General features: G+C 51.7%; 41 protein-coding genes. 13 read left to right on the top strand and 28 right to left on the bottom strand.

The window, feature by feature from the left end; all coding sequences use genetic code 11:
- Nucleotides 1-281: 281 nt before the first annotated feature.
- Nucleotides 282-983 (bottom strand): response regulator, encoded by a 702-nt coding sequence (locus HQL65_09535; protein ID MBF0136469.1) that lies wholly within the window; start codon nt 981-983, stop codon nt 282-284.
- Nucleotides 980-2,503 (bottom strand): DUF4118 domain-containing protein, encoded by a 1,524-nt coding sequence (locus HQL65_09530; GenBank protein ID MBF0136468.1) that lies wholly within the window; start codon nt 2,501-2,503, stop codon nt 980-982. The genes HQL65_09535 and HQL65_09530 overlap by 4 nt, the downstream gene beginning before the upstream one ends.
- Before the next feature lie 356 nt (nt 2,504-2,859).
- Between HQL65_09530 and HQL65_09525 the strand changes: the two genes are divergently transcribed.
- On the top strand, nt 2,860-3,459 hold the full coding sequence (locus HQL65_09525; protein MBF0136467.1) for a carbonic anhydrase: 600 nt from the start codon (nt 2,860-2,862) through the stop codon (nt 3,457-3,459).
- A gap of 64 nt (nt 3,460-3,523) precedes the next feature.
- Here the strand turns inward: HQL65_09525 and HQL65_09520 are convergent, their stop codons facing one another.
- Nucleotides 3,524-4,402, bottom strand: coding sequence for a hypothetical protein (locus HQL65_09520; protein ID MBF0136466.1), 879 nt, complete (start codon nt 4,400-4,402; stop codon nt 3,524-3,526).
- Nucleotides 4,403-4,501: 99 nt separating this feature from the next.
- Here HQL65_09520 and HQL65_09515 point away from each other — a divergent pair, with 99 nt between their 5' ends.
- Nucleotides 4,502-5,125 carry a sel1 repeat family protein gene (locus HQL65_09515; GenBank protein MBF0136465.1) on the top strand — a complete coding sequence of 208 codons (624 nt, stop codon included), beginning with the start codon at nt 4,502-4,504 and terminating at the stop codon, nt 5,123-5,125.
- 13 nt (nt 5,126-5,138) lie between these two features.
- Here the strand turns inward: HQL65_09515 and HQL65_09510 are convergent, their stop codons facing one another.
- The 6 genes from HQL65_09510 to HQL65_09485 form a co-directional block, all read right to left on the bottom strand.
- Entirely contained in the window at nt 5,139-5,735 is a 597-nt protein-coding gene (locus HQL65_09510) for an SLATT domain-containing protein (protein MBF0136464.1), read from the bottom strand.
- An 86-nt stretch (nt 5,736-5,821) separates the two neighbouring features.
- Nucleotides 5,822-7,459: a 2-polyprenylphenol 6-hydroxylase gene (gene ubiB / locus HQL65_09505; protein ID MBF0136463.1), complete on the bottom strand. Its 1,638-nt coding sequence runs from the start codon at nt 7,457-7,459 to the stop codon at nt 5,822-5,824.
- 11 nt (nt 7,460-7,470) lie between these two features.
- Entirely contained in the window at nt 7,471-8,145 is a 675-nt protein-coding gene (locus HQL65_09500; protein ID MBF0136462.1) for an SCP2 sterol-binding domain-containing protein, read from the bottom strand.
- A gap of 3 nt (nt 8,146-8,148) precedes the next feature.
- Entirely contained in the window at nt 8,149-8,904 is a 756-nt protein-coding gene (gene ubiE, locus HQL65_09495; protein ID MBF0136461.1) for a bifunctional demethylmenaquinone methyltransferase/2-methoxy-6-polyprenyl-1,4-benzoquinol methylase UbiE, read from the bottom strand.
- A gap of 114 nt (nt 8,905-9,018) precedes the next feature.
- The gene (locus tag HQL65_09490) at nt 9,019-9,363 is read right to left on the bottom strand and encodes a HigA family addiction module antidote protein (GenBank protein MBF0136460.1); all 345 of its coding nucleotides are present in this window, start codon (nt 9,361-9,363) and stop codon (nt 9,019-9,021) included.
- Nucleotides 9,356-9,700 (bottom strand): killer suppression protein, encoded by a 345-nt coding sequence (locus HQL65_09485; GenBank protein MBF0136459.1) that lies wholly within the window; start codon nt 9,698-9,700, stop codon nt 9,356-9,358. Before HQL65_09485 ends, HQL65_09490 begins: the two co-directional genes overlap by 8 nt.
- 300 nt (nt 9,701-10,000) lie before the next feature.
- On the opposite strand from HQL65_09485, the gene mshL reads away from it, so the two are divergent.
- The 9 genes from mshL to HQL65_09440 all read left to right on the top strand — a co-directional run bounded on the left by mshL (nt 10,001) and on the right by HQL65_09440 (nt 20,029).
- A complete protein-coding gene (gene mshL / locus HQL65_09480; GenBank protein MBF0136458.1) occupies nt 10,001-12,394 on the top strand; it encodes a pilus (MSHA type) biogenesis protein MshL in 2,394 nt (797 codons plus the stop codon).
- A gap of 184 nt (nt 12,395-12,578) precedes the next feature.
- Nucleotides 12,579-13,799 (top strand): AAA family ATPase, encoded by a 1,221-nt coding sequence (locus HQL65_09475; GenBank protein ID MBF0136457.1) that lies wholly within the window; start codon nt 12,579-12,581, stop codon nt 13,797-13,799.
- Nucleotides 13,796-14,560, top strand: a complete 765-nt coding sequence (locus HQL65_09470; GenBank protein ID MBF0136456.1) for a hypothetical protein — start codon at nt 13,796-13,798, stop codon at nt 14,558-14,560. The genes HQL65_09475 and HQL65_09470 overlap by 4 nt, the downstream gene beginning before the upstream one ends.
- Before the next feature lie 15 nt (nt 14,561-14,575).
- Nucleotides 14,576-15,016, top strand: a complete 441-nt coding sequence (locus tag HQL65_09465) for an NUDIX hydrolase (GenBank protein ID MBF0136455.1) — start codon at nt 14,576-14,578, stop codon at nt 15,014-15,016.
- 19 nt (nt 15,017-15,035) lie between these two features.
- The gene (locus tag HQL65_09460; GenBank protein MBF0136454.1) at nt 15,036-16,439 is read left to right on the top strand and encodes a DegQ family serine endoprotease; all 1,404 of its coding nucleotides are present in this window, start codon (nt 15,036-15,038) and stop codon (nt 16,437-16,439) included.
- A gap of 159 nt (nt 16,440-16,598) precedes the next feature.
- Entirely contained in the window at nt 16,599-16,859 is a 261-nt protein-coding gene (locus HQL65_09455) for a DUF4258 domain-containing protein (protein MBF0136453.1), read from the top strand.
- Nucleotides 16,856-17,050 carry a DUF2283 domain-containing protein gene (locus tag HQL65_09450; GenBank protein MBF0136452.1) on the top strand — a complete coding sequence of 65 codons (195 nt, stop codon included), beginning with the start codon at nt 16,856-16,858 and terminating at the stop codon, nt 17,048-17,050. The genes HQL65_09455 and HQL65_09450 overlap by 4 nt, the downstream gene beginning before the upstream one ends.
- Nucleotides 17,051-17,336: 286 nt before the next feature.
- Nucleotides 17,337-19,043 (top strand): hypothetical protein, encoded by a 1,707-nt coding sequence (locus tag HQL65_09445; GenBank protein MBF0136451.1) that lies wholly within the window; start codon nt 17,337-17,339, stop codon nt 19,041-19,043.
- A 62-nt stretch (nt 19,044-19,105) separates the two neighbouring features.
- The gene (locus HQL65_09440; GenBank protein MBF0136450.1) at nt 19,106-20,029 is read left to right on the top strand and encodes a hypothetical protein; all 924 of its coding nucleotides are present in this window, start codon (nt 19,106-19,108) and stop codon (nt 20,027-20,029) included.
- 27 nt (nt 20,030-20,056) lie between these two features.
- On the opposite strand, the gene rnc is transcribed toward HQL65_09440, so the two are convergent.
- From rnc to gltA, 11 genes are all read right to left on the bottom strand, one after another.
- Entirely contained in the window at nt 20,057-20,833 is a 777-nt protein-coding gene (gene rnc / locus HQL65_09435; protein ID MBF0136449.1) for a ribonuclease III, read from the bottom strand.
- Nucleotides 20,787-21,656: a signal peptidase I gene (gene lepB / locus HQL65_09430; GenBank protein MBF0136448.1), complete on the bottom strand. Its 870-nt coding sequence runs from the start codon at nt 21,654-21,656 to the stop codon at nt 20,787-20,789. The genes rnc and lepB overlap by 47 nt, the downstream gene beginning before the upstream one ends.
- A gap of 88 nt (nt 21,657-21,744) precedes the next feature.
- The gene (gene lepA, locus HQL65_09425; protein ID MBF0136447.1) at nt 21,745-23,553 is read right to left on the bottom strand and encodes an elongation factor 4; all 1,809 of its coding nucleotides are present in this window, start codon (nt 23,551-23,553) and stop codon (nt 21,745-21,747) included.
- 69 nt (nt 23,554-23,622) lie between these two features.
- Nucleotides 23,623-24,087: a hypothetical protein gene (locus tag HQL65_09420; GenBank protein ID MBF0136446.1), complete on the bottom strand. Its 465-nt coding sequence runs from the start codon at nt 24,085-24,087 to the stop codon at nt 23,623-23,625.
- A gap of 61 nt (nt 24,088-24,148) precedes the next feature.
- Nucleotides 24,149-25,687 (bottom strand): 2-isopropylmalate synthase, encoded by a 1,539-nt coding sequence (locus HQL65_09415; GenBank protein ID MBF0136445.1) that lies wholly within the window; start codon nt 25,685-25,687, stop codon nt 24,149-24,151.
- Between the two features lie 111 nt (nt 25,688-25,798).
- On the bottom strand, nt 25,799-26,605 hold the full coding sequence (gene pssA / locus HQL65_09410; GenBank protein ID MBF0136444.1) for a CDP-diacylglycerol--serine O-phosphatidyltransferase: 807 nt from the start codon (nt 26,603-26,605) through the stop codon (nt 25,799-25,801).
- Nucleotides 26,592-27,260, bottom strand: coding sequence for a phosphatidylserine decarboxylase family protein (locus HQL65_09405; GenBank protein ID MBF0136443.1), 669 nt, complete (start codon nt 27,258-27,260; stop codon nt 26,592-26,594). The genes pssA and HQL65_09405 overlap by 14 nt, the downstream gene beginning before the upstream one ends.
- A 160-nt stretch (nt 27,261-27,420) precedes the next feature.
- Nucleotides 27,421-28,440: a ketol-acid reductoisomerase gene (ilvC, locus tag HQL65_09400; protein ID MBF0136442.1), complete on the bottom strand. Its 1,020-nt coding sequence runs from the start codon at nt 28,438-28,440 to the stop codon at nt 27,421-27,423.
- Nucleotides 28,441-28,671: 231 nt separating this feature from the next.
- Complete coding sequence (ilvN, locus tag HQL65_09395) at nt 28,672-29,157, bottom strand: acetolactate synthase small subunit (protein ID MBF0136441.1); 486 nt, start codon at nt 29,155-29,157, stop codon at nt 28,672-28,674.
- Nucleotides 29,158-29,168: 11 nt separating this feature from the next.
- Nucleotides 29,169-30,869: a biosynthetic-type acetolactate synthase large subunit gene (gene ilvB / locus HQL65_09390; GenBank protein MBF0136440.1), complete on the bottom strand. Its 1,701-nt coding sequence runs from the start codon at nt 30,867-30,869 to the stop codon at nt 29,169-29,171.
- 204 nt (nt 30,870-31,073) lie between these two features.
- Nucleotides 31,074-32,372 carry a citrate (Si)-synthase gene (gltA, locus tag HQL65_09385; GenBank protein MBF0136439.1) on the bottom strand — a complete coding sequence of 433 codons (1,299 nt, stop codon included), beginning with the start codon at nt 32,370-32,372 and terminating at the stop codon, nt 31,074-31,076.
- Nucleotides 32,373-32,505: 133 nt separating this feature from the next.
- Between gltA and HQL65_09380 the strand changes: the two genes are divergently transcribed.
- Together HQL65_09380 and HQL65_09375 are read left to right on the top strand one after the other, a co-directional pair.
- Nucleotides 32,506-34,008 carry a dynamin family protein gene (locus HQL65_09380; GenBank protein ID MBF0136438.1) on the top strand — a complete coding sequence of 501 codons (1,503 nt, stop codon included), beginning with the start codon at nt 32,506-32,508 and terminating at the stop codon, nt 34,006-34,008.
- Nucleotides 34,009-34,163: 155 nt separating this feature from the next.
- On the top strand, nt 34,164-34,493 hold the full coding sequence (locus HQL65_09375) for a HigA family addiction module antidote protein (GenBank protein ID MBF0136437.1): 330 nt from the start codon (nt 34,164-34,166) through the stop codon (nt 34,491-34,493).
- Nucleotides 34,494-34,612: 119 nt separating this feature from the next.
- On the opposite strand, the gene HQL65_09370 is transcribed toward HQL65_09375, so the two are convergent.
- The 8 genes from HQL65_09370 to HQL65_09335 form a co-directional block, all read right to left on the bottom strand.
- A complete protein-coding gene (locus tag HQL65_09370; protein ID MBF0136436.1) occupies nt 34,613-35,815 on the bottom strand; it encodes an SUMF1/EgtB/PvdO family nonheme iron enzyme in 1,203 nt (400 codons plus the stop codon).
- A gap of 11 nt (nt 35,816-35,826) precedes the next feature.
- Nucleotides 35,827-37,842, bottom strand: a complete 2,016-nt coding sequence (locus HQL65_09365) for a hypothetical protein (GenBank protein ID MBF0136435.1) — start codon at nt 37,840-37,842, stop codon at nt 35,827-35,829.
- Nucleotides 37,843-37,853: 11 nt separating this feature from the next.
- Entirely contained in the window at nt 37,854-38,777 is a 924-nt protein-coding gene (locus HQL65_09360) for a hypothetical protein (GenBank protein MBF0136434.1), read from the bottom strand.
- Nucleotides 38,778-38,816: 39 nt separating this feature from the next.
- Nucleotides 38,817-40,142, bottom strand: a complete 1,326-nt coding sequence (locus HQL65_09355; GenBank protein MBF0136433.1) for a MotA/TolQ/ExbB proton channel family protein — start codon at nt 40,140-40,142, stop codon at nt 38,817-38,819.
- Between the two features lie 232 nt (nt 40,143-40,374).
- Entirely contained in the window at nt 40,375-40,911 is a 537-nt protein-coding gene (locus HQL65_09350) for a hypothetical protein (protein ID MBF0136432.1), read from the bottom strand.
- A gap of 13 nt (nt 40,912-40,924) precedes the next feature.
- The gene (locus HQL65_09345; GenBank protein MBF0136431.1) at nt 40,925-41,734 is read right to left on the bottom strand and encodes a hypothetical protein; all 810 of its coding nucleotides are present in this window, start codon (nt 41,732-41,734) and stop codon (nt 40,925-40,927) included.
- 779 nt (nt 41,735-42,513) lie between these two features.
- On the bottom strand, nt 42,514-42,939 hold the full coding sequence (gene fur, locus HQL65_09340; GenBank protein ID MBF0136430.1) for a ferric iron uptake transcriptional regulator: 426 nt from the start codon (nt 42,937-42,939) through the stop codon (nt 42,514-42,516).
- Nucleotides 42,923-43,261, bottom strand: a complete 339-nt coding sequence (locus HQL65_09335) for a hypothetical protein (protein ID MBF0136429.1) — start codon at nt 43,259-43,261, stop codon at nt 42,923-42,925. The genes fur and HQL65_09335 overlap by 17 nt, the downstream gene beginning before the upstream one ends.
- Nucleotides 43,262-43,275 lie beyond the last annotated feature (14 nt).

The raw sequence follows: 43,275 nt of genomic DNA, 5'->3' as shown, positions 1-43,275 counted from the left end.
TGAAATCATCTCAAAAACAGCTCGAAAAATGGGCAAAGCTGCGAAGATGGGTTGAAGATACGGCTCATGATTGCGCAATCATTAAGGAGTCAATCTGAGTTTGTCTGTCGGCGAATGTCGTTCCGACCAGTCAGGTCAATGCAAATATCAGACCGCACAAGTTGTTCATTGTTCCAGTGCAATGGCAGCTTCCAGGCGGTTCAACTCCCGGATTTTGACCACATATGGCTTGCAGACGATGGTGGCCGGATATGGATCATTTGTCCATGACATGTTGAAGTTTATTGGACAAGCCGATAACCGATACCAGTTTCTGTCAGGATATATTTTGGATTGGCGGGTTCGCTTTCAATTTTTCGGCGCAGTCCCGCCATGAACACCCGGAGATAATGTGGACGATCCACATAACCTGGACCCCAGACATCGCGCAGGATTTGCCGATGGGTCAGCACCCGACCCACGTTGGCCACCAGAAGGGTCAGAATCCGATATTCGATGGGGGTCAAATGGATGGCCTGACCGGCACGGGTCACGCGCCGGAGTTCCACGTCCACACGAATATCACCAAAATCGAAAATATGGCCATTTGTCGATGATTCGTCCCCTTTTCTCTGGGTTCGGCGCAACACGGCCCGCACCCGGGCCTGCAATTCCGGCACCCCGAAAGGCTTGGTCAAGTAGTCATCCGCGCCGGCATCCAGGGCCTCGACTTTTTGTCCCTCTTCGGTGCGTACCGACAGGACCAGAATGGGGGTATCACAACTGAGCCGCAGTTCCCGGATGACATCGACACCATCCCGGTCTGGCAGCCCCAGATCAAGAATGATCAAATCCGGGTGATGAGCAGTGGTTTCCTGAAGACCCTGGGCCGCCGTCTCCGATTCCCATACCTTGAAACCGGAAGCTCCCAAGGCCATGGCTACATAATTACGCACCAGAGCCTCGTCTTCAATCAAGACTGCATTGCGCAAGGATTCTGTCATATGAATTTCTCCACATCGGCTGCAACAAGAGGGGGGTTGCCAACGGGCAAGGAAAATTCGATGCATGCCCCTCCCTCGGGGCGGTTTTCAGCATGGATGATTCCGCCATGGGCCTTGAGTACAGCCCGGACAATCGCCAAGCCCAAACCAACACCACTCGTACCGGTTCGCGATTTGCCGTGCATGAATTTTTCAAACATCGATTCTTCCATGCCGGGAGGAAAACCGGGACCATTATCTTTCACCTGGACAATCACCTGCCCATCTCTGGCATAGACACCAATTTCAATCCGGCTGCCAACGGGTGTGTGACGTGTGGCATTTTCCAGAAGATTGCAAAAGACACGTTCCATCAGCATGGCATCCATTTCCAGCAAGGGAAGTTTATCATCCATTTCAATCTGGACTTCGTAACCTTCCAGGACATGGGCGCTGGTCTTGATGGCCGAGCCGATCACTTCCTCCAAAAGTTGCCATTCCCTGTGGAGTATCACATGATCGACTTGCAGACGCGCCATGTCCAATAATTTATCGATATCAGACAGAATGAATCGCACCTGCTTGCGCATGGTGTCCAACAAACTCATATGGGTAGGGGATAAAGGGGGAGAACTCAATTGCATGGCATCAGCAAGTCCGGCCATGGCGGCAATCGGCGTGCGCATGTCATGCGAAAGACTGGCCAACAAGGCGTTCCGTAATCTTTCCGACTCGATTTCCAAAGCGGCATGCCGGGCTTTGACGGCATAGCTCAAGCGTTCCAGCGCCAAACCAATCAGGGTCACGCAGGTTTTCAGGAGCGAGGCCTGTTCATCCGGTAATTCACGTTGGGGTTTGTTCAAGGTCAATACCAGAATGCCGTGATTTTCGACGCTCCCCTGGAGAGGAATATATAACGAATGATCGCACCAACGTGAAATGACATCCTTCCAGGGGGTTCCATATTGTTTGAATACCGATTGTGCCATATCCATATTCAACGTTGCCGGGTGGTATTCTTCAGAAGATAGTATGTTGTTTTCATTAGGAAAAATAATAATTGCACCGGCATCAAAGTTGGTTTCGATAAATCGATGACAGGGAGCGACGATCTGATTGGGTGTGACAATACCGGTCAATACACTGGATAGTTCATATAAGGAAAGAATGCGGCGTTCCCTGTTTTCAGCAATCGTTACCTGGGTGCGTAACCCGGTGGTCAGATGGGCCGTAATCAAAGCAATGGGCAACATGAAAGCAAGAATCAGCCAATATTGAGTATCAATAATCACAAATGAAAAGTGCGGAGGGACAAAAAAATAAGCAAAAGTCAGGATACTGAGAAAAGATGCCAGGATGGATCCCCGGCGTCCGATCTTGACGGCGACCAGAAATACCAACAGCAGATAAATCATAAGAATATTGGCCAACAGGAGATGATGCATCAGGGGAATCAGCAAAACTGTTACCACTCCGACCAGGATCGTGGCCAGGAACTCATTTCTGAGTGATTGCAGGATGACGATCACAGAAGCGGACATGGGCATCGTGAACTTCCATTTCATCATTTCATCACCGTCGCATGCTCCAGTCACAAACCGGATATTCCCAGGGCAGGTTGGGGATACATTGCAGATATTATTCTATTTTATGTGGGATTTTTAAGAAATGATCAACCCGACCCGATTTTGTGCGGAGCGACCATGGAAAAGATGGTACCATACTGTCCCAACGTCGTCATGTGCATATGGCGAACAGTCCAATATGGTGACGCAGAGTGAATGACCAGAAGCTTTTCATATCGCATCTGCCAGATCATGTGTTTCAGTACGACGCTGGTGATGTGTTGCACAGCGTTGCTGGTCGTCCGTGAACCTTTGTCCAGGGAAATGCAATCATGCCGACTCGACTGCTAGATGGTTACCAAAGATTTCTTGCCGGATATTTTTCCAAGAATCGTGAAGCGTTGCTCGAACTTGCCAGAGGACAATCACCCGAGGTGGCCATCGTTGCCTGTTGCGATTCGCGTGTGGATCCGGCCATCATATTTGATGTGGCCCCAGGCGATGTTTTTGTCATTCGTAATGTGGCGAATCTGGTGCCACCTTTCGAGTCTGAAGGCCGTTATCACGGGACCAGTGCGGCATTGGAATTTGCCGTGACCGGCTTGCAGGTGAAACATGTCGTCGTTCTTGGACATGCCAACTGCGGGGGTATCAAGACCCTCATGTCCGGGAAAAGCAGCAATTGGAAGAGCGATTTTCTGGATCAGTGGATGTTCATTGCCGCAGATGCCATCGAGCAGGTGCGCCAGTTGGGTGGAAACCTCTCGGAGTCTGAAAGGATGCATGCATGCGAAAAGGCGGCAGCCATCCATTCCAGAAAAAATCTCATGACATTTCCATGGATTCGTGAGCGTGTCCACAAGGGCACACTGTCGCTGCATGCCTGGTACTATGACCTTGGCAACGGGAGCCTGGACCAGTTGGCATCATAGCCCCAGCCGGCAAGCTGTCGTGTGCGACGACCTTGGCAACAGGGACGCCTGGAGCAGACTGTTTCTATTTTACCGTAATGCTGCCGAGGAACTGGATCTCTTCAAAGGTACGATCCAGGGTTTTGCTGGTAAAGTTGCGCATGACCGTACCCGAACTCCAGGAGACGATCTGTCCTGAATTGACCTGCGTGCTTGGTACGGCCAACCAGGGTCCCTTGTCACTGTCAACCTGGATGTAGGTATACCCACCGGCCTGAAAGACTGCATGCGCCTTGCCCTGATTGGACGATGAAGTGGCAGATGGGACCGGGCCAGCACCTGGCAGGATTTCGCCCACCATGAGCAGCATGGGGAAGGTTTGATTCAAGCTTTTACTGAAAAAATTCCGCATGACGGAATACTGTCCCCAGTGAACCATTTCTCCTGTCTTGACATTCAAACGATTGGTCGCCAACCAGAGGGGCCACCCTTCTGTTTCGATGCGGACATAGGAATAACTTTCGGTTTGGATGACCTCGGCCACCTTGCCGGATTGCGGAATGGTCATGGTTCCCGCAGTTTTTTTGTTGGGATCGGATGGGGTGACGGTCAGGGGACCTTGCAGCATGGTTTTGGGATCTGCTGCCGAAGCTGCCGGGGATGGTTGGCCGGGCACCGGCTTTCCGGCTGCAGGGGGAGCAGCGGGTGCGGCAGGAGCCGGAGCTGGCTTATTGCTGGGGGCAACAGGGGGTACGGGTGGTGCGACCGTCGCTTTGCCACCTGCTCCGGGTGGCACAATCTGGACCGTGGTCATGCCGTCCTTGTGGGTGACGGTTCCGGCACCTGCAGGGACTCCGGAAGCGGCTGCCTCAGATTTGTTCCCGTCCTTCTTCTCTTCGGATTTGGAGCAACCCGAAATCATGGCCAACGTGACGATCAGGCTGACGACAGACAGTTTGAGCATGGTATAGTCCTGTGCAGGTTGCATCCATAACGAAATAACCGGCTCGCAGCATACCAACAATTCCCGGCCAAGGAAAAGGTTCTCAAGAAGGGATTTTGCATGATTGTCCTCCAGGCGCTCTCCAGATTGATTTCGTTACCGACAGGGGTCCCGATTGTCTGGGCCATGATCACGATTCATGTGGCGATGGCAGGTCCTGTCCTGGCGGGGGAGTTTGCGGATCTTTTGCGGGCTGCGGAACAGGGGCATGTGACGGCCCAATCCAGGTTGGGACACCTGTATCTGGATGGCCGGGGGGGCAGACAGGATGACAAGGAGGCCATGCGCTGGTTGCGTTTGGCGGCTGAACAGGGCGATGCCAGGGCACAGAATGGGGTGGGGACCTTGTTCGATAATGGCAGGGGGGTCAAAAAAAATTATCAGGAGGCTGCCAAATGGTTTCTCCTGGCGGCCAATCAGGGAAATGCCCTGGCCCGGAGAAATCTGGGCTGGATGTATGAAAAAGGCCAGGGTTTTCAAAAAGATTATATTAAATCATACATGTGGCAGGCCCTGGCGGAGAGGGCCAGAGGAAACAAAAGTCCGGACAGGAAAACGGCACCTGCAACAGACAGAGTCGATCCACCGTGTTCATATTGTGCTGCCGTGGCCCGCAAGATGACGCCAAACCAGATTGCCCAGGCCCAGGAACTGGTCAGAAACTGGCAACCCGGGGGGCCGTGAATTCCCTCGATGATCAAGCCCCATTTTTTTTTGATGGGACAGTTTTATCAGGAGTCATGAAAGAATCGAGATCTTTTTTGAAGTCATGCCCCCAGGTGTCGGTTTCATGGATGACCACATCCTTGAATCTTCCCCAATGTTCTTGACAAATGGCGGCCAGTTTGTCTGATGGAAGATTTGCAATTTTGTTTCCCTGATATTCCAATTCCATGGCGCTACGGATATTCTCCAATTTTTGTGCAGTAACACTGACCCGTCGCCAACCTTTGAGCCAGCCAAAATATTCCATGGCTTGTGCAATACCACTGGAAAAGAAAATCAAGGCAAACGAAATTTCGAAAGTGTGCTTCCAGATTTCGTTTTGACTGTATTGAGAAAATAATTTATCGAATACCGGCAAGGCAACCCCGACATAAAAAAACAGGAAGTAGAAAAAACGCATGAATTTTGCCCATCTTCCCCATTTTTTTCTTCTTTGATTATAATAATGAATGTCTTCATTCATTTTCACGGATATGGATTCATAGAACTCAAACTCCTTGTTTTGATTCATAATGCCTCCAATTTTCTCATATTTCGGGACATGTTCTTGGTGTGAATGGTCTGTCATTTTCTTTCCAGGTCATTTCCAGACCGTGAAATTCGCCAGATTTTTCAAAAATCGCTTTCTTTTGGAATGGACATGTTTTTGCACGGCTACAACCGTGACTTGCGCGGGGTGCGCAGAAAATTGAAAAATGCCATGAACAGCAATGGCATGATCAGCCACATGGATTTATCGGCAGCGGCGAGGATGGCGGCGGCGATCAGGAACGCCCCGCCCGTCAGGGCATGGGCCTGGGCACGGAAACCTGTCTTGATGCGCTCTTCCAGGAGGTGCAGAGTGTCCGGATGGAGGCGAGGGCGAAACTGATCGCGGGCCAGGCGTTCGATGGCGGTATGGGCCACCTGGGGCAACAAACCCAGTGTGGTGGCCACTTCACCGGCGTCCTTGGCAAGGGTTCGCAACTTACCCTTGGGACCCAGGTGTTCCTTCATCCAGGCACGGATCAGAGGCTCGGCCAGCAACCAGACATTGAGGTTCGGATTGATTTCACGGCCCACCCCTTCCAGGGTCAGCATGGTCTTTTGCAGCAACAATAGCTGGGGTTGGACCTCCATGGCAAACCGTTCGGTGGTTTTGAACAGTTGCGCCAGCAGGCGGGCCAGGGAAATATCCTTGAGAGGTTGACCAAAAATGGGTTCCCCGATCTGGCGGCAGGCCTCTTCGAAGTCGGCCAGATTGGTATTGTACGGAATATATCCCGCATCCAGGTGGACACGGGCCACTTTTTTGTAGTCCCGTTCCAGAAAACCATGCAGCATGTCCGCCAGCCAGATGCGGGTCTGCATGTCCACGCGCCCGATGATGCCAAAATCGATGGCAACCAAGGTGCCATCCATGCGCACCAACAGATTGCCCGGATGCTGGTCGGCATGAAAATATCCGTCGCGAAACACCTGCTTGAAAAAGACATTGACGATACTGTTGGAAATATGGATCACATCCAGGGGATCACCGGGAAAGTGGGACAGTTCATCGATGGGGATGCCGGAGACCCACTCCAGGGTCAGAATATCCTGGGAGGTGAAGGCCCAGTAGACCTCGGGAATATGGAGTTCCGGATCCTTGAGAAAGTTGATGCGAAACTCCTGCGCCCGGGAAGCTTCCAGATGGAAGTTCATTTCGTTGCGGATCGTGGCGGCAAACTCGTTCACCACCCGATGGACATGGAAGCGTCGCCAGTCCGGAATGTACTCTTCGATCAGGTCAGCCAGGTAATAGAGGGTTTGAATATCGGCCTTCACCACGGCATCGATGCCGGGTCGTTTGACCTTGACGGCCACCTCGCGCCCCTGGCGGGTAAAGGCATGATGGACCTGGGCTATGGAACCGGACGCCACAGGCTTTTCATCAAAACGGGAAAAAAATTGTTCCAGGGGTCCTTCCAGACAACGTTCCACGATTTGTCGCACCTGGGCGAACGGGAAAGGCGGAATGTCGTCCTGGAGTTTTTTCATCTCCTGGCCCATCTCTTCGGGGATGGCGTCCATGCGGGTGGAGATGGCCTGTCCGAACTTGATGAAGGTGGGTCCCAGACGTTCCATGGCGAGGCGAATCCGGACGCTGCCGGAATGGTCTTTCCGGAAGCGATGGGTGGCAGGATTGAGACCGGCCAACCAGGTCAGGAGACGGTAGGGCAGGAAACGTTCGGAAATCGGTTCAATGTCATGAATAGCCAGGATGCGGACAATGGCTGCCAGTCGGAACAGGGTGCGGGGAGTATCAAACATGGAGAGGATTTTCAGTTCCCGGCGGAGGTTGTGGCATCGGTATGCAGCGCGACCCGATGGCCGAGACGAACCAGGCGTTTATCCAAACGTTCCACCTGTTTTTCCATGGTTTCCACTTCGGTGCGAAAGGCGGTCATGTCCCTCTGGCGGGGCACCTGATGAAGTTCCATCCAGCGCTCCATGACTTTCCCCATACTTTCGCGAGCCTGGTTGCCGTTCTGGTAGGCCTGGCGCGCCAGACGGCTCAGGACCATGGCCACGGGGGTGCTGACAAAGGCTGCCAGCTCTTTTTCCCAATCGATCTCGACATTGTTCAGAATGTTTTTGAAATGGAGACCGGTATCGGTTTCTCCAGACATTTTCAATTCACGGGAAAAGAAGAGCGAGTCCGGGTCGGCGGTATTGAACAGCAGGGAGAGAAAAGCCTTGCTGGTTCCGGCCATGGTGACGTGGGGATCCGGATCCGAGTAGGTGTGAATGCGCACCCGGCCATCTTCGGCCACTTCCATGAAATATTCCTGTTGCAGATCCTCGACATCAAAACGAAAAATCTTGCCACTCAGGAGGCGCAGCCGTTCCTGGAGATCGGGATAGCGCAGAAAAAACAGATTGATGGTGATGCCAAGCCCGATGGCTGAAGCGGATGTGGGGAGCCATTGCAGGGGTTTTTGGAGCAGGGAAAACATGGGTCACACCTTGAAACCGAAATGGATTGCGGCGATACCGGCAGAGAGGTTGAGATAATCGACCCGGAAAAGACCTTGTTTTTCCAGCATGGATTTAAAGGTTTTCTGGTCGGGAAAGCGGCGAATGGATTCGGCCAGGTATTGATAGGCTTCACGATTGTTGGCCACCCGTTCACCCAGTTCCGGCAGGATTTTGAACGAATAGGCATCGTACAGGGGTTGCAGGAGCGGGATGGCCAGGCGGGAAAATTCCAGACAGAGCAACTGACCTCCGGGCCGCAATACCCGCACCATCTCGGCCAGGGCAGCCTCGATATGGGTGACATTGCGGATGCCGAAACCGATGGTGACCGCGTGAAAGCTGTTGTCTTTGAATGGCAATTTTTCTGCATTGCCCTGAACCCAGTCAATGCCGGCCACCAGGCCGGCATCGGTCAATCGCTGGCGTCCGGCGGCAAGCATGGCGGCGTTGATATCACACAGGGTGACACGACCATGATGGTGCATTTTTTCCATCATCAGCCGGGCGAGATCCCCGGTACCTCCGGCCAGATCCAGGGCACGATTGCCAGGCGATAGACGCAACCGCCGAATGGCATGGCGTTTCCAAAGGCGATGAATTCCCAGGGACATCAGGTCGTTCATCAGGTCGTACTTGTCGGCAACGGCGTCGAAAACCTGCCCGACGTGGTGAACCTTGTCGGCAACAGGAATCTCCTGATACCCGAAATGGGTGGTGGCGGCGGGGGTGTCAGTCATGGGGCAGACTCCTGCGGCAAACGTTTCATATCAGGTGATAGTAAGGCACGAGAGATGAAATTGAAAGGCAGCAGGCGATGGCCCGCTTCATGGATGAACGTGAACCAGAGCTGGTCAGCGCTTTTGTAACGCAGGCTGAGTTGAGTCAATGCCCAACCACTCGAAATTGTTTTCCAATCTCTCCCGGTCGTCCAGGCGGGTCTGGGTTTCTTCGTACAATTTTTGCAGGTTGTTCCAAAAATGGGCGGGGTGTCCGATGGTACGCTCCAGTTTGAGAGCGGTTTCGGGTGTGACCGGAGCCTTGCCCTTGATGATCTCGTTGATGTGCTTGAGAACAATACCAGTACGTGCAGACAGCTCAGTCTGGGTCATTCCCAGCGTGGAAAGGTATTCTTCCAGGATTTCTCCGGGGTGAACGGCATAATCAGGGACATATTGATTCGCAATCGTCCTACTCATGGGTATCCTCCACGCCAATGATCTTGACGGCTGTGACCTGATGCCAGTCGATTCCACCTTCGGGTCGTTGTGGAATGGGATCATTGTTGGGTTTGAAGATCAGGCGGTATGGATGGTCCAGGTCCATGGACAACTGTCCGGAACGGTTTTCCGTCAATTCGTGACAACGTCCCAAGCGTTTGTAAGGTGGCCAGAAATCTCCGAGATTGGTCGCTGATCGAAGTGCCGTGAGACGGTTGGCAATCAACCTGGCCTGCTTGACCCCGTAGGCCCTTTGCAGAAGCTTTATGCTGTTACATTCTTTTTCCAACTTTCGGTTGCGAAAGACGACTTCCATGAAATGTTAACCCATCAGGTGAAAGAAATCGACAGAATAAAGCAATGAATAACCACCCATGGTGGCAGGTTGGAATATATGGCAGAACACCAGGTTCGCAAAGGTGGCCTGTCAACAACGTAACGGATTGTTTTTTCACCATTGGTCCATCTATTGCTGTCTTCAGGGTCATGCCGGGACATGACCTGCGGGTCAAATCCGGGTTTTAGATTTTCAATCCTGAAATCAATCTGTTCTGCTGGCAAGCAACGGGTTGTGGTCAGGAGTGGTCAATCTCTTGACGGCAAGGTGGCTGGTGCGATGACGTGGATGAAGCGGCAAGAGACAAGGTCGGCTCAAGAGCAGAAGCTGGCGGGCAGAACCGGCCCCGTTTGGCTGGGGATTCTGGCGGCGTGTACTTTGTTGGCCGGTTGTGGCCACAAATCTGCGCTGATGCCGAGCAAGGAACATTACCTCCAGCCGACCCATCCGCCGGAATCCACCTTCGAAGAGCGCACGGGTCCCTCTGCGGCTGGTGACGATGAAGTCCGTTCGGACATGGACGAGATGGACGACAAACGCGGGGGCGAACTGTATACCATTTCGGTGAGCCAGATGCCGGTGCGGGATTTTGTGGTCGGATTGGCCCGCGATGCCAAAATGAATGTGGATATCTATCCCGGCATCAATGCCCGCATCACCCTGAGTGCCGTCAACCAGACCTTGCCGCAGATCATGAGCCGGGTGGCCAAACAGGCCAATGTGCGTTACCAGATTCGCGACAATGTGATCATCATCTCCCCGGATCGGCCTTTCATGCGCATGTATCAGGTCGATTATGTCAACCTGGATCGCGGGACGGAGAGTTCCATCAATATTTCGTCGCAGCTCGATGGTGGCAGGCGGAATCGTAAAGAAGCCATGGGAGTGGATTCCAACCAGTCGGAAACCCGGATGGTCAACCGGTCCAAAAACCAGTTCTGGGACTCCTTGACCCGCAGCATTCAATCGGTCTTGAGCCAGAATCAGAAACGCCTTGCCCAGGAAGAAAACCGTGCCGATGGTCAGGATGGCAACCAGAAGCCGGGCATCGTCTCCATCAATCAGGAAGCGGGGGTTTTGACCATCTTTGCCACCACGTCACAGCATGCCCAGATCAGGGAACTCCTGGACCGGGTGTTGGAAAATGTGCATCGGCAGGTTTTGATCGAATCGACCGTGGTTGAAGTGGAATTGAATGATCGGTATCAGGGAGGGGTGGACTGGGTCAACCTGACCAATACCCCGGCGGGTATCCTGAATGCGGCGGGTCGCCTGGTCACCGATGCGGTCAATTATGGCTCGCAATGGAAGGATAACTCCGGAAACGGGGCCGGCATGCCGTTTTTTTCCTTGCCCATCAAGAGCAGCGGCAGTGGCGGAAACAGTACCGTGGCGGCCACGGTGCGTGCCCTTGGGCAGTTTGGCAATGTCAAGGTGCTGTCCAGCCCCAAGATCATGGCCCTGAACAATCAAACCGCCATCCTCAAGGTGGTGGAAAACAAAATATATTTTTCCCTGAGTGCCCAGCCATCGCAGGGTGGCAACACGACTGTCTCCCTGACCGGGACGACCCAACACAATTCACCGATGTACAACACCCAGATTCACACGGTTCCGGTGGGTCTGGTCATGAGTGTGACGCCGCAGATCGATGCCAATGATGTGGTCAGCATGAATGTCCGGCCCACCATTTCCAGCATCAGCCGCTGGGTCAACGATCCCAACCCGGGTCTCGTGCGGGGCAACACGTTGACCGGCGTGGAATCCCCCAATCTCATTCCCGAGATTCGCGTCCGGGAGATGGAGTCCATGTTGCGGGTTCACAGTGGTCAGGTGGCCGTGATGGGGGGGTTGATGCAGGACAAGATGGACAAAACCACCTCGGGTGTGCCGGGCTTGCAGGATTTGCCGGTGTTGGGCAACATGTTCAAATACACCGATGATCAAATCACCAAGACCGAACTTGTCATTTTTCTGCGCCCGATTGTGGTCTCCGGACGGCGGGGCAGGGCTGGTGCGGGCGGGGTGAATTTTGCCGGCGGGGGAGGGGTTGTTTCGACGCCCATTGTGCAAAAAATCACGCCGGCCCTGGCACCCCCCCCCGAAGAGGGGACGGAAAAGGCACCGGAAGTGGGGCGGATCACGCCCGGGCAACGTCCGCAGATTCTCCGGTCGCCCGAGGCGGCCATGAATGCCTCCCGCCCGGGTCCCTACCTGGATTTCAGTAAACAAGGTGGTGGTGGCATGGGTCATGCGGGTGGGGTGGTTGGAGGCGGGGATTTGTTGCCGGCGGTGCCTGAATCCCGTGCCCCGGGTGGTGTGCAATCCCCTGTTGAACTGCCGCCGCATCCGGCCTCCGGCGGGACACCGCAAACCCAACAGAATACCGCACCCGTTCCGCAACAAACCGCCATGGCTGCGGGTGGCAGCAGTGCCGTCCGGGGAAATTTCTACCTGGAACTGGGAGCCTTCACCGACAAGGCCAACGCCAATGAACTCCATCAAAAGGTGACCAAAAGTGGTCTGCCCGCCTTCCAGGAAAGTGCCGATGTGAACGGCAAGAATTTCCAGAGAGTGCGCTCCGGTCCCTATCAAAACCTGGCCGAGGCCGAACAGGCGCAGGTTCGTGTTGCCAATGAAACCGGGATTCAGGCAAAAGTGGCATCTTATTGAAAAAACGAATAAAAAAAGGAGGGGGTCTGGGGGAGTTCACTCCCCCAGGGTTTTTTTCTTTTTCAGTTGCAAAAATAATGCAGTGATATAAAAATATTTTCTCTGTTGCAGTTTCAATTAAAAAGTGGTGGCCTTTCGGATGTCTCTCGCAGATTGATTTTGATTGATCCTGGGAAAGCAGATCGTGATCCAAGAGATACAAATTGATAATTTCAAATCACTGATAGGCTTTCCTATACCTCTGGCCAAATTCACCTGTCTTGTGGGACTGAACGGAGCGGGCAAAACTACTTTGTTACAGGCAATTGATTTTTTGTCCCAGGTAATGAGTGGTAATATAAAGGAATGGCTGGTACAAAGAGAGTGGTCTGCCAGTGATCTGCTTTGCTCGTTTGAAAAACGGAAACGAATTATTAGTTTTCATGTCGTATTGGATCTTATTGATAATGATGTAATCTGTTGGGAGGGAAAATTCAACATTGTACAACTGCGATGCACCTCGGAAAAAATATACTTTGGGTGTGCTGATGTAAATGCCTTGGTCGTTGAGGATAAAACATACCGTCTAGATGTCCTGCACGTTATGAATGGAAAATATTGGGTGGCTCAGGGTGCGGAAAATCCAATTTCTTTTGAATATCAAGGGTCCATCCTTTCTCAATTGAAAGAGGCCAATCTTGGACAACATAAACAAGCCATCATTTTATTAAAGAAATATTTTCAGGAAATAAAATCTCTGGAACTATTGGCACCCAACCTGATGCGTCAGCGAGCCAGAACCGCAGAAGGTATTGGTATTGGCGGAGAAAAATTATCTGCGTTTCTTTCGGAATTGTCAATTGACAAGAAAAATATTCTTGAAAAATATCTGAAAAATTTTGCCCCGGATTTTGAATCGTTGGATGTTCTTTCATTGCGTGGGGGATGGAAGAAAATGCTCTTTTTTGAACATTATAAAGATAATGATATCTTTATGACAACAGAGGCTCGCCATATTAATGATGGTCTTTTGCGGCAACTGGCCATCCTTGCCCAGACCATGACCCAGCATCCTTTATTGCTTTTCGACGAAATCGAAAATGGCATGAACCAGGAATTGGTGGGTAAACTGGTCCGACACCTGTTGGATGCTCCACAACAGATCATTGTAACGACGCATAGTCCCCAGATTTTAAATTTTTTGCCAGATGACGTAGCCCGGGAAGGAGTGATTTTATTGTATCGTACTCCGCAAGGGATAACGCGAGCCAGACGTTATTTTGATCTTCCGGCACCGGCAGAAAAACTCGCATCTTTGGGACCCGGTGAGGTCTATGCGGACACGCCTCTGGATGAGGTTGTGCGTAGTGCCCTGGAAAAAGACCGGGATGATGAAGTGATAAGCGAAGAGACCCGTGACAGATGAAATTATTGTATTTATTGAGCGGTGAAGGCCCGGCGGATATGGGTGCCTGTGCGCCGCACCTGTTTGATGCCATGGGGCAGGATTTTCATCCCGGACCCATGGCTGCCCTGGTGGATTGTGTGGTCAAACAAAAATTGAATGACTCTCCCCTGGACTCCGAATCTGTGCGCCTGCTGCATCGAAGCAGGTTGGTCGAGTTGGCGAAAAAGATTAAAATCAGAAGACAAAATGCTGTGTTGTCTCCCGGGAAGAGGGATGTAAAGCATTTTGAACGACAGGCGCAAGCCCTGGGACAGGAGGCGCAAGCCTGGGGCAGTAGAGAAGATTCAGCTCGGGTTATGGCTGTTTTATTCAACGACAGCGATGGCACCAGCAGTTCACCAGTCAATTTTTGGAAACTGAAAGTGGATTCCATACGCCGGGGGTTTGAGATGGCGGGGTATCGCCTGGGCGTACCCATGGTGCCCAATCCAAAATCCGAGGCCTGGCTGCTGTGTGCCTGGAAAGTGAATCCGTACCAGGGTTGCCAGAAACTGGAAGAGTCTTCCGGCAATGATGCCTCACCCAACTCGCTGAAAAAAAAGTTGGAAGAAGCCATGGGAGAAACGTGGGACTGCAATAAAATGACGGATTGGATCCGACAGGGTCATCTGCAAATTGATCGGATAAAGATGGAAAGTTTTGTTGCCTTCTACACGGATTTAACGACTGCTCTCGAACGGGCCACCCATCGTGAGGGGCACGTCGAGTCAACCCCATAGCCAAAGGAAATTAAAATGTTTTCCCCAGAGACCCCCTATTTGACCGTGGATGTCATCGTCGAACTCGTGGATCGCCCCGAGCGACCCATTGTTTTGATCCAAAGGCGCAATCCTCCCCTTGGCTGGGCCTTGCCGGGCGGCTTTGTGGATCGGGGGGAACGGGTGGAACGTGCCGCCTTGCGGGAAATCCAGGAAGAAATTTCCATGCAGGTGCGGTTGCGAACCTTGCTGGGTGTCTACTCGGACCCGGCTCGGGATCCCCGTCTGCATACCTGCACCCCGGTCTATGTGGCCGAGGGAGAAGGCATGCCCGTGGCTGCGGATGATGCCAAGTCTTTGGGAATTTTCACCCTGGCGGAACTTCCCACCGAGTTGGCCTTTGACCACGCTTTGATCCTGGCGGATTATCGCCATTTTCGCGAAACTGGAGAGGTGGCCCCCGTGCGGGTGGATTGAGCGAAAAAGGAGAGAGGCAATGGACGGATTTGGCAACAAGCGCTCCCTGTGGCGTCGGTCGTTGGGCATGGCATTGTCCGTATCGATCTTGTTGGCGTATCCGGCAGGTTCCCAGGCCGGATTTTGGCCAACTGAGGTGGCGGGTACACCCATGCCAAGCCTGGCCCCCATGCTGGAAAAAGTGATGCCGGCTGTGGTCAATATTCACACGAGTTCCCGCATCCAGACCGCCGACCATCCGTTATTGAGTGATCCCTTGTTTCGATATTTTTTCGATATGCCGAACAGTCGGGCACAGCCCCGCGAACAAATCCAGCGCAGCCTGGGGTCCGGGGTGTTGATGGATGCCGCCAAAGGGTATGTCCTGACCAACAATCATGTGATCAAAAATGCCCAGGAGATTACCATCACCCTGGCGGATGGCCGCAATCTCCAGGCCCGCAAAGTGGGTGAAGATGCCGCGACCGACATTGCCGTGGTACAGATTCCGGCAGAACGTCTGACCGCTTTGCACATTGGCGATTCGGATCATTTGCGGGTCGGGGATTTTGTGGTGGCCATCGGCAATCCATTTGGTCTGGGATCGACGGTGACCTCTGGTATCGTCAGCGCCATGGGTCGGAATGGTTTGGGTATCGAAGGATACGAGGATTTCATTCAGACCGATGCCTCCATCAATCCGGGCAACTCCGGGGGTGCCCTGGTCAATCTGCGTGGCGAACTGGTGGGCATCAATACGGCCATTCTGGCCCGTGGTGGTGGCAATGTCGGGATCGGTTTTGCCATCCCGGTCAACATGGTCCGGCAAATCATGACCCAACTGGTTGACAACGGCGAGGTGCGTCGCGGTCTGCTGGGGGTACAATCCCAGGATTTGACGGCAGATTTGGCCACAGCCTTTGGCCTGGATCGGGTGGGGGGTGCCGTGGTGGGCAATGTGGTGCCCGGTTCCGGGGCACAACGTGCCGGGTTGCGCCGGGGCGATGTCGTCATCGAAGCCAATGGCCGCGAAATCCGCAACGCCGCCACCCTGCGCAACATCATCGGTCTGGTGCGGGTGGGTGAAGAGGTTCAGATCAAGTTTATCCGTGATGGCAAGGTCCAGGAGGTCAAGGCCATCGTCTCCTTGCCGGAGTCGTTGCGTCTGGAAGGCAAGGAAGCCAACCCCCGTCTGGAGGGTGCCCTGCTCGAAATCAAAACCGGCAAAGGGGAAGAAGGCGGGGAGGGGATCCTGGTCGCCAGTGTGCGGGAAAATTCACCGGCTTGGCGTATCGGTTTGCGCCCTGGTGACCGCATCCTGTCGGTCAATCGTCAGGTCGTCAAGGAGTTCGACGATCTGACCAAGGCCGCCGGGCGCTCGCAACGGCAGCTCCTGCTGAATATTGAACGGGATGGTCAGGGGTTGTTTATTCTCGTGCGCTGAGGCGTGTGTTGTCCGTGCGCTTCCTGATTGCCCAAAGCCATCGGTCAGGTCATCCGTGGACACCACCAGATTTCGTTCCCTTCGATGTGATGGCGGGAACCCTGTCGGAGAAAGGGCTGTCTTTGAAATGTGGGGTGACAATCGCATGGGAGGATTTTCTTGAACCATCGCCTTTCGCGCCACGTCACCCGGGAGATGGCAATGCGTGGCATTGGCCCGGAGATCGTGGAGGAGGTTCTGTGCCACCCGCAGCAGGTCGTCGCGGAACGGGACGACCTGATTGCCTGTCAGTCGCAGGTGCGTTTCGAGGATGGCCGCTTGTTTCTGGTCCGGGTCATCGTGAACCCACTGGCTGATCCCGCAGTGGTTGTCACGGTCTATCGCACCAGCAAGATCGAGAAGTACTGGAGAACACCATGAAAGTGACCTATGACCCGGAAGTCGATGTTCTTCGCATCCTCTTCTCGAATACACCTGTCGAAGAGAGCGACGAAGAAAAACCCGGCGTCATCATGGACTACGACAAGAAAGGGAACCTGGTCGGCATGGAGATTCTGGAGGCCAGCAAACGCATGGACGATCCAAAATCGGTGGAATACGCCGTCGCGTGAGTGAGTTATCCATGCGATTCTTGAACCCAAAGGCGGATCATGCCTTCAAAAAAATCTTCGTAAGATTATTTTCCCCCTTGATGGGGGGCGCAAAATCGGGTTAGTTTGACACCAGAATGGGCCTTGTGTTGCCAGCGATCTGGTAACGCTCCGCCCCGTTCCCTGGGTTCACATGCCTTGATCGTGGAATCCAGATGTAAATCAGATCCGTGCTGGCTCATAAACCCTCCGGGATTTCCCGGAGGGTTTTTTGTTTAGATCCTTCGAAGATTATTGAAGGATTATATTGTTCGAGGAGTTCGCTACGGAAAATTTCCGCAGTGTCTGGCAGATTTTTATTGTGTTTGATGACCAACCATCCATGCAATTGGAGAGAAAAATGAGCTTTCGCGATGATGATGACCATGCCATGAATCCCTGGGCTGCCACCAAACTCTGGCAAGGAATGCAGCAGATTCAAAAACAAAAAGATGATTTTGGCCAAAACGTGGCCTCATGGCGACTGCACATGGGACTGGGAAATATTCTTGGCAAGGACCAATTGCCGCCCCCAGACTATGTGCCATCCCAACTCACGAACAATCCTGGACAACTGGGTGCCAGGCGGCGAGACCAGGAAAATGCCCGGCAGATGAAAAACTGGGATCAGGTTGCACAAATCGATCAGGAATTTGCCAATATTGGCCCTTTCAACCAAAAATATGGCAAAATGATCAACGAGTTCAAAAAACTGTATCAGCAACCTGCACTGCCCAATGCCACAACCGTGCCACCGCTGCATGCCGGTGCTGATTTGACTCAGTCACGGCATGAGGATTCATCATGGGCACAACCACGACCATTTGTACAATCAGGCCTGAACCCGACCCCTGCCCGCAAGAGAACAGAAGAGAGTTCAGCAGGTCTCCAGATGAAAAAAATCAATCCTGTGCAAACGCTCTCGGAAAATATGTTTTCGCCGGTCATGACTTCCCAGCAGTGGCCTGATGAAAATACCAGAGTTCCGTTTGTTTTTCCCAACGGTCTTTACGCATCTCGTTTTATGCCCCCCTCCAGGCATCGAGATTCATTGCAGATGCGCAGTCAAAATGATATGATCCAGGACGACTCCGGTGGTGAAGCAGAGGCTGTATCCTGGCCAACAACAGATGAATCTCCCTGGGATGAAGCCTGGAATCATGAAACACCGTCGCCGACACCAGAACCAACACCAGAACCGACACCAGAACCAACACCCGTTCCTGAGGATTGGCCATCAGTCCCAACGCCGTCACCTGTCGTTCGAGAAAGAACGATAGAGAGTCCATCAGCTTCAGGTCAACGTGCTGCTTCCGAGGGGGGTAATGCTGCAAATGAGCGGGAGCTGAGGGAACAGAGAAATCGCGCAAGTTTCGATTCCTGCTTCCAGTTGACTGTCATTGAAAATGAGGGTGGGGATGGTTATACCAATCGTGCAAATGATCGAGGAGATGGCACGAACTATGGTGTAACCAAGGGTACTCTGGAAGACCTGAGAAAAAGGCTGGTCATGAATAATGATAGAGAAGGTTTGAATGAGTTGGGGCTGAGAGGTGACAGAGAAGTCACGCTGAATGATGTGGGCAACATCGACGAAGAGAAAGCGAAGGTTTTTTATCGCAAGCATATCTGGGAAGGGTTGAAACTTGAACAAGTAGAGAATCATAAAATGAGAGAGCAAATCTTCGATGCTGCAACTCATCATGGCAATTCAGGTGGCATGAAAGCCTTGCAAGAAGCGCTTAATTCTCAGGGATACAGAGTGCCTGTAAATGGTAGAATGAGCGATGAAACTCTTCATGCGATCAAAAAAGCTGAGGAAAATAGAGATTCAGAAAATGTGATGAAATGTCTCTATGATGAAAGGTTTTATATTGGTACTCAGTTAGCGACTTTTGGTAGAAATCAGGAGGGTAACTGGCAAGGATGGAAAAATCGATTCGATAAGATGCGACGTAGGATTAATGATCAATAAATCAAGCATGGCACCCTTTTGCTGTAATGCAAGAGGGTGCCTATTTCATAAAGGGGACAACAATGAATATTTTTCAGATCATGCTCCTATTTCTTATATGTGTTATTCTAGTTAAGCCTATCTATAGCGAGAATATTAAAGAGTTTATTCTATATGATACATTAGTTTCAGAAAAACTCACTGTAGATGGAAAAAAATTTGATAAAAATCTAAGTAGATTGCAGATTATAGATATGATTAGCTCTCTATCAGAAATTAATTATAGTCAAGGAAAAGAGAAAATAATAAAATGTAGCGATTTATGGGGAGTAGACGGGAAAATATTAACGGAAGAATATGTAAATAATAGTATTTCTTCCGAAAATTATAGATTAATAACGAAGAATACACGGACAGGAATATCTCCATGTTCTAAATTAGCAAGATGTTTGCTGGTATTAGGATCTGCAAAAGGTAAAAAACCAGAAAAATCATTTCTCCCAGACCAACCTATTCATATAACTCCTGATTTATTTTCTGATAAGTTAATATTTCCTCAATATAAGGACGAAATATTATATAATTTTACTCCCCCAGCAAAAATTTGGGATGCTCTTGTTAAAAATAGATTTTTAACAAATGTCAGTATAAAAAGCAGCATCAAGGGAAATTATTTGATATACGAGTATATAACATATATAAAATCAGTATTTCATCATGTAGCAATCATTACGGATTTACTTCGTTCAGATTTTAATGGAGATGGTATTGAAGATGTTGCTTTTATTATGGAATTCAATAAAACGCCGTTGTTGCTGGGGAACCACATTTACCATCGTAGTATACTTGTTAATGAAAGGGAGATATTGTATATATTTATAGGTTTTGCCACCAGATTAAGTTCGGATTCAAAATTGATCCCATTAAAATTATACGGTGATACCAATTTATATCTTGTCAGCAAGCACGATAAAAAAGATGACAAGCCTTGGTGGAAAAAAAGATAAAAAGTCTTGAAAGTGGCTATATGAATATCATACATTCAAAAATTCCGGTTCCCAAAGATCAAGCAGCATGCGGGCGGCTTCGCGTTCGGCGGTGCGTTTGGTCTGGCCCTGGCCGCGACCGGTGGGCAACCCTTCGGCTACACATTCAACGGTGAAAATGCGCTGATGGGGGGCACCTTCCGCTTGGACCACCCGGTAGAGGGGGAGGGGGCGTCCCAGACTTTGCAATTTTTCTTGCAGGAGGGATTTGAAATCCTTGCCGGGTTGTTCGGGCTGAATGGCGGCCACGGCACCGGCAAACATCTGCCTGACCACCTGCTGGACGGCACCATGACCCCCATCGAGATAAATGGCCCCCAGCAAGGCCTCCATGGCGTCGCCGAGGATGGAATTTTTTTGGCGTCCACCACTCAAGGCTTCGCCGTGGCCCATTTGCAGGCAACTGCCCAGGTCGATCAGACGCGCCAGATCACTCAAGGAATCGATATTGACAAGCGTGGAACGCCAGCGCGAGAGCGCCCCTTCGGCGAGATGGGGAAACCGGGTAAAAAGCAGATCCGAAACAAGCAGGTTCAGGACCGCATCGCCCAGAAATTCGAGCCGTTCGTTGTGCCATTGGGCACCGACGGCTGACGCAGCATCCCCTTCCCGAGGCAGGGGTGGGGGGCTGGATCGATGGCGCAAAGCCTGCTGCAAAAGTTCCTGGTTCTGGAAATGGTAGCCGATGTTGTTTTGCAGGGTGTCGAGGTGCAAGGGTTCACTCCACGGCACTGGCCACCCGTTTCCAGCGTGGGGATGACGCATGAGCATCCCAGGACCAGAAGAGTGCCACCGCCTTGCCCACCAGACGATAACTGGGCACAAAACCCCAGATGCGTGAGTCGTTGCTGTTGTCGCGATTGTCGCCCATGACAAAATAGTGACCAGCCGGGACAACCTCATCCGTGCGCTTGTCGATAAAATCCATCTGCGCCTGCACCAGCACGCTGTACGCAGGATTTTTCAACTTTTCCATGCGGCGTTCGGCGTCGATTTCGTAACTGCGCTCGTTTTGATAGCTGTAGGGTCCGACAGTGTCGTAGGGGACGGGCTTGCCGTTGACGTAGAGTCGTTTATGGTCGTAAACGATCCGGTCGCCCGGCAGTCCGATGATGCGTTTGATATAATCCTTGCTGGGTTCCCGGGGATATTCGAAGACGGCAATGTCGCCGCGTTGCGGACCCTTGCCAAACAAGACCCGCTCTTTGGTAAACGGGACGCGATGTCCATAGGAGAGCTTGTTGACAAAGAGATAATCGCCAACCAGCAGGGTGGGGATCATGGAACCGGAAGGAATCTTGAACGGTTCGATGATGAACGTCCGCACGAAAAGGGCAATGCCGACGGCCAGGACAATGGCATCGTAGTATTCACGAAACCAGGAGGGTTGATCCAGGAGCCGTTGACCGGGAATGAGCAGGAAGATACCAAAGGCCACCATGGCCAGACCGGCCACCGGACCTGGTCCCATACGATCTTCAAGGGAATCGATGCCGATGACCATGTAGCTGCCAAACATGAAAACGCCCGCCAGGAGGAAGGCGATGCCATGCTGAAGATGCCGTTTGGTAATTCCCTTGCTGTTCATTCCATCCCTGCCCGATCCATGATGAGTTGTCCGGCGGTTCGCCTGAAAGGCCACCTGTGTGGGGGAGATAGCAATTATCGCGCCTGACTCACTCCACCTGCAACACGGCCAGGAATGCCTCCTGGGGAATTTCCACTTTGCCGATTTGTTTCATGCGTTTTTTGCCGGCTTTTTGTCTTTCCAGGAGTTTGCGTTTGCGGGTGATGTCGCCGCCGTAACATTTGGCGGTGACATTTTTGCGCAGGGCCTTGACGGTCTCCCGCGCAATGATTTTGGCACCGATGGCGGCCTGGACAGAGACCTCGAACATTTGCCGATGGATGACATCCTTCATCCGTTTGGCCAGCTCGCGGCCCCGATGAAAACTGTTGGCACGATGGACGATGATCGACAAGGCATCCACGGGTTCGCCGTTGATCAAAATGTCGAGTTTGACCAGATCCGCCGGACGGAATTCACGCACTTCATAGTCCAGGGAGGCATAACCGCGTGAAATGGATTTCAACCGGTCGAAAAAGTCGAGAACGACTTCGTTCAAGGGCAGATCGTATTCGAGCAGGGCACGGGTTTCCGTGGCGTAGGTCAGATTTTTTTGGGTTCCCCGGCGTTCGTTGCACAGTTTCATGATGCCGCCCATGTATTCTGCCGGTGCCATGATGGAGGCATGGATATACGGTTCCTGAATTTCGCGAATCCTGACCGTCGGGGGGAGATCGGAAGGGTTATGAATTTCGCGCAGGGTGCCGTCGGTCATGAGAATTTTATAGACCACGGTGGGGGCCGTGGTGACCAGATCGAGATTGAACTCGCGATCCAGGCGTTCCTGGACAATCTCCATGTGCAACATGCCCAGAAATCCGCACCGATAGCCAAATCCCAGGGCAGGGGAGGTTTCGGGTTCGTAGTCGAAGGCGGAGTCGTTCAGGGAGAGCTTGTCCAGGGCACCTTTGAGATTTTCATAGTCGCCGGAATCCACCGGGTAGAGTCCGGCAAAGACCATGGGTTTGACTTCCTTGAAACCCTCCAGGCGGGTTGTGGCGGGACGGCGGGCATCGGTGATCGTATCGCCGACTTTGGCATCGGCCACCACCTTGATGCTCGCCATGACGCATCCCACTTCACCGGCTCCCAAAGCCTGGCAGTCGGTCATGGCGGGCATGGCCAGGGTGAGACGATCCACCTGGACTTCGCGCCCGTTGCTCATCAGGCGAATCTTCTGGCCGACTGTCAGTGTTCCATCCATGACCCGGACCAGACACACCACGCCCAGATAATTGTCATACCAGGAGTCGATGATGAGGGCCTTCAGGATGCCTTGCCGGTCGCCACGGGGTGGGGGAATTTTTTGGACGATGGCTTCAAGGATTTCATGGATGCCGGCACCGGTTTTGGCGGAGGTCGGGATTGCTTCACTGGCATCCAGGCCGACCATCTCCTCGATTTGTTTGCGCACCTGTTCCGCATTGGCTGAGGGGAGGTCGATCTTGTTCAGGATCGGGATGATTTCCAGGTCATGATCCAGGGCCAGGTAGACATTGGCGAGGGTTTGGGCTTCGACCCCCTGGGCGGCATCCACGACGAGCAGGGCACCTTCACAGGCAGCCAGGGAGCGGGAGACCTCATAGGTAAAATCGACATGCCCGGGGGTATCGATCAGATTGAGGATATAGTCCACGCCATCACTGGCCTGATAGTTGAGCCGGACATAATGGGCCTTGATGGTGATGCCCCGTTCCCGCTCCAGGTCCATGCTGTCCAGGACCTGTTCGGTCATTTCGCGCTTTGTCAGCGCACCTGTGGCTTCGAGAAGACGGTCCGCCAGGGTGCTTTTGCCATGGTCGATATGGGCGATGATAGAAAAATTTCTTATATGTTCCAAGGGACTCGAATTCGGGATCCTTGCCGGCCCAAGCCGGGTCGGCTGATCACCCTTCACCTGCGGGAGGAAAGAGTATTGTCGGCGGGATTATTTATAATCCCCCCGATCGGTTTTTGCCAGTTCTACTGTTGCCAGAACGGCGGTGCGATGCAGCAGATCACGTTCGGCACCTTTGTTGGTGGTGTCGTTCAGGGATTGGAGGGCCTGATCGCGGGTTTCCCGGAGGCGCAGCCGGGTCTGCTCGGCCAATTCTGCCTCACTCTCCTCTGGGCGGGGGTCGCCATTCTGGAGATTTTCTTCCAGGTCCTGCAACGAGTCCAGCAGCTCTCCCGTATGTTGGAGCTGTTGGCGGCGCTGGCGTGAGGAGGCGTCGCCGTCACTGGCTTGCACCTCATCGGCAGCGGTTACGGCATGTGGACCTTCCATGGGGGCAAGAGCGTCCATCACCCGGGTAAATTTTTCCCCCGGCGTTCCTTCACTGGTCCGGGATTGCTTTTTTACACTCGAATTGGCGAGTGATTTGCCCGAGTGGTCCACACGGCGGATCGTCATGGAGTCATCCTCCCGTCAAAAGGTTGCTTCGCTCCACTGACAAACAATTTTTGTGCCAAGTTCAAACCCCCCGGCGAATTTCGCCGCGCTTGGTGGCGAGTTTGTTCAGGGCATTGATGTAGGCCTTGGCGGAGGCAATGATGACATCATAATCGGTGCCTTGGCCATTGACGCGGGCATCATCGAGGGTCAGACGCACGGTCACTTCGGCCTGGGCGTCCATGCCGCCGGTCACGGCCTGGACCTGATAGAGGGACAGTACTGTGGACCGGGCCATGGGAACGGCTTGACCCACGGCCTTGAAAACCGCCTCCACCGAACCATCGCCCCAACTGGAACCATGACACGTTTCGCCGCCGATTTCCAGTTCCACGACGGCGACCGGCGTATCGCGGGTTCCGGAGGTGACATGCAGTCGGATCAGACGGAAATGGTCGGAGACCCGCACCACTTCGTCTTCCACGAGTGCCTTGATGTCTTCATCGTACAGATCCTGTTTTTTATCCGCCAGACTTTTGAAGCGCTGGAAGGTCAGGTCGAGTTCGGCATCGGTCAGGTCATAGCCAAAACCCCGCAATTTGTCGCGGAAGGCATGACGCCCGGAATGTTTGCCGAGGACCAACTGGTTGGTTGTGAGTCCGACGGAGGCGGGGGTCATGATTTCGTAGGTGGAGGCGTTTTTCAGGACCCCATCCTGATGGATGCCGGATTCATGGGCAAAGGCGTTGGCACCGACGATGGCTTTGTTGGGTTGCACGGGGAAGCCGGTGATGGTTGAGACCAGCCGCGAGGAACGCATGATTTCCGTGGTTTCGACACCGACCTCAAAGGGGAGGATATCGCGGCGGGTCCGGAGGGACATGACGATTTCTTCGAGTGCGGCATTACCGGCCCGTTCACCCAAGCCGTTGATGGTGCATTCGACCTGACGGGCACCATTGAGGATGGCCGCAAGGGAGTTGGCCACGGCCAGACCCAGATCATTGTGGCAGTGGACTGAAATGACGGCCTTGTGAATATTGGGAACCCGCTCCATGAGGGTATGGATGCGGGCACCGAATTCATGGGGGAGGGTATAGCCGACGGTATCCGGAATATTGACTGTCGTGGCTCCGGCGGCGATGACGGCTTCCACGATGCGGCAGAGAAAATCCATGTCGGCCCGTCCGGCGTCTTCTGCCGACCACTCCACGTTGGAGGTGTATTTGCGGGCATGGCGCACGGCGGCGATGGCTGCTTCCACGACGGCATCCGGTTGCATGCGCAATTTGTGCTGCATGTGGATGGGGCTGGTGGCGATGAAGGTATGGATGCGCGGATTGGCGGCTCCTTGCAGGCTTTCCCAGGCCCGGTCGATATCTTCCGGGCGGGCACGGGAGAGGCCGGCCACGCTGCACTCCCGCACGGCCTTGGCCACGGCTTGCACGCTCTCGAAATCACCCTGCGAGGCGATGGGAAATCCGGCCTCGATCACATCCACCCGCAATTTTTCCAGTTGGCGGGCGATGCGGACTTTTTCCTCCACATTCATGGAGGCTCCGGGGGATTGTTCGCCATCCCGCAGGGTGGTGTCGAAAATGATGATCTGTTCGTGCGTCATGATCTTGTTCCGTAAGATGTGAGATGAAAAAACAAAAAAAACAAAAAAACAAAATGAAAAAAAAGAGGGGGTTTGGGGGATTCATCCCCCAATGGGGTCTGGGGCGAAGCCCTAAATAGATAGATCCTTCACTTCGTCACCAGGAACTTCCTTGCCTTCGGCCAGCAACTGGCGATATTCCCGATGGCTTTGGAAGGCCGAGACAAGGTAGAGGAGACCCACCAAAAACAGGGTGATGGGCATGTCGATGGTCAGGATGGCAATGAACAGGACCGTGACCACCAGGGCAAAGAAGGGGCGTTCCCGGTGCCAGGTAATATCCTTGAAGCTGCGGAACCGGATCGTGCTGACCATGAGAAAGGCCAGAAAATAGGTGGTGATCAACGGCCACCAGTGGAGCAGGGTGCGTTCGGCAGTGCCGCCTGACCAGGGTTGGATACCCAGATCCAGGTAAAACAGGATGGTTGCCACCAGGATGCCTGCCGCCGCCGGGACCGGCAAGCCCTGAAAATATCGGCGCGACAGCCGTTCATCCTGCACGTAGTGTTGGACATTGAACCGGGCCAGGCGCAGGGCACCGCAGACCATGAACAAAAAGGCCCCGGCCATGCCAAGGCGGCTGAAAGGGGCCAGGGACCACTGGTAGACCAGGATGCCGGGCGCAATACCGAACGAGAGAAAATCGGCCAGGCTGTCATACTCCTTGCCAAAGGCGGAGACACCGCCGGTGGCCCGGGCCACCCGGCCATCCAGGGCATCGAAAATACCGGCAACCAGGATGGCGATGGCACTGCGCTCGATCTTGCCATCCAGGGAACCCATGATGGCGTAGAACCCGAAAAACAACCCTCCTGTCGTCAGGAGGTTGGGCAGGATGTAAACCCGTTTGTTGGGGCGGGGTTGTTCAGGCGTGGGCACGGGCAGGCTCCAGCCGGGCGACGATGGTTTCGCCGGCCCGGGTTTGATCGCCGATGGTCAGGGGGACTTGCGCCGCCGGTGGCAGATAGAGATCGACCCGGGAACCAAAGCGGATCAGACCGAAGCGTTCGCCACGGGACCATCGGCTTCCTTCGCCGGCCCGACAGACAATTCGCCGGGCCACGAGGCCGGCCACCTGCACCATGACGACCGGGCCGACATCGGTGGCGAGCAGCAGCTCCATGCGTTCATTTTCCGTCGATGCCTTGTCCAAGGCGGCGTTGAAAAAACGTCCCGGATGATAGACCTGTTTCCGGACCTCGCCGGCAGCGGGCATGCGGTTGACATGGACGCTGAAAACGTTCATGAAAATGGAAACCTTGCGGGCCGGTTGCCCGGAGAGGGGGGCGGCGGGAATCTCTTCCACGGCCACGATCCGGCCATCGGCTGGCGCGATCAGCAGACCGGCATCTGCCGGCGTCTGCCGGTCCGGGTCCCGGAAAAACCAGAGGCACCAAAAGGCCAGGATCCAGGGGGGGATGTCTCCCAGTACACTGGGGCACAGCCACGAGACCAGGAGTGCCACCCCGGTGAAGGCGATAATGAAGGGCCAACCCTCCCTGGCTACGGGAACACGCACCTTGACCTCCGTCATCCTCTATTTGACGATCCAGACTGTCTGCGGCTGTTCGACATGTGTCGAGCAGCCATCCAACGAACATCGATGTTGCCTGGATTTCAGGCCCGGTTTTGCGGCTGCTCGACAGGTGTCGAGCAGCCACTCAACGAACATCGACGTTGCCTGGATTGTGGACTCAGTTCCGTGATTTGTCCACCAGCTTGCTTTTTTGGATCCAGGGCATCATGGCCCGCAACTGCTGACCGAGTTTTTCAACCGGGTGTTCCTGGCCAAGACGGCGCAAGGCCAAAAATTTGGCGCGTCCACCGGCCTGATTTTCGGAAATCCATTCGCGGGCGAATTCGCCGGTCTGGATTTCACGCAATATTTTTTTCATTTCCAGGCGGGTCTGGTCGTTCACCACGCGGGGACCCCGGGTCAGATCGCCATACTCGGCGGTATTGGAGATGGAATACCGCATGTTGGAGAGGCCTCCCTCGTAGATGAGGTCCACGATCAGTTTGGTTTCGTGGAGGCATTCGAAGTAGGCCATTTCCGGGGCGTAGCCCGCTTCGACCAGGGTTTCGAAGCCGGCCTGGATGAGGGCCGAAATGCCGCCGCACAGGACGGCCTGTTCGCCGAACAGGTCGGTTTCGGTCTCTTCCCGGAAGGTGGTTTCGATGATGCCGGCCCGACCGCCACCGATGGCCGAGGCATAGGCAAGGGCTGTTTCCAGGGCACGACCGGAGCTGTTTTGATGAATCGCCACCAGGGTGGGGACACCGCCACCTTTGACGTACTCGGAGCGGACCAGATGGCCGGGGCCTTTGGGGGCGGCCAGGATGACATCCATGTGGGCCGGGGGATCAATCTGACCGAAATGAATGTTGAAGCCATGGGCAAAGGCCAGGGTGGCACCATTTTTCAGATGGGGGGCGATGTCTTCCCGGTAGATGCGGGCCTGGTGTTCATCGGGGACCAGCATCATGATCAGATCGGCCCCGGCCACGGCCTGGGGGATTTCGGCCACGTTCAAGCCGGCATTCTGGGCTTTTTGCCAGGAACCGGATCCAGTGCGCAGACCCACCACGACCGGCACACCCGAGTCCTTGAGATTTTGGGCATGGGCATGTCCCTGCGATCCGTAACCGATGATGGTCACCTGCCGGGATTTGATCAGGCCCAGATCCGCATCGCGGTCATAATAGACTTTCATGAAAAGCTTCTCCTTGGCATGAACTGAAATTCTCCAAACGGGCTACTCAGCCCATCAAGTCTTTATTTGTCGCAACTATTCAGCCCCCCGTCAATAAACGTTTGAAAAACTGGGAAGGAGGTCCAGGAGGAAGGGCTGTGCCCTTCCTCCTGGCGGGGTTTGGGGCGGAGCCCCAACAAGGTCTTTCATGTCGAATCCTTTTTTGAAAGGGTTCTGAATGGTTACTTTTTGTCAAGTCTTTTTATCGCCTCGGGACATGGCCACCTTGCCGGTACGAACCATTTCCACGACGCCCAGCGGGGTGAGCATGGCCAGACAGGCATCGAGCTTGTCACTGCCGCCGGTCACCTCGATGATGAACGAAACCGGGGTGGCATCGACCACCCGCGACCGGAAAATATCGGCAATACGCATGATTTCGGCGCGAATATCGCGTTCGGCGGATACCTTGATCAGCATGAGTTCCCGTTCCACGTGGGGACCGTCGGTCAGGTCCACGACGCGAATGACCGGGATCAGTTTGTTCAATTGCTTGGTGATTTGTTCGGTGATCTGGGTATCGCCGTGGCTCACCATGGTGATGCGCGAGGTGGTGCCATCGCCGACCGGGGCCACCGAGAGGCTTTCAATGTTGAATCCACGGGCGGAAAACAGCCCGGATACCCGGGTCAGGACACCGGGTTCGTTGTTCACCAGGACCGACAGGACGTGTCTCATGGCGACTCCCTTCACAACAAGATCATTTCGTTCATGGCAGCGCCAGCCGGCACCATGGGATACACATTGCACTCCCGGTTGGTGCGAAACTCTGCGATCACCATGCCCGGGGTTGCCATCGTTTGGCGCAAGACCGACTCCACCTGATCCGGGCGCTCGGCCAAAAGACCGGTGGCACCGTAGGCTTCCGCCAGTTTCTGGAAATCGGGGGCGGCCATGTCCGACAGGTCGGTCTCCGAATAGCGGCGGCCATAGAACAACTCCTGCCACTGCCGGACCATTCCCAAAAAGCTGTTGTTGAGGATCAATATTTTGATGGGAAGCCGATACTGGCGGGCGGTACCGAGTTCCTGGATATTCATCTGGATCGAGCCGTCGCCGGAGATGAGAAAAATGGGCTGATCGGGCTTGGCCACCAGGGCACCGAGGCTCGCAGGGAGACCATATCCCATGGTGCCGAGTCCGCCCGAGGTGAGCCAGCGTCTGGGGCGGTCAAATTTGTAAAACTGGGCCGCCCACATCTGGTGCTGACCCACATCGGTGACGATGATGGCATTGCCATGGGTCAATTCGTAAAGGGTCTTGATGACCGATTGCGGTTGGATCACCTTGTCATCCTGGTTGAACTTGAGACACTCCCGCCGTCGCCAGGTTTCAATTTCGTTCCACCAGGGGGTGTAGTCCGGTTTTTGTTTGCGGAAGGTGGCGTCGTTGATCAAACCGATGATTTTTCCCAACACATGTTTGACATCGCCGACGATGGGCACATCCACTTTCACATTTTTGGAGACCGAGGTGGGATCGACATCGATGTGAATGATTTCCGCCTCGGGGGCAAATTCGGACACCCTGCCGGTGACCCGGTCGTCAAAGCGGGCACCGATGGCGACCAGCAGGTCGCAGCGGGTGACCGCCATGTTGGCCTCATAGGTGCCGTGCATGCCCAGCATGCCCAGAAACTGCGGGTCCGAGCCGGGAAATCCTCCCAGGCCCATCAGGGTATTCGTGACCGGTGCCCCCAGGATATGAGCAAATTCCGTCAATTCCTGGGCGGCATTGGAGAGGATAACGCCCCCTCCTGTATAGATGACCGGACGCGAGGATTTTTGCAGCAGCTTGACGGCCCGGCGAATCTGTCCGGTATGTCCCTCGATAGTGGGGCGATAGGAGGGAATATCGACCCGTCCATCCCGATAGACATGTTCGGTCTTCTGGGTCAGGATATCCTTGGGAATGTCGATGAGGACCGGCCCTGGTCGTCCGGTGCGGGCGATATAGAAGGCCTCGCGGATGATGCGGGCCAGATCTTCCACCTTTTTCACCAGATAGTTGTGTTTGGTGCAGGAGCGGGTGATGCCGACCGTGTCGGCCTCCTGAAAGGCGTCGTTGCCAATCAGGCTGGAGGAGACCTGTCCCGTGAAACAGACAACCGGAATGGAGTCCATGTTGGCGGTGGCCAGGCCGGTGACCGCGTTGGTTGCTCCGGGTCCGGATGTGACCAGAACCACACCAACCTCTCCCGTGGCCCGGGCATAGCCATCGGCGGCATGGACGGCACCCTGTTCATGCCGGACCAGAATATGCCGCAAATTCTTTGCTTTGTAAATTTCATCGTAAATATTGAGAATGGCCCCTCCCGGGTAGCCGAAAATCGTCCGGACGTTCATTTCCTGCAAGCACTGCACGAAGATTTCTGCACCGTTCAGCTTCAACTTTCATTCTCCAACGCGATCGAGTTCTTTGTTCCCAATCCTGACAAAGGGAAGGAGACACTATGTATTTTTCATGTACCGTGTCAACGGCATGTCGCAAGGAAATTTCCGGCAGGCGACCATGAGGGTGGGTGGAGTGTGCTGTTTCGAGGGGGACCGGCGGGGGGATGCACTTTCCGCCGGTCTCCAGAAATTTCAGGGAGTTCAGCCGCGATTTTCGATGGCGACATAATCCCGTTTCTTGGCTCCGGTGTACAACTGTCGGGGCCGCCCAATGGATTGGTCTTTTTCTGCCATCATCTCCATCCACTGGCTGATCCACCCCACCGAGCGGGAGAGGGCGAAGATCACGGTGAACATGTTGGTGGGAATGCCGATGGCCGACAGGATGAGACCGGAGTAGAAATCCACGTTCGGATAGAGCTTTTTCTTGATGAAATAGTCATCTTCCAGGGCAATCTGTTCCAGTTTGAGGGCGACCTGGAGGCGGGGATCATCGGTGCGATCCAGCTCCTTGAGGACCTCATGGGCGGCGACGCGCAATATTTTGGCACGCGGGTCGTAATTTTTATACACCCGGTGTCCGAATCCCATCAAGCGAAAGGTGTCCTGGGGATCCTTGGCGCGGCGGATGTATTCGCCGATGTGATCCGGATTGCCGATTTCTTCCAGCATGTTGAGGACGGCTTCGTTGGCACCGCCATGGGCCGGGCCCCACAGGGCACCAATACCTGCCGAAATGGCCGCAAACGGGTTGGCCAGCGACGAACCGGCCAGGCGCACGGTGGCGGTCGAGGCATTCTGCTCGTGATCGGCGTGCAGGATCATGATTTTTTCCATGGCCTGCACCAGCACCGGGGAGATGTGATAGGTATCACACGGGACCGCAAACATCATGTGCAGAAAATTTTCGACAAACCCCAGTTTGTTCTGGGGATAGATGAACGGTTGCCCGACAGCGTACTTGTAGGAAAATGCCGCGATTGTCGGCATCTTGGAAAGCAATCGGTAGGCAGCGATTTCCCGATGACGCGGATCGGAAATATCCAGGGAATCGTGATAGAACGACGAGAGCGCCCCCACCACCCCGACCATGATGGCCATGGGATGTGCATCACGCCGGAATCCATGATAGAACTGTTGCAGTTGCTCGTGAACCATGGTGTGATGGGTCACGAGTTGCTTGAAATTGGTAAACTCCGCCTGGGTGGGGAGGTGGCCGAATATCAGCAAATAACACACTTCCAGATAACTGCTTTTTTCCGCCAATTGCTCGATGGGATAGCCCCGATGCAGCAGGATGCCCTGATCACCGTCGATGAAGGTGATGTCACTCTTGCAGGAGGCTGTGGAACGAAATCCAGGATCCAGCGTGAAAAGGCCAAACTCTTTGAAAATGTTTCCTATTTCAATGACTGGCGGTCCTTCGGAACCCTCGATGACCGGCAGATTGACCTCCTTGCCGGTACGGTTGTCGCGAATTGTCAGGGAATTCTTGTCCATGGCGTCACTCCAAATTTATTCCAAATAGAGATACGTACCGAACCTAGACCAATTGAGTTCCACATACCGTTTAGGTTATACCAGAAAAGGTTTGCATCCCGCACCGTTTTCCCCTGGACCTGTGGAGACCTTCATGTCAACAAGCAACACCAGCCAGATTGATCGCCGGCTCAACAGCCTGGAAAAACACCTGAAGGAGGAAAATCCCATCCTGCTGAAGGTGGTACAAAGTTTTCGGGAACTTGATTGGGTTGCCTATCGGATGGGCATCCTCAGCCGCGAGGAGTCTTTTGCCACACGGGTACCCTGGTGGCCCCTGATTTCGGTCCTGGGGACCTTCAGTGCCGGAAAATCGACTTTCATCAATCATTTTCTGGAATTGCCCCTGCAACGTACCGGCAACCAGGCGGTGGACGACAAGTTCACGGTCATCTGTTTCAGCAACGAGGACAAGATTCACACCCTGCCCGGTCTGGCCCTGGATGCCGATCCCCGGTTTCCTTTTTACCAGATCAGCCACGAGATTGAACAGGTTGTTTCCGGTGAAGGGCGGCGCATCGATGCCTATCTGCAACTCAAGACCTGCCCCACCGAAAAGCTGCGAGGGCGGATCATGATCGATTCGCCCGGTTTTGATGCCGATGCCCAACGCACCTCCACTTTGCGCATCACCGATCACATCATCAACCTTTCCGATCTGGTCATGGTCTTTTTCGACGCCCGCCATCCAGAACCCGGGGCCATGCGGGATACCCTGGACCATCTGGTGGCCAAGACGATCAACCGCCATGACTCCAACAAGTTTCTGTTTATTCTGAACCAGGTCGATTGCACGGTCCGCGAGGACAATCTTGAAGAGGTGGTGGCGGCCTGGCAGCGGGCCTTGGCCCAGTCGGGTTTGACCGCCGGGCGTTTCTACCAGATCTACAATCCCGAGAGTGCCCATCCCATTGCCGATGCCACCCTGAAGGCCCGTTATGAGGCCAAACGGGATGAAGACATGGATGAAATTGTCCAGAGAATCAACCGGGTCGAGATTGAGCGGGCCTATCGCATCATCGGTGTGCTGGACCATACGGCCAAGGTGATCGAAATGGAAGTTGTGCCCCGGATGCGGGACATGTTGCGCAACTGGCGCAAAAATGTCCTGATCACGGATGCCATCCTGTTGGCCATCCTGGGAGTTTTGGGGGTTTATTCCTTTGCCGCCCAGGGGGCATCGGCTTCCATGGGTACCTGGCTGGGTTCTCTGCTGCTTCTGGACTGGTCGTCAGGGGCCTGGGGCATGCAACAGGTTGGGGTGGTTGCGTTGGCGTTGGCCATTCTGGGTGTATTGGGATCGGTCCACATGTTCGTGCGCAAATATGCGGCGCGCCTGACCCTGACCAATACCCTGCGGGACATTCAAAAGCCCGACATTCGCGATTTTCTGACCCGGGCCTTTGCCCTCAATACCCGACCGCTTCGTTCCCTGCTCACCCTGACGCCAACCGGGTGGGGTGGCCGGACCGAAAAAATGATCCACAACGTCCTGAAAGATGCCGACAGCTACGTCCAGAACCTGAACGATCAATTCACCAATCCATCCGGCAGGGCCGGCGGGCAGAATCCCCAGGCCCATACGGAAGCGTCTTGACCCCCATCGAATCAAAAAAACTGGCCCCTCTCCTGATTTGGGAGAGGGGTCATCCGGGTTCAGGACTCAATGGCGAGTGTGTTTTGAGTGGCCGGACGGTGCAATACGACCCTTCAATATCGAAATTGTCGATGACCGCTCATGAAGGAGGCACTATGATCGAGAAACGACCCATTTACCCGATTCATCCAGGTAAAATCCTGGCCGATGAATTGGCCGAGATTGGAGTAACGTCCGCCGAATTGGCACGACACATCCACGTACCATCCAATCGGATTTACCAGCTCATTGCCGGTAAACGGGCCATGACTGCTGACACGGCTTTGCGTCTTGAACAATGGCTTGGGGTAGAAGCCGCTTTCTGGATGAACCTGCAAAAAAGTTATGAGCTTGATCTTGCATCCGAGCAGTTTGGCGAGGAAATCAAGCGCACGATTATCCGAAAGTACCAGCCGGAGACGATGGATAGGGTTTCAATTTCATGACCTGTTGGGACAATCTTCCCGCAGGCAATCCACGTCAATTCGGTATGATCGTGTGACAAATCTGTGCCGGTCAGGGCATGGATGAGATTCTCAGATGATCAGATAGAAGCAATATTTACTCATTTTGATCTCTGGATGCGGTCAACCGCCATGCGAAAGCCTGCCCATGATATTTTGTGCAGGGGAAGTTTCTCATTTTCAGACAGCGGCTTTTCCAACATTTCCAATGTGGCAAGTGAGAGTTTATGTATGATAGGAGTGCGCCATCCTCCACCCATTAGCTTGAGGGAATTGTCTGATCCTTGTACCAATTCGGCCACGTTACCCACCATATCAACCAAACCGTTGGTGAGACATTTAGAGTCGCGATCAACCGAAGCCCCGGCTGCCCAGCCATTGTTTTTTCCGGGGACGCGAGGTGGTGGTGGACAGGAGTCACAAAGATTGGGGTGACTTTTTTTATCCTGGCAAATCTCATTTTTATCCTTATCCTCCATGTATTTTTTACCCAATGCGGCTCCCAGCCATTGCTCAGGTGTTGGCAAGTGAAAGTGCAGACCTGGGTATTGAGCGGAATACCATTCCATGAAGGTCTGAATTTGCATCAGGGTTAGACAATTTATGGGATAAGAACCCCCTCGAGGTCGTTCCTGGTATCCTGGCCAGTGACATCCCAGTCCAATTTCAGCCGGGGGTTGGCATACTCCTGCACTCACGCAGGCGGCATATTGGACTACTGTTGTCTCTGTACGACCCAACCAATAAGGGTTGGATATTTTGATTTCTCGTTTATCGCCATCTTTATCTGTGGCTTGAATAAGGGTTGGGTCGAAATGGATGAACAACTGCGGGTCGGGTTCAGTTTCGGGTTCGGGTTTGGGTACTGGAATACATTCCAACCTCTTGCCAAAAATTATTTGGGATTCCTGCCACTCCTGTTGTGACATAATATCGCCTCTCCGGGGGTTATACTCTTTCCAGGGGGATTTTTTCCTCAAGGTTAGAACAATTTTATCGATTACTTCCCAGGTAGGGAATGGCCCCAGGGCAATAACCTCCGAACATGAATGATTCTCGACTTTATTTCGAACATGTATTCGACGAGCCGACTTGAATCCAGCTTCATGCAGGCGGGTTATACGTGCCTCTTCATAGACCCAAGAAGCCACACAACATCCGACGTACTGTGATTCAACGTAAATCGACAGGATCTGTTTTAGATCTGGGTTTACCAAGGGAGGTGCAGCAATACCTGGGATGGTCAGTGTTCCTGTGACCCCTAATAGTAGAGTAAATCCTATGAAGTATCGGCGCAGGAGCATGATTATGGATCTCACTTGATAGTCGATAGTGCTTTAACGCACTCTTTGGTCAGCCCTTTTTTGCATTGATTTGGCACCTTTTTTTTGTCAATAACCTCATTCAGGAAGTCGATACAGTTTAGAGGGCATTTACCACCACTACCACCACCATCTTCACCATCACCTTCACCATCACCTTTTCCACCACCATGTCCTTTGCCGCCTTTACCACCACCGCTGGGATCTGGGCCGGAAATCTTGGAATTGACTTGGTTTACTTCCTGGGTCTTTGGAATAACCTCGGAAGGAGCTTCAGATTTTGTGGCTAACAGTTTCTCAATCAGTTTCCGGTTACTTGGGAACAGGTAGGCATATTTATTTCGGGTGTGGTTGCTGTTCCATTGCCGGGTCAAAGTATCAGTACATTTACTTATTCGTTCCTTCAGTGACAGTACTACATTGTCTCCACCTTTAGGTTCATAGCACACATTCCCATTTGGAGCATCATGGATGGTCGTCTCGACGAGACTTTTTTGTTTCCCAAAGGTATTCAATGCTTCTCTAACCAACTTATTGGCATGCTGAGAGAATGATTCACGCTCCTCATTCAAATGGAACGTAATTTTTACTTGTTGCAGGTCGGATGGAAACTCCCCGACCAAGGTCTCTAATTGATTATCCTCGAGATTCTCGTATGTGCCGATCTTTTTCTGAAATTTCTCGACCAGATTGTCTACTTTTTTATCATCCTTAATCTCATAGATACCTGTGACTATATCGGGAAACCGTCTCTTAAGATTATTTTCTGCTCGCTCTTTGCGTTTAGTCTCGACGATATTTTGCAGGCAACGCTGTAAATTGTTAGTAAAGGCTTCGTGTTCCAAGTTTGATCTTTGAATTATCCGTTCTGTCAATCGATTGGAACGGGCTTGACGATATGTATTCTCTTCAGTCAGGAAATTATTCACCAAAGATTGTCGAACCTTTTCAGAAAACGAATTATTAAGTTCCTCTAAATGGGCTGACAAGGTCATGGGCCAATCGGAGGATTTGTCCAAGGCTGAAATGATTTCACTCCTTGGCAAGCCTGGGCATTGTTTCTCCAAGTCCAACTCATCAAGGATATGAGTGCGGAATGCTTTCCATTCCAAGGATTGAGCTTGTTCGCCAATAAGTTTTTTGAGACCCGAATAAGGACTAAATCCAGATTGTCCCCGGCACTGCGGGCTGCCTTTCTCAAGCTGTTTTGCCTTGTCTATTAGCTCTTGTTCCATGTTTGAGTAAATTTCTTCCGAAAATTTTCCAAAAATTGGTTTGAATCCTTTGATGAAATTTTCTTGCCACCTTATATGGTCCAATTCTTTATCAATTTGGGTTCGAATGTTATCCTTCAATGGATCCCCTTCCATCCTGAACAAATGTTTTTCTGTCAGTACCTTCTGATGCAAACGTTCGACCAAAGATGCTGCTTTCTGGTTGGGTATTTCCCGAGAAATCAAGTCAACAAGGCTTTCAACTTCCTCTGGTTTGACAAAGCACCTCTTTTCCAATCCATCCCTCTGTTGCTTTGCCGCCATATTCCGACCCTCGGTGTAGTTGGTCAGGAATCCACCATCCAGGCTTTTTTTGATGATTTCATTGATTGTATTCTGGTTTTTGTCCAGCATCTCCTTGGGCCATGTGTCAGGGTTCAGACCGGTTTGATTGGACGCAAATTGCTTGAGCATTCCGGTAATAACCATGTCTAATTTAGATTTTTCTTTTTCTTTCATAAGTTCCATGCTTTTATTTAAGTCCAGATGTTCCTGAAGTGAATTCAGCATTTGTTCCTTCCATTCCTCAGCAGAGGTTAGATGTTCCGGAAGGAGCTTGAGTGCTTGCTTAATGGATCGCCTATCTTGCGACTTGGCTGTCAAGTCTGACAGGTCGATATTGACTTCTTTATGCTTAAGCCCTTCTTCTCCAAAAATTGAGATAGGAAAAACCAGGACCAGGCAGACAGTCAATACCACGGTGAGTGTATTCTCATAATGCCATCGGTTATTCATTACGTTATCTCCTACGGAGTGTAGTGCCAAATATCTCTTGACGATACTTGGGGAAATCCTGCATCATCCAAACGGTCTCGCAAAAGCTTTAGCGTAGCTGTACGGTAACGAGACCCAAGAATCTTATTATTTGATACATTTGGAATTGATTCGTGTGGGGTATGTTGTTCAGGGATCGGCTTGGGCTTCAAAAACAGAGGGTTAAATTCCGGTCCCATTTTGTCGTCAAATTCTTGATCGACTTTTTCAGAATTAACCCACGAACTTATAAATATAAGCTCGACATTCTTAACTTTTATTCGGAAATCGTCAATAAATAAATCGACGCTCTTTGATATTTTATTCTCATCATTTTTTGTTAGTGAGCTAATTAGCTTTAAATTTTTATCTTTTCCTTTTAGGAATACATGTTCCTTCCCACTTTCAACCAACTGTGCAAAACGCTCTTTGATGAGTTCTGTTAACTTTAAGTGGTATTTTTTTGGATCGCCGGTTAATTTTTGTTTTAAACGCTCAGCCGCATCGCGAGTCTTGGAAAAGTCGGTGATTCCGCTAAATGTGTCTTTATCCATGATTATTTCCGGTTCTTTTGGATAGCCGTCTTTGAACTGTTTAAATTCATCATGGATAGAATCTTCCCGTGTCACTTGTTCAATTGCCTTATCCAGGAGTGTTTCCCGAGCGAGAGCAATGGCTTCCGCTTTTTCTTTAAGAATAGACTGTGAATTTGGGACGGTATCTTTGGTCTCGGAATACAATCGTTGAGCATCTTCGCGTTTTACTTTCTCTTGCTCCACCTTGATGGTAAAGAAAAGAGTCAGGATGACCACCAAGTGCAGCATAAGCTGTGCCAGTGTGGAGTTTATATCGACCTGCTCGTCTCCTTGGTTTTGGAGATTGTTGTGGATCGGATGTTGGTTCTCGAATTTGCTCATAATGTAGGCACCTCAATCAAAAGGTGTTTGACACACCCGTTACTCAGAGTTCTGGTCTGGTGTCGTTTTTGGAGGAGTATAAAGAATATAAACTTCACTGCGTAAATTTTCCACCTGTGTAAGCATCAGTTTTCTGAGTTTATTTTGTTCATTATTCAATGTTAGGGTCAGATTTTCCTGGTTAGAACGCAATTGAGCAATCTGGCTTTCTATTTTTTCTCGTTCACTGATTTTTAGTATTGTATCCCCTAAACGTAGATATTCCTCCGACTTCAAAACTTTATTAATAATCTCGTATTGTTTATCTACTGTAAGCTGAAGGGCGTTCAATTGATAAATTATATTATCTTCACCTTGGCGTAAAGCTCCAATTTTCTGATTTTGATCTTCCTGGGATGTTATTCGATTTGAGACCTCCGCACCAAGTTCGATTTTCATTGTTGCTTGCTGCTTGGCAATGGTGTCAGTTATATTGCTGAGGCTGGACAATTTACGTGTTACTTCCCCAAAAATAACATTAACCTCATTAAATCTTTCCTCAAGACTTGTGAGAGCCGTCTGTATTTTCTTCTGGTTTTGTTCAATAATATCTATTTTATCAAATTTTAATAATAAATCTAAATTTTTTATTATATAATCCCGTGTTTCAGTGTTGTAGATTGGAATATTCCCAGAATCTGATCTGTTGCTAATTGTCCACCTCATTATTATTCCTGTGGGTGGCCCAAAAACATAAGCCACTACAATCGCAGTCAAAGTGCTGTAAAAGGCAGCACCCAGAGAAACAATCATGGACTGAGAGTCCTCGGTATGGGCGAGGGTGGCGTACCCCTCGGTCATACCGATAATAGTACCCAATAAACCGAATTGCATAAGGTAGAATTGGTAGGAAGGGACAAAAGGAAATCGATTTTGCGTTAACCATTTCTGCAACAAATTTATTTTCTGTATCCAGTCTGCGTGTTGGGTCAGAACCAAACACGAGCCGACCAATATCGACCCAAAAAAATAGATCAAAAGTAAAGGGGAAACCGCTGAAAGGTCAAGGCGATAAGCAATCCCAACGCCAATTTTTTTGTAAAATTCGGGAATTTCTATTTCCGGAGATTTTGATTGGAGATTGGCTTTGGATTCATTTTCCCGGTTCACTACGTTTGGATTTTCAAATTGTTCTTTTAATTTATCTGCGGTATTGGAATTTGATGGTAAATGAATGACATCTATCAAATTGTTCCACGATGCCTTAACATTATAGTAGCACACGATTCCTGACCATGACAATCCGAGGATGCCCAATAGCAAGAATAAAAAGATCACTACTGTGGCAAATTTCCGACTGTTTATCGGGGAAGAGGTAGCTGTCATGCCGATGTACTCCGTGTTCCTTTTTTGAGAGGAATTGAACCAATCACCGAACCCAAACACGATGGTTTGGGCGTTTGCCCAGGGATTTGTCGCTCACAACAACGACGTGTCCCTGGGCGTATGCCCGGGTTTTTCTGAAGCGAATCATGTCCATTGGATCTGACGAAATCCTTGACTAATCAACCAGTCAGGTTTACAAGAGTCAGCTTCCGATATTGACTTCCTCCGTATGTCACTCCTGTACAACTTTCAATCTTTCCAAGGATGTACACCAGTCACTGACACGCAGATGGATAGTCAAAGATCCACTTTGTTTTTTCGCCAAAGGCATCTTCACAGAAAAGGTCTTGCTTGACTTGGCAGGAATCACCTGCTCCCTTTCAAGAATTTTACCATCCTCTCCTTCAAACACCATTGTCACTCGGCCGGGAGAGTTATCGGATTGGGCTTCTGCCAAACCTCTACCGGACACGGTCAGCTTGTTGGCATCTTTAATTGGCAAAGATATCACTTCCCTCTCATTTTTGTTTTCGCAATTCTTTGCCGTAAATTGTGTGCAATTCACTTTGCAAACAGAAAATTGTTCTTGAAGAACAAAAATTTCTTGGGCATGCCCTTTGATGGGCGCAAAAGAAACACCCAGTATCACCACACCTATCACCAGAACTTGCTTAAGTTGATCGCGTTTGAATTTCACTTCCTCTATTTTTAACAATTTCAAACCTTTTGCAGCGACCGTGTGTTTCGTGTTTATATTGGGATTCATCATGACACGACTCCTTTTAGTTGCATGGACATCTGGCACACTTCATGACTATGATTGCGCGTTTTATTCTATCTTCATTTCCATTGCTGATTGCTTCCTTCAATTCATTTATTTTAGCTTCACAGTTTCCATTTGGAACGGGTCCATTGGCATCAATTTTCGTATCCCAACCATTTATTATGCAATCATTTTTCTTTAGTTCATATTTATTGAAATCAATACATGTTTGGGAAACAGTCTGTTGAGCAGGTTTTTCTAATATAATATTCTCTCCTCCAGAACTTGTTTGCTGTTGATTGGATTCCGCTAATATGATGTTATCTCCTCCAGAATCATTACTATCTATCGATTTTAATGTATCTTTCTCATAATTGATACTCCTAGAGCCATTATCTACTGACTTCTGATTTACGCGAACGATATCGGCAGCGGTGGAAAAGGGAGTACTCGTCTTGGTTTCTGCTGATTTCAGATCTACGCGAACGCCATCCTCGGTTTCTGGATGCTGTGGCCAAGTTGCACTTGGGGAAATGGCGGGGGTGAAAAAATAAACCAGCACAAAAACTCCAAGGGCACCACTAGCCCGGACAAAGCTACTTTTAAATCTCATGTCCACATTCAGAAAGCCAGGTAGAGCGGCTGCGAAAGCTGCTGCGCCAAGGGCTATCAGTGTTCGGAAAACAGTCTGTTGATAGGGGGTAGGATTGGGTTTCACGAAAGTGATGATTACAGTACCGAGTACAAGCAATATCCCAACACCCAGCAGAATAAAGTCAAGATTTCCAGTGTTGGTTGAGGAATCTGGTGGTCGTATATTTTTCGGCATTGTGTATCCTGTGAGATGCGGCTAAATCCTGAAGGCCCAGGGTTGGCGACCGAGAAGCATGTCAGTGGAAAAAAATGTCTCTGCGATGATGTGAAAAAAGCATGATGTCAAATCATTGGCCTTGATCACGATTTGGGCCAATCCGGTCAAATCATTCGGGGATTGTTCATATATTTTCCATATTTTCAATATTTTACGAATAATTAATGCCAAAAACCGCACATGGTGACCGAAATGACATTCATAGCTGACACTATAGACTTTTTGCAGAGCAGTGCCAATTATTATTTGACATGTAATAAAAAATTGCGCCTGTTATGAGTAATATTGTTTATTGTTATTCTGGTCAAAGTGCGTGATGAAAGAAAAATGGATTCGCATTTACAAAGTGCTGTTAAGACATAAAAATCATCTATATCAATTAATTGAATTGAACAATATTATTGCATTTGATATGGTTTCTTAGGATAGGTCATGCTGGATTTTCAATTAAGATAAGCATACTATTTATAATTTTAATAATAATTTTAAGAAAAACCATTCAATTTATGCATTTAACAGTTATTTTCACTTACATAAACATTTGCACTCCCTCTTGGGTTTGGCTGGCTGACGGGAGTTACAGTCATCTTTGCCAAACTTCCAAAATTCCGACGGAGACATCTTTTGCCCACCTTGAAACGGTTTGCCATCATCACCTTTTCGGCCATGGGCAGGGGCTTTTTGAAAATAGAATCCATAGGGCTGGCTCCCAGGCAAGTCAAGGACAGAGTCCTGGCTTACGACCTGTTGGGACAATCTTCCCGCAGGCAATCCACATAAATGTGGAGGGAGTGATCCTGAACGGCAAACTGGTGCTGTTGCGCGATCACATGTTGGCGTTTTTCAATCTCTTCATCAAAAAATTCCAGCACATGGCCACATTGCAGGCAAACGAGGTGGTCGTGGTGGTTGCCGTGATTGATCTCGAAAATCGCCTTGCCGCTTTCGAAGTGGTGGCGCACGAGCAACCCGGCATGGACAAACTGGGTCAATACCCGGTAGACCGTGGCCAGACCAATTTCCTCCCCGTCTGCCAACAGGCGGCGAAAAATATCCTCGGCAGTCAGGTGTTGCCGCTCCTCAGCCATGAAAAGACTCAAAATTTTCATGCGGGGCAGGGTGGCTTTCAGGCCGGCTTTTTTCAAGTCAAAATTTTTGGTCATGTTCGTCGCCAAAAACGTCCTGTAACGAGTGGGCGTCTATTGCGCGATCCGTCAGTACACGCAATGCGTTGAGGTCGGAGGCAAGCACCTTCTGCCTGATCCAGGCAGGCAGGTTCGGAAAACGGTGATGGAGGATTTGGAGCAGGATGGTGGCCCCACCTTCCTGGCGGCCCTGCGCCAGCCGATGCCCAAACCTCGGTAAAGAAAAAAGCTCCTCATCAGGCGTTACGTCTATCAACCTATCAAGCCATTCTTTCCCAAGCCGGGAAACGTCCTCGGGTGTGACCCCATCCATTTCTGGATCATACAATGAATCCTTCATGAGCAATCTCCTTA

The sequence above is a fragment of the Magnetococcales bacterium genome (genome assembly GCA_015228935.1).
Taxonomy (GTDB): domain Bacteria; phylum Pseudomonadota; class Magnetococcia; order Magnetococcales; family DC0425bin3; genus HA3dbin3.
Note: the sequence above shows the minus strand (reverse complement) of the source record. Positions and strands in the feature narration are given on the sequence as shown.

What these genes read in the sequence shown, in the direction of transcription:
- HQL65_09535 (MBF0136469.1), bottom strand. Translation starts at nt 983, where the DNA reads ATGACAGAATCCTTGCGCAATGCAGTCTTGATTGAAGACGAGGCTCTG.
- HQL65_09530 (MBF0136468.1), bottom strand. Translation starts at nt 2,503, where the DNA reads ATGTCCGCTTCTGTGATCGTCATCCTGCAATCACTCAGAAATGAGTTC.
- HQL65_09525 (MBF0136467.1), top strand. Translation starts at nt 2,860, where the DNA reads ATGCCGACTCGACTGCTAGATGGTTACCAAAGATTTCTTGCCGGATAT.
- HQL65_09520 (MBF0136466.1), bottom strand. Translation starts at nt 4,402, where the DNA reads ATGCTCAAACTGTCTGTCGTCAGCCTGATCGTCACGTTGGCCATGATT.
- HQL65_09515 (MBF0136465.1), top strand. Translation starts at nt 4,502, where the DNA reads ATGATTGTCCTCCAGGCGCTCTCCAGATTGATTTCGTTACCGACAGGG.
- HQL65_09510 (MBF0136464.1), bottom strand. Translation starts at nt 5,735, where the DNA reads ATGACAGACCATTCACACCAAGAACATGTCCCGAAATATGAGAAAATT.
- ubiB (MBF0136463.1), bottom strand. Translation starts at nt 7,459, where the DNA reads ATGTTTGATACTCCCCGCACCCTGTTCCGACTGGCAGCCATTGTCCGC.
- HQL65_09500 (MBF0136462.1), bottom strand. Translation starts at nt 8,145, where the DNA reads ATGTTTTCCCTGCTCCAAAAACCCCTGCAATGGCTCCCCACATCCGCT.
- ubiE (MBF0136461.1), bottom strand. Translation starts at nt 8,904, where the DNA reads ATGACTGACACCCCCGCCGCCACCACCCATTTCGGGTATCAGGAGATT.
- HQL65_09490 (MBF0136460.1), bottom strand. Translation starts at nt 9,363, where the DNA reads ATGAGTAGGACGATTGCGAATCAATATGTCCCTGATTATGCCGTTCAC.
- HQL65_09485 (MBF0136459.1), bottom strand. Translation starts at nt 9,700, where the DNA reads ATGGAAGTCGTCTTTCGCAACCGAAAGTTGGAAAAAGAATGTAACAGC.
- mshL (MBF0136458.1), top strand. Translation starts at nt 10,001, where the DNA reads ATGACGTGGATGAAGCGGCAAGAGACAAGGTCGGCTCAAGAGCAGAAG.
- HQL65_09470 (MBF0136456.1), top strand. Translation starts at nt 13,796, where the DNA reads ATGAAATTATTGTATTTATTGAGCGGTGAAGGCCCGGCGGATATGGGT.
- HQL65_09465 (MBF0136455.1), top strand. Translation starts at nt 14,576, where the DNA reads ATGTTTTCCCCAGAGACCCCCTATTTGACCGTGGATGTCATCGTCGAA.
- HQL65_09460 (MBF0136454.1), top strand. Translation starts at nt 15,036, where the DNA reads ATGGACGGATTTGGCAACAAGCGCTCCCTGTGGCGTCGGTCGTTGGGC.
- HQL65_09450 (MBF0136452.1), top strand. Translation starts at nt 16,856, where the DNA reads ATGAAAGTGACCTATGACCCGGAAGTCGATGTTCTTCGCATCCTCTTC.
- HQL65_09440 (MBF0136450.1), top strand. Translation starts at nt 19,106, where the DNA reads ATGAATATTTTTCAGATCATGCTCCTATTTCTTATATGTGTTATTCTA.
- rnc (MBF0136449.1), bottom strand. Translation starts at nt 20,833, where the DNA reads ATGCGTCATCCCCACGCTGGAAACGGGTGGCCAGTGCCGTGGAGTGAA.
- lepB (MBF0136448.1), bottom strand. Translation starts at nt 21,656, where the DNA reads ATGAACAGCAAGGGAATTACCAAACGGCATCTTCAGCATGGCATCGCC.
- HQL65_09420 (MBF0136446.1), bottom strand. Translation starts at nt 24,087, where the DNA reads ATGACGATCCGCCGTGTGGACCACTCGGGCAAATCACTCGCCAATTCG.
- HQL65_09415 (MBF0136445.1), bottom strand. Translation starts at nt 25,687, where the DNA reads ATGACGCACGAACAGATCATCATTTTCGACACCACCCTGCGGGATGGC.
- HQL65_09405 (MBF0136443.1), bottom strand. Translation starts at nt 27,260, where the DNA reads ATGACGGAGGTCAAGGTGCGTGTTCCCGTAGCCAGGGAGGGTTGGCCC.
- ilvC (MBF0136442.1), bottom strand. Translation starts at nt 28,440, where the DNA reads ATGAAAGTCTATTATGACCGCGATGCGGATCTGGGCCTGATCAAATCC.
- ilvN (MBF0136441.1), bottom strand. Translation starts at nt 29,157, where the DNA reads ATGAGACACGTCCTGTCGGTCCTGGTGAACAACGAACCCGGTGTCCTG.
- gltA (MBF0136439.1), bottom strand. Translation starts at nt 32,372, where the DNA reads ATGGACAAGAATTCCCTGACAATTCGCGACAACCGTACCGGCAAGGAG.
- HQL65_09380 (MBF0136438.1), top strand. Translation starts at nt 32,506, where the DNA reads ATGTCAACAAGCAACACCAGCCAGATTGATCGCCGGCTCAACAGCCTG.
- HQL65_09375 (MBF0136437.1), top strand. Translation starts at nt 34,164, where the DNA reads ATGATCGAGAAACGACCCATTTACCCGATTCATCCAGGTAAAATCCTG.
- HQL65_09370 (MBF0136436.1), bottom strand. Translation starts at nt 35,815, where the DNA reads ATGCTCCTGCGCCGATACTTCATAGGATTTACTCTACTATTAGGGGTC.
- HQL65_09365 (MBF0136435.1), bottom strand. Translation starts at nt 37,842, where the DNA reads ATGAATAACCGATGGCATTATGAGAATACACTCACCGTGGTATTGACT.
- HQL65_09360 (MBF0136434.1), bottom strand. Translation starts at nt 38,777, where the DNA reads ATGAGCAAATTCGAGAACCAACATCCGATCCACAACAATCTCCAAAAC.
- HQL65_09355 (MBF0136433.1), bottom strand. Translation starts at nt 40,142, where the DNA reads ATGACAGCTACCTCTTCCCCGATAAACAGTCGGAAATTTGCCACAGTA.
- HQL65_09350 (MBF0136432.1), bottom strand. Translation starts at nt 40,911, where the DNA reads ATGATGAATCCCAATATAAACACGAAACACACGGTCGCTGCAAAAGGT.
- HQL65_09345 (MBF0136431.1), bottom strand. Translation starts at nt 41,734, where the DNA reads ATGCCGAAAAATATACGACCACCAGATTCCTCAACCAACACTGGAAAT.
- fur (MBF0136430.1), bottom strand. Translation starts at nt 42,939, where the DNA reads ATGACCAAAAATTTTGACTTGAAAAAAGCCGGCCTGAAAGCCACCCTG.
- HQL65_09335 (MBF0136429.1), bottom strand. Translation starts at nt 43,261, where the DNA reads ATGAAGGATTCATTGTATGATCCAGAAATGGATGGGGTCACACCCGAG.